Genomic DNA, 55812 nt, shown 5'->3' with positions numbered 1-55812 from the left:
GCAAGGCGACGCCACGGCGCGGCTGTTGCCGTTCCCCTCGGTGACCTTCTCAAACGTCACGGTCGCCGGCGGCCCCGGCGGCCAGCAGGCAATGACCGTCGAGACCTTTTCGATGGACGCGGAACTGGCGCCGTTCCTGCGCGGCGAAGTGCTGATTTTCGATATGCGGCTGGTGCATCCGAAGGCGACGATCGACATCGCCGATAACGGCACGGTCGACTGGGCGATACGGCCGTCCTCGCCCTTCGACCTCAACCAGATCTCGATCGAGAAGCTGACGGTGACGGAGGGAGAAATTGCGCTCCGCCATGCCGCAGGCGGGCGCAGCCATCTGATTTCCGAGATCAATTCGACCATCTCTGCCAAGTCGCTGGCCGGGCCGTGGCGCATGGACGGAACGTTGCTGCTCGATGGCCTGCGTTCGACGGTTGCGGCTTCGACCGGCAAGGCCGAAGGCAGCGGCCAGATGCGGCTGAGGCTCAAGGTCGATCCCGATGCCTATCCACTGGTCATCGAAACCGACGGCAATGCCGGCATCGTCAATGGGGCTGCCGTCTATTCCGGCCAGTTCAAGATTTCCGGCAACGACAAAAACAGCGCCGAACTGCGCGGCGGCGATGGCGAGAGCGTCAAAATCAGCGCCGGCAAACCCGATCCGGGGTTCAGGCTGAACGGCAAGTTCTCGCTCGACCACCAGAAGCTTGGCGTCGACGAATTCCGCTTCGAGACCGGGCCGCTCGACAATCCCTACACAGCCGACGGCAAGGCTTCGGTCGATCTCGGCCTTAGGCCGAACTTCGCCATCGAGGCCAATGGCGCGCAGGTGCAACTGGACGAGGCGGTGGGCGCTGAGAAGGGCGCCGGCCTGACGCTGGACCAGCGCATTGCCGGGATCGAGCAGGCGCTGCTCGAACTGCCGAAGACGAGCATCCCCGGCACTGTCGAGGTCAAGCTGCCGGCGGTGGTGGCTGGCGACACCACGGTGCGCGACGTGCATCTCTCGGCCGAGCCGGTCGAGGGCGGCTGGTCGGTGAAATCGCTGGCCGCGACCTTGCCCGGGCGCACGACGCTGGAAGCCAGCGGCATGCTCAGCGTCGAAGATCATTTCGGTTTCAGCGGCTCCATGCTGCTGGCGGTGGCGCAGCCTTCCGGCTTTGCTGCCTGGTTGTCCAAAGATGTCGACGAGGCGATCCGCCGGCTGCCGGCCGCCGGCTTCAAGGCCAAGGTGGACCTGTCGGAGAAGCGCCAGGCGTTCAGCGATCTCGAACTGATCCTCGGCAAGTCGAAGTTCACCGGCCGCATCGATTCCAGCCAGCCCGACGACGCCAAGTCCTCGGTGCTGATGCGGCTCGAGGGCGGCGAACTCGATGTCGACGGGCTGACGGCCTTCGCCTCGATCTTCGTCAGCGACAAGGGCGCCAACCGCTTTTCCGACCGTGACCTCGATTTTCAGATCAAGGCAGGGCCGGTCAATGCTGGCGGGCTCACCGCCGACACGGTCGATACCGCGCTCCGGCTCCGCGACGGGCTGCTCGAAATCGACCGGCTGTCGATTGGCGGCCTTGCCGGCGCCTCGATCAGCGCCACCGGCCGTATCAAGGATTTTCCGGCAAGCCCGACCGGCAAGCTCGATGCCTCGGTGGTCGCCGTCGATCTGAAGCCGCTGATCGACATTGCCGCGCAACACTATCCCGACAATCTGATGCTGAAGGGACTGGCTGGCCGCACGGCCGCCTATCCTGAACTGTTCCAGGACGCGCGCGTCGATATGGTGGCGAGCGCCGCCGACAATGGCGACGGCACGACCGGGCTGGCGGTGAGCGGACAAGGCAAGGCCGGCGGTTCGGCCTTTTCGGCGTCGCTGTCGGGCAAGGGTGCCGTCGGCCAGTTGCTCGACGCGCCGGTGACGGTGACCTTCAACGCCAAAAATCCCGACGCCACCGTGCTGCTGGCGCTCTACGGCCTGCCGGCGCTGCCGCTCGGCATGCTCGGCCAGGCAAGCACCGATATTTCGGCCAAAGGCACGCTCGGCGGCGGCCTGGCGACTAGCTTCAATTTCGCCGCCGATGACTTCAGGGCGACGTTCGACGGCACCGTCGCTCAGACGCCGCAAGGCGCCACCGCCAAGGGCAAGATCGGCCTCGACGCTTCCGATATCGAGCCCTGGCTGATGACGACCGGCGCCGGCCTGCCGGGCATGGGAACGGGCACCTCGACCTCGCTCAGCGCGGATGCCGATTTCGGCAACGGCCTGCTGGTGTTGAGCGGCCTCAGCGGATCCATCAACGAGTCGGAGATTTCGGGCGACGTCAACATCGATGCGAAGCAGGGGCTGCCGCATTTTGCCGGTGCGCTGGCGCTCGACGAACTGGACCTCGACCCGATTGCGGTTGCGCTGTTCGGTGACCAGTCGTTCCTCAGCAGCAACGCGAACTGGCCGACGGCGCCATTCAGCCAGAAATCCAGCCTGCCGTTCAGCGCCGATCTCGACCTGACGACGGCGACGCTTGCCGCCGGACCGCTGGCGACAGCCTATGACGCGTCGCTGTCGTTGAAACTGAACCAGGAAGGCATCCGCGTTTCGGACCTGAAGGCAAAACTGCTCGGCGGCGCGCTCACCGGATTGTTCGAGTTGAAGAACACAGACGGCACGGGGCTGTTCTCCGGCCAGATGAGGCTTGCCGGCGCCGACCTGGCGACTGTGCTGCCGGCTGCCGGATTGAGTGGCAACGGCGATTTCTCGACAGGGCTGTCGACCAGCGGCAAATCGGTCGACGCGATGATTGCCGCACTCTCCGGCTCGGGCACGGCGGCGCTGAAAGGCCTCACCATCGCCGGCGTCAATCCCGATGCCTTCGGCGCGTTGATTGCCAAGGCTGATGCGATCGGGCGCGACATCGACGTGGCCAAGACCGCGGGCTTTGCACCTGAGATCGCTGGCGGCGGCAGCTTTGCTGCCGGCGATGCCGACATCGCCTTCACGGTCGCCGGCGGCACGTTGCGGGCACCACCGATCAAATTCGAAAACCAGGCGGCGACGCTGTCTGCCGACATCACGGCCGACCTCAACACCGGCACCGTCGCCACCAAGGGCGCTGTCACCTACAAGCCTGGCGACGAGGCGCTGATCGGCTCCGATCCGACGGTCAATTTCAGCGTCGATGGGCCGTTCGGGGCGCTGAAGAAGCAGTTCGACAGCGAGCCGCTGGCGCAATTTTTGACCCAGCGCGCGCTGGAAAAGGAGCAGCAGCGGGTCGAGGCGATGCAGGCAGCACTGCTCGAGAAGCAGCGGCTGCGGCGCGAGGTGCGCTACTACGCCGCCCTGCAGACCGAGCGCGACAACGCCGCCGAGGAATTGCGCAAGCAGGAGGAAGCGGCACGGCTCAAAGCCGACGCCGACGCCAAGGCGAAGGCACAGGCCGATGCGAAGGCACAGGCCGAAGCGGATGCCAAGGCCAAGGCGGATGCCAAAGCAAAGGCCGATGCCGGTGCGAAAGCGCAGGCAGAGGCTGACGCAAAGGCCAAGGCAGATGCGGACGCGAAAGCGCAGGCCGAAGAGCAGGCTGCCGAAGACGCCGCCAAGGCCGAGGACGAACGGAAGGAGGCCGAACAGGCTCGGATCGCTTCGCAGGAAAAAGCCAGGCTGGAGGCCGAGCGCAAGGCTCAGGAGCAGGCGCCGAAGGTCGACCGCTCACTTCCCGGCGTCAATGACGGTTCGGCCCCGGCGCCGCCGAAGCCCAGGACAAATCCGTTCTCGGTCGACAATCTGCTGAAGTCGCTGGGCAATTAGGCACCCGCATCGCCGACGGCACCGGTCCGCGACTTGCGGACTATTGCTTGTGACGGGTCAGCAGGCGTCCCAGCATCGGTTCGATGCGCTTGAGCTCATCGAGATGCGCGGCGGACAATTCGGCAAGACGGTCTTCGGCGTGTTCGGTCAAGCGCAAAAACACGCGCCGCTGGTCGTGTTTGTCCTGATGCCGGATCACAAGTCCTGCCTCGCCTAGGCGGTTTACCAGCTCGACGGCGCTGTGGTGGCGTATGCGCAGGCGCTCGGCCAAGTCACCGACCGTGACCGGCCCGCCATCCGGAAAGCCCTTGATCGCCAGCAGCGCTTGGTGCTGGCGCGGCGTCAGGCCGGCATCGTTGGCCTGGGTCTGGCTGAATTCGAGGAAGCGCCGGATCAGGTAACGGAATTCGGACAGGCGCTGGTAGTCGGCCTGCGAAATGGCTGGTCGTGGGTTCTTTGGCACGGTCATTTCCGATCTCTATCGTCCTTTGCCTGAAAAGCTCAACGGCCGGCGCGCAGTCGTTGTCCAAAATGACGCGGTAAAGCGGTCGCGAACAGCCTTGAACATTTATATCGTGTTACGATACATAGCGGCCCGACAACAGGATGGCGCGCGTGGCGTCGTCGGAAAGCTGGACGCCATATGAAATCCTCGGAAAATCACCTGCGCGACTTCACTACCGATGCGCGCGTGCTGCTGATCGCGGCGATCGCCGTGGTGGTTGCAACCGCAGGACTGTTTGCTGGTATTGCGCTGCTTAAGCTGATCCAGCTTGCCACCAACATCGCTTATTTCGGCCAATTCTCATTTGCCAATCTGAAGCTGCAGGACACGCCGCTCGGTTACGCCGCGGTCGTCGTTCCGGTGATCGGCGCGCTGATCATCGGCTTGATGGCCAGATATGGCAGCGAGAAGATCCGCGGCCACGGAATCCCCGAGGCCATCGAGGCAATCCTGCTCGGTCGCTCACGGCTTGATGCCAAGGTGGCGATCCTCAAGCCGCTGTCGTCGGCGATCTCGATCGGCAGCGGCGGTCCGTTCGGCGCCGAAGGGCCGATCATCATGACCGGCGGCGCCATCGGCTCGCTGATCGCGCAGATGCTGCCGGTCAGCGACAATGAGCGCAAGACGCTGCTCGTGGCGGGCGCGGCGGCAGGCATGACCACCGTGTTCGGAACGCCGATCGCGGCCATCATGCTGGCGGTGGAACTGCTGCTCTTCGAATGGACGCCGCGCAGCTTCATCCCCGTGGCGGTTGCCGCCATCATTGCCGAGGTCGAGCGCACCATGCTGCATTTGCCGGGGCCGATCTTCCCGTTCCAGGGCAGCATGGAGGCTTCGTTCACCGGCCTGGGCGGCTGGGTGCTGATCGGGATATGCGCCGGGCTCTTGTCCGGCCTGCTGACCCAGATGGTCTATGCCTGCGAAGACGCTTTCCAGAAGCTGCCGATACACTGGATGTGGTGGCCGATGATCGGTGGCCTGGTAGTCGGCATTGGCGGACTGATCGAGCCGCAGGCATTGGGCGTTGGCTATGACAACATCGCCGACATGCTCGATGGTCGCTTGATCGCCACGGCCGCACTTGTCCTATTGGTGGTCAAGGCGATCATCTGGTCGGTGGCGCTCGGTTCTGGAACGTCCGGTGGCGTGCTGGCGCCGCTGCTGATCATGGGCGGCGCCATGGGCGCGGTTCTCGCCGGCATCCTGCCTGAGGCGACGCCCGGCTTCTGGCCGTTGCTGGCGATGGCGGCGACCATGGGCGGCACCATGCGCGCGCCGCTGACGGCGACCTTCTTTGCGGTCGAACTCACCGGCAACACCCATGTGCTGGTGCCGTTGATCGCCGCTTGCGCGGCCGCTCACGCCGTCACCGTGCTGTTGATGAAGCGGTCGATCCTGACGGAAAAGATTGCCAGGCGAGGGCATCATCTGGTTCGAGAATATCGTGTCGATCCGTTCGCGCTCACCAGGGTGCGCGAGGTCATGACCGCGCAGGTGGAGAGCGTGCCGGCGACGATGACGCTCCATGGCGCAGCCGCCTTCCTGACCGCGCCCCAGACGCGGCATCCGAGCTTTCCCGTCGTCAGCGAAGACGGCCAGGTGCTTGGCGTCATCGATCCGCCGGCGATCCTGCGCTGGAGGCGCGCGGGCGAGCACCGCACCACGACGCTTGGCGAATTGCTTGCCGGCGGCAAGCTCACGCTTGCCTATCCGGACGAGTATCTCGAGGGGCTTTCCGACAAGCTGCTGATGGCCAATGTCTCGCATCTGCCGGTTGTCGCGCGCGAGGACGCGCGGCTGGTCGGCTATGTCGGCTGGAAAGATCTGATGCGCGTCCGGTCGAAGAAGCTTGCCGAGGAACGTGATCGCTCGACGCTCCTGGGATTTGGCACCCGCCGCAAGAAACAGGACGCGGTCATAAAGGCCTAAGAAGTTCTGGCGTCGCGCTTGGCCCAGTCCAGCACGTGGAGCCTGAGGGCCGACGACAGATTCGCATCGCGCGGCCTTGTTTCGTCGATTTCGGCGACCAGGGCAGCAAGCGTCAGCTTGCGCGCGGCGGCGATGGCGAGGAGATCGTCGTAAAAGGGTTTTTCGAGGGAATAGCTGGTGCGATGGCCGCGGATGGTCACCGAGCGTTTTTCGACCGGGCTCACCGCGGGCGGTCCATCAATCGCCCTGGTCTTCCGGGCGTTCGCGGCGGTGGCCGGCGACGAATTTTTCGGCCTTGTCCGATGTCAGACGGTCACGAGTTCTTTCGGCTTTGGAACGGCCGTGCAGAGCGCGGTTCTCGCCGGCGAGCTTTTCCTTTTCGGTGCGCGCCTTCTGCTTGCGGACCTGGCGAAGGTTGACGATTTCGCCCATGTCGCGCCGACCGTCCCGCTACTTCTTGCGGAAGGCGTCGAGCGACACGACGTCGGCGCCCTTGCCGGCGGCGGCATCGGCCACGGCGGGCTTTTTCTCCGCCTCAGTGGCAGCTGCCTTCTTCTCGGCCTTCGGCTTTTTCTCGGAGACGATAGCCAAAGGCTCGGCAGCCGGCTGGGCGGCTGCATCGTCTTCCGCCGGGACGTCGGTCTTGACGTCGAATTCGAGTTCGAAATTGACCGATGGGTCGTAGAAGCCGCGTACGGCCGAGAACGGGATTTCCAGCTTCTCCGGCACGTCGGAGAAGGACAGCCCGACCTCGAAGCCGGTATCGGTCACCTTGAGGTCCCAATACTGGAACTGGATGACGATGGTCATCTGTTCGGGATAGCGCTCGCGCAGCCTGGAGGACACCCGCACGCCCGGCGCGCCGGTCAGGAATGTGATGAAGAAATGATGATTGCCGGGAAGGCCGGTGCGCGCGACTTCGGCCAGGACCTTGCGCATGACGCCGCGCAATGCCTCCTGGGCCAGGATGTCGTAGCGGATGTGGTCGTCGGCCATGTGCTGGTCGGGTTCCGTTGAATCGTCCGCATAGCTGTAATCAAGCTTGAGCGCGGCGTAAACCGGATATAGATCGCTGATGCGCCGAAGCGAAGCCCGTAACGGACGATTTGATCGCCTGCTTTGGCGTTCAGGCGCTGGCCAGCTGTTTTTCCACCGCTGCCGCTGATCTGCGCTTGCCGAAGGCGCGCAGGAATGTGCGCACGCCGTGGGTGGCGGATTGCAACACTTCGTCTTCCGACGGCATGCCGCCTAGCATGAAGGTGGTCTGCAGTTCGGCGTTGGCTAGCGCCAGGAACTGGCGTGCGGCGACATCGGGATCGTCGACCGCGAGATGGCCGGCATGGGCTAGGCGGGCAAAACGGGCGGCAAGTGCGGGCCAGGTCCGGCCCGGCCCTTGGTCGCGCCATTCTGCGAAGAGCTCGGGATAGCGCTCGCCTTCGGTCTGGATCAGCTTGCGCAGGAAGCGTCCGTCGCGGTTGCAGATGCAGTTCTGATTCATGCGCACGGCAAAGCCGATCAGGTCGGCTTCCAGATCCTTCGGCTGGTCTGGGAAAGAGGCGAAGGTGGCGAAGATGCCGGCATTGCAGCGCTCCGTCAGATCGCGCACCACAGCCATGAAGAGCTTTTCCTTGTCGCGGTGGTGATTGTAGATGGTCTGGCGCGACACGCCGGCCTCCACCGCGATCAGGTCGATATTGGCGCCGGCAAAGCCTTCCCGGCAAAAGACCGAAGCCGCCGCATCGATAATCGACATACGCTTGGCCTCGTGGCCGCGTGGCGGGAAAATGTCAGGAGAAACGGCAAGCTTCATAGAAATCTATATAGAGGTGATTGACGAATTAGACAAGGCTGTCTAAATTTGTGGACACAATAAATGGTGAATTCGCTCCGTAGAGACGAATAATCTCGCTGAGCCGTCGGATTTCAACGGGATGGAACGTCCTAGGGTTAGTCGTCGCGTTGGCGGCGCCAACCAGACTTGAAAGAAGCCTTTACCATGAGTCCCAAATTCCTCCGCATCGCGGTCGTGCTCGGCCTGTTGTCCGCTATCGGCCCCTTCGCCATCGACATGTATCTGCCGGCGTTGCCTTCGATCGGCGAGGATCTGCATGCCGGCACCGCCGCCGTTCAGATGAGCCTTTTGATCTTCTTCCTGTCGATGGGCTTCGGCCAGATCGTCGTCGGACCGATCTCCGACATGGTCGGCCGCAAGCTGCCGCTTTACGGCGGCCTTGCGCTGTTCATGGTCGGCGGTATCGGTTCGGCCATGAGCCCGACCATCGAATGGCTGATCGCCTTCCGCTTCCTGCAGGGACTGGGCGCCAGCGCCGGCATGGCGGTGCCGCGCGCCATCGTGCGCGACCTGCACACCGGCACCGAAGCCGCCAAGCTGATGTCGCTGCTGATGCTGGTGTTTTCGGTGTCGCCGATCCTGGCGCCGCTGACCGGCAGCCAGATCATCGAGAATTTCGGCTGGCGCGCCGTGTTCTGGACGGTGACGGGCGCGGCCCTGCTGGCCACCATTCTGCTGGCGACCTCGCTGAAGGAGACGCGGCCGGCGGAAGAACGCGTCGGTTCCTCCTTCGGAACCGCACTCGCCGGCTATCGCTTCCTCATGGGTGATCGCAATTTCCTCGGCCTGGTGGCGATCGCCGGCTTCGGCATCGCCAGCTTCTTCGTCTACCTCTCGAGTTCGTCCTTCATCCTGATCGACCATTACGGGCTGTCGCCTTCCGTCTACAGCGTGTTCTTCTCGATCAATGCGGTCGCCTTCATCGGCATGTCGCAGCTTACGGGACTGCTGTCGGAGCGCTTCGGGCTGAAGCGCGTCGTCTGGGTGGCGGTGACCGGCTATGCCACGACGATGGTGGTGCTGTTCGCAGTCATGGCGACCGGCGTCGACCGGCTCGATGTGATGGCGGCACTGCTGTTCGTCGGCTACGGCTTCCTCGGCCTGGTCATCCCGACGACGTCGGTGCTGGCCATGGAAGAGCATGGCGAGATCGCCGGCACGGCCTCGGCGCTGATGGGCACGCTGCACTTCGCCATCGGTGCGCTGGCGATGGGCGTCGCCGGCATCTTCTTCGACGGCACGCCGCTGCCCATGGTGGCCGGCATCACGCTCTGCGCCGTAATCTCGTTCACGCTGGCCAAACTGACGCTCGGCCGCTCGCGCGAAGCCGTTGAAGCGCCGGCCGAGTAAGCTGACCGCAATCGACCGGAAAGGCCGGGTCATCCCGGCCTTTTTCACGTCTGGGGTAATCCGGCCCCGGCCAGAACCACGGCCTTCGACCGACGCCAGCGGCAAATTGCACCAGCTCATGGCTCAATTTGGTGTAGGCTTCGCGGCCCATCGTCATGCGAAATCCGGCCAGCGGCAGCCGGCATTGAGCGTACGATATCGAGGAGGGGAGAAGTGGAGGTTTCTGTTGCCAGGTACCTCCGAACCCCGCCTAGAAGTGCGAACCTCTAGGGCTTGATTTGAAGCTATCGCACCGCTTACGCGGCGAGACGTGCTTCCGCATAGTTGTCATTTGCAACTACAGGTTTAGCCCGATGACGGTGGTACCATGCCGGGCAAAAGTACGATCTTTACACCTTCGTCGATCCTATTTCGCCCCCAGCAACAGCCGCTCTGATCACAGAGCGGTTCTTGGTGGAGGCGCCGGGTACCGCCCCCGGGTCCGAACGGCTTATTACATCGCCCATTTATCGCCATAGTCGGTCAAGCCGACAAAACGAATATAGGGGGCGGGCGCACAAAATGAAAGGCCGCAATGACACTTCTTGGCCGCACCAAACTGCGGCGCCGAGGGTTGACTCGCGCGCGGTCTCAACCGAAGCTTTGCGATGGTGAGGAGTATCGACCGAGCGCACAAGTTGCGGCAGCGCGCCACAGCCCTCATCGATCGGATCCCGTGGCGCCGACATGGGGAAATTTGATGGCCGATTATCTCGCAGACGTGAAGAAATACGACGCCGCCGCAAATGCCGATGTGGTTGCCAAGATTGTGAAACATCTGGGCATCGCGCTGCGCAACCGCGATTCCTCGCTGGTATCCTGCACCGACCCCAAGGAATTGGAGCGCGTCAAGACCAACTGGGTTGCCAAGAAACTCGGCGTGACCGACGGGGCGAAAGCCGACTCAGCGATCGAGAAGACCTGCAAGGCGTTGGCCGCCGACAGCTCCAAGAGCCGCGTGACTTTCTACTATCTGGTCGCCAAGGATCTGGGCAAGCTCGGCTCTTTGTAGAGATTATTGCCGATAGGCAGAGCGCGCGTTTGATTTTGCTCCTCACCGGAGATCAGCACCGCCCCTCATTGCCCTGCCGGGCATTTCTCCCCGTATAGTGACGGGGAGAAAGGGCTGACCGCAGCCTTGGCTCTCTCTCTCTCTCTCTCTCTCTCTCTCGAACGCTTGTGATTGGCGAAACCGCTGATGACAGCGCCCCTCTCCCCGTCCCTATACGAGGAGAGGATGCCGGCAGGCAGGTGAGGGGCAGCGCCACCTCTTGAGAGATGGGGCAAGCCGCGTTCTGGTCCCTTTTGCTGTGTTCGGCCGGCGGCCAGTCGGTTATGATGGCGGTAACCCCGAATCGAGGCGAAGCCGATGCGCCAGTATCTCGACCTTTTGCAGCATGTGCTGGACAATGGCGCCGATCGTGGCGACCGCACGGGCACCGGCACGCGTGGGGTGTTCGGGTACCAGATGCGCTTCGACCTGTCGCGCGGCTTTCCCGTCACCACCACCAAGAAGCTGCATCTGAAGTCGATCATCCATGAAATCCTGTGGTTCCTGGCCGGCGACACCAACATCAAATACCTTAGAGATCATGGCGTTTCGATCTGGGACGAATGGGCCGACGAGAATGGCGATCTCGGCCCGGTCTATGGCAAGCAGTGGCGCTCTTGGCCGGATGGCCGTGGCGGGTCGATCGACCAGATTGCCAATGTTCTGAAGGAGATACGCAGGAATCCGAATTCACGCCGGCTGATCGTTTCGGCGTGGAACCCGGCCGAAGTGGAGGCGATGGCGCTGCCGCCCTGCCACTGCCTGTTCCAGTTCTACGTCTCGGACGGCAAGCTGTCCTGCCAGCTCTACCAGCGCTCGGCCGACATTTTTCTCGGCGTACCCTTCAACATCGCTTCCTACGCGCTGCTGACCCTGATGGTGGCGCAGGTGACCGGGCTGAAGCCCGGCGAGTTCGTCCATACGCTGGGCGATGCGCATCTCTATTCCAACCATTTCGAGCAGGCGCGCGAGCAATTGCGGCGCACACCCAAGGCGCTGCCGACGCTGTGGATCAATCCGGAGGTGAAGGACCTGTTCGCCTTCCGCTTCGAGGATTTCCGGCTGGAAAACTATTTTGCCGACGCGTCGATCAAGGCGCCGATCGCGGTCTGATCCGTCCACCGTCAATCAATTCCGACCCTCAATCGAAGTCGACCATGACGTCGGTTGCCTTGATCATGGCATAGGCTGCTTGCCTTTTTCGAGCTTGAGATCGGCAACGGCCTCGTTGGTGATCGAAGCGTGACGACGGAGCCGGCGACATCACCGCGGACAGGCGAGGTGCTTTGACGATCTCGACGATCGTTCCCTTGAGGATGTTGCGGGCGCTGATCTTCATCGGAGTTCCTTTCCGGGTTTCGGTGCACGTCCAAACCAGAACAATCGATGCCGAACATACGCTTTCGCAGGAGGCGGCCTTCCCTTGTTATATTCATCCAGATATATCGGTCGGCAGGAGTCGAGCCAGCAGATTTCAAGCCCAGGGAGAGTTTTCATGTTGGGGCACAAAGGTTTTGGTTTGAGGGCGATCGCGATTGGCGGCTTTGCCGTAGCTCTGATGGCCGTGATGCCGGCGGCTCACGCGGGAGACAAGGTGATCGTGTTTGCCGCAGCCAGCCTCAAGGACGGGCTCGACGCCGTCACCAAGGCCTGCGAAGCCGATGTCGGTGAAGCGGCGACCGTCTCCTACGCCGCGAGCTCGGCGCTGGCCAAGCAGATCGAAAGCGGGGCGCCCGCCGATGTGTTCATCTCGGCCGACCTCGACTGGATGAAATATCTCTCCGACAAGAAACTGACCAAGCCGGACACCGAGGTGAAACTGCTCGGCAACCAGATCGTGCTGGTGGCGCCGAAGGATTCCAAGGTCGAAACCAGGATCGAGAAAGGCTTCGACCTCGCCAAGCTGATCAGCGACGGCAAGCTCGCCATGGGCGACGTCAAGGCGGTGCCGGCCGGCAAGTATGGCAAGGCGGCACTTGAATCGCTCGGCGTCTGGTCGTCGGTCGAAGGCAAGGTGGCGCAGGCCGAGAATGTGCGCGCCGCGCTGAAGCTGGTTTCAACGGGCGAGGCCGCGCTCGGCATCGTCTATGCCACCGACGCGCATGCCGACAAGGGAGTCAAGGTGGTCGGCACCTTCCCGGAGGATTCGCACCCGCCGATCATCTATCCGGTTGCCCAGACCACCGATTCGAAGGACAAGGATACCCCGGCTTTCCTGAAGTGCCTGCAGTCCGCCAAGGCGGTGGAGCTGTTTAGGGATCAGGGTTTCACCGTGCTCACGCCGAGCAATTAAGGTAGCGGCTGACGCATGAACTGGCTGCTGGACCTCACTCCCGACGAATGGAATGCGGTCCGGCTGTCGATCAAGGTGGCGACGGTGGCGATGCTGTTCAGCCTGCCGCCGGGCATCTTGATGGCGCTTTTGCTGGCCCGCGGAAAATTCTGGGGCAAGACGCTGCTCAACGGTGTGGTTCACCTGCCGTTGATCCTGCCGCCGGTGGTGACAGGTTATCTCTTGCTGCTTACCTTCGGCCGGCGCGGGCCGGCGGGAGCTTTCCTGGCCGAGCATTTCGGCATCGTCTTCTCGTTTCGCTGGACCGGCGCCGCACTGGCCTGCGGTATCATGGGCTTTCCCCTGATGGTGCGGGCGATCCGGCTGTCGATCGAGGCGGTCGACCGCAAAATGGAGGCAGCGGCGGGAACGCTCGGCGCCAACCCGATTTGGGTCTTCGCCACCATCACGCTGCCGCTGATCCTGCCCGGGCTGATCGCCGGCTCGATCCTGTCCTTCGCCAAGGCGATGGGCGAGTTCGGCGCCACCATCACCTTCGTCTCCAACATTCCCAACGAGACGCAGACGCTGCCTTCGGCGATCTACACCTTCACGCAGGTGCCTGGCGGCGATGACGGGGCGCTCAGGCTGACGCTGATCTCCATCGTCATCTCGATGGCCGCATTGGTCGCCTCGGAAGTGCTGGCGCGGCGCGTCGGCCGGCGGATGGACATCGAATGAGCGTGCTGGTGGACATCAGCCATCGGCTCGGCGGTTTCGCCGTCGACGCGCGTTTCGAAAGCGCCGGGCGGCTGACGGCGCTGTTCGGGCCATCGGGCTCCGGCAAGACGACGCTGATCAACGTGATCGCCGGCCTGATCCGGCCGACCAAGGGCCGTATCGCGGTCGACGGCTGTGTGCTGGTCGACACCGATGCCGGCATTTTCGTGCCGAAGCACAAGCGCCGGATCGGCATGGTGTTCCAGGACGCGCGGCTGTTTCCGCATATGAGCGTGGCCGGCAATCTGCGCTATGGCCGCTGGTTCACGCCACCGGCGGAGCGCTATGCGGATATCGACGCGGTCGTCGAACTGCTCGGCATCGGTCCTCTGCTCGACCGGCGACCGGCAAAGCTCTCGGGCGGCGAGAAGCAGCGCGTGGCGATCGGCCGGGCGCTGCTTGCCAGCCCGAAACTGCTGTTGATGGACGAGCCGCTGGCCTCGCTCGACGATGCGCGCAAAGCCGAGATCCTGCCCTATATCGAGCGGCTGCGCGACGAGACCAAGCTGCCCATCGTATATGTCAGCCACTCCGTCGCCGAGGTGGCGCGGCTGGCCAGCGACGTGGTGGTGATGGCGCAAGGCAAGGTCGCTGCCTCAGGCCCGACCGGCGCGATCATGCAACGGCTCGAATTGCTGCCGGCGGAGGAGCGCGGCGAGGGCGGCGCGGTTCTCGACACCAAGGTGCTGCGCCATGATGAGATCTTCGGGATGACCGTGCTCGGCTCGGCGGCGGGCGAAATCCGGGTGCCGCAATTGGCGGTCTCGGTCGGCGCGCCTGTGCGCATCCGAATCCGCGCCCGCGACGTGATGATCGCCACCGAACAGCCGAAAGGTCTCAGTGCGCTCAACATCCTGCCGGGCGCCATCGTCGCAATCGGCTCGGGCGAGGGGCCGACGGTCGAAATCGGCATCGACTGCAATGGCGCAACCGTGCTTGCGCGCATTACCGAACAATCCAGGCAGGTACTGAACCTTCAACTCGGCGGCAAGGTGTTCGCGGTGATCAAGACGGTCAGTTTCGACCGTGCCAACACCGGCGCCGGGCTGCCGGCCGAAGCGGATGGCTGATAGCCGCTATATCGTTTTGGAATAGCGCCATGGGTCGAGAGGGGCTAGTGTGACTGTGGAGGACAAGAGATGCCGTCGCTGAGCCTGCGGATAAATCTCGATCCGGACGGGCGCATAGGTCCGGGCAAGATCGAATTGCTGGAGCAGATCGCCACTTTCGGCTCGATCTCGGCTGCGGCACGCGGCATGGAGATGTCCTACAAGCACGCCTGGGATCTGGTGGAAGATATGAACCGTGTGTTCGGCAAGCCACTGGTCGCGGCGCAGACCGGCGGCAAAAAGGGCGGCGGCGCACAGCTGACCTCAGTTGGCCTTGCAGTCGTCAGCCGTTTTCGCGCTATCGAGCGCGCTGCGGCGGCAGCGGCGGCCACGCATATGGACGCCTTGCAGGCGGAGATTGATGCTGGGTGAGGGTTGAAGCCTGCGATCCGTCACACCGCCCTCTGTCCTGCCGGACATCTCCCCCGCAAGGGGGGAGATCAGCTAGCCCGTAGACGAGCGCTAATCTGTTAGGCGATTGGCGAAAATCCACCGTGACGGCCAATCTCCCCACTAGAGGGGGAGATGTCCGGCAGGACAGAGGGGGGCGCGAAGGAACTCGACCTTTGAGCGCGCTATTCCTCGGGCTCTCCTGCTTTACGCAGCAGATAGGTGTCCATGATCCAGCCCTTTCTTTTCCGGGCTTCTTCTCTCGTCCTCTCAATCTCCTCGCCGACATCACCCAGGCGACCGGAAACGATGATCTCGTCCGGTGTGCCGAGATAGGCGCCCCAATGGATGATCAGATCCTTGTCTGCCAACGTGTTGAAGGCGCATTTGCCGTCGAGCATGACCACGGCGCTGCCGGCATTGTGCGGCATGCCTTGTTCGGCGAGGCGGCGGCCGGTGGTGATCAGCACGGGGTCGCCGATGCGGTTCAGCGCCATCTTGTGGCCGGCGGCGAGCGCCTGGACGGCGGTGATGCCGGGAATGACCTCCAGTTCGAATGCGACATTGCCCCTCAGTCGTACGCGCGCGAGGATGCGCAGCGCGCTGTCATAGAGCGAGGGGTCGCCCCAGATCAGGAAGGCGCCGCAGCCGTCCTCGGCAAGTTCGTCGCGGACCAGGCTCTCATAGATCTGGGCGATGGCCTCGTGCCAGTCATCGACGGTCGAGCGATAGGAAGGCGCCGGCTCGGCGCGCACCGGCACGTCGAACTCGACGCGGCGCGATTTCGGATTGCTGACGAAACGGTCGCAGATATGGCGGCGCAATTCGGCAAGGTCGTTCTTCTTCGCCCCCTTGTCGGGGATAAACAGGACGTCCGCCCGGTTTAGGCCTGATATGGCCTGCACGGTCATATGGTCGGGATTGCCGGCGCCGATGCCGATGACGAGAAGCTTGCGCATGACGCGAACTCCTGCCCGATCGAAACCTGTTAGTCCAGACCGCCGATTGGCGTGTCCAGACACTGTGGCGTCCTGCTGGGAGACGGAAGGCTTTGAAACGCCACATTGAAACGGCTAGGGTCGCGGCATTCTTGGCGAGGGGCTTCGATGTTGCAATATGTTCTGTCCGTAGCGCTGGCGCTTTTAGCCGTGCCCGCGCTGGCCAATGATACGACCGCCGAACTCGGCACAGGTGGCCTGATCCTCTCGCGTAGCGACGCGGTGTCGATGCAAAGCGAGGACCTCTATATCTCGCCGGAAAAGATCACGGTCGACTACGTCTTCCACAACAACACCGACAAGGATGTAAATGCCATCGTCGCTTTTCCGCTGCCGGACATCGAAGGCAATCCGGAGGAAATGCCGGCCATCCCGGAAAACCAGAGCGACAATTTCCTTGGCTTCGAGGTGACGATCGACGGAGCGCCGGCAAAGCCGCAGCTCGAGCAGAAAGTGTTCGCTGTCGGCATCGATATCGGCGCCGATCTGAAGGCGCAGAACGTGCCGTTCAATCCGTTCGGCGATGCGGCCAAGGCGGCCCTGGCGAAGCTGCCGAAAACGGTCGCCGAGGATTGGGAAAACCGCGGCATCATCATCGAGGATACGGGCAGCGACGGTACCGAGGCGAACAAGGTCTATACGCCGTGGTGGCAGTTGCGCTCGACCTATTGGTGGCGCGCGATATTTCCGGCCAACAAGGATGTCCACGTCTCGCACCGCTACAAACCGAGCGTCGGCGGCACGTCATCGGTGAGTTTCTTCTATGACGGCAAGTTCACCGAGGGCAGCCAGTACACGACCTACAAGACCCGCTACTGCATGGACGACAGCTTCGAGAATGCGGTGCGGCAGGCCGCCAAGGCCGACGGTTATCCGCATTTCTACGAGAACCGCATAGCCTATATCCTGACCACCGGCGGCAACTGGGCCAATGGCAGCATCGGCAAGTTCAAGCTAACCGTCGACAAGGGCAATCCGAAAGCGCTGATCTCGTTTTGCGGCGACAATGTCAAGAAGGTCGGGCCGACGACCTTCGAGACGGCGGCGCAGGATCTCTATCCCGAGCACAACATCGACATATTGCTTTTGGAGCCGTCGGATGACGGCGCCGGGGGAGCCAACTGATGGACGTCGCGATCTATGTCGCCATTGCGCAGAACGGCGTCATCGGGCGCGACGGCGGCTTACCGTGGCGGCTGTCCACCGATCTCAAGCGCTTCAAGGCCGATACGATGGGCAAGCCCGTCATCATGGGCCGCAAGACTTATGAAGGCATCGGCCGGCCGCTGCCGGGCCGATTGAACATCGTGGTGACCCGCGACAAGGCCTGGCGCGCCGAGGGCATAGAGGTAGCGCACTCCCTGGAGGCCGCGATCCAGCTGGCCACGGTGCGCGGGCGTTGCATGAACGGCGTCGACGAAATCTGCGTCATCGGTGGCGGCGAGATCTATGCGCAGGCGCTGCCGCTGGCAGACCGGCTGCACGTCACCCATGTGCTGGCGACGGTCGATGGCGACGCGCATTTTCCCGACATCGATCCGGATTTGTGGCGCCTTGTCAGCGCTCAGGACGTTCCGGCCGGTGAAAAGGACAGCCATGCGACGCGCTATTCGGTTTACGAGCGACGCCGCGGCGTGCATTGAGACGATAAAAGGGTCGCGAACGTCCAAAACGGACATGCTCGGCAGCGGATCGCGTTGAAAGCGCATCGCTGCGTCCCTATAGAAGAACAACTGGATTTTGCGCCGCAACGCCGGCGCCGAGGGAATTCCAAGCGAAAGGACATTCATGCCCTGGAACGACAAGAGCGGCGGCGGCGGCCCATGGGGCGGCGGCGGCAACAATCAGGGACCCTGGGGGCAGGGACCGAAGGGGCCCAGCGGCCCGCCGGGGTCACCTCCCGATCTCGAAGACATCATCCGCCGCGGCCAGGACCGGCTGCGGCGCGCGCTGCCCGGTGGCGGCGGCGCCAGCCCGGCCGTGTTTGCGCTGATCGCAGCGGCTCTGATCGTGCTGTGGGCGTTCAAGGCGGTCTACACCGTGCAGCCGGACGAGGTTGCGGTCGAGCTGCGCTTCGGCAAGCCGAAGGCGGAGCTGTCGCAGCCGGGTCTGCATTTCCATTGGTGGCCGGTCGAGACCGTCGAGACGGCCAACATCGCCGAACAACTCGTCGATATCGGTGGTGGCGGCGCGACGAGCGGCAACTCGTCGGGGCTGATGCTTACCGGCGACCAGAACATCGTCAACGTCCAGTTTTCGGTGGCCTATCAGGTCTCCGATCCCCGGGCCTATCTGTTCGACGTCTCCGATCCCGAAGGCATGCTGCAGCAGGTCGCAGAGAGCGCCATGCGCGAAGCGGTCGGCCGGCGACCGGCCCAGGACATCTTCCGCGACGACCGTCAGGGCATTGCGGCGTCGGTGCGTGAAATCATCCAGACGACGCTGGACGGCTACAAGGCCGGCCTGAACGTCAACGCAGTTTCGATCGAGGACGCGGCGCCGCCGCGTGAAGTGGCCGACGCGTTCGACGAAGTGCAGCGCGCTGAGCAGGACGAAGACAAGTTCGTCGAGCAGGCCAACCAGTATTCCAACCAGAAGCTCGGCCAGGCGCGTGGCGCCGCGGCGCAGATCCGCGAGGACGCGGCAGCCTACAAGAACCGTGTCGTCCAGGAAGCCGAAGGTGAGGCGCAGCGCTTCATCTCGGTCTATGACGAATACGCCAAGGCGCCCGATGTTACGCGCCGGCGGCTTTATCTGGAAACGATGGAAAAGGTGCTGAAGGATTCCAACAAGGTGATCGTCGAACAGGGCAATGGACAAGGCGTCGTTCCCTATCTGCCGCTGCCGGCACTGCAGCCGAAGGCGCCGGCGCCTGCCGGCGCGACCACGGGAGGAGCCCAGTGATGGCCAATCGTCTTCCCATCATCGCGGTCATCGCGGCCGTGCTTCTGTTCCTGCTCTACTCCTCGGTCTTCGTGGTCAACGCGCGCCAGCAGGCGCTCGTGCTGCGGTTCGGCGAGATCGTCGACGTCAAGAATGAACCCGGCATCTATTTCAAGGCGCCTTTCGCCTTCTTCGACGCCGACAGCGTGCAGTTGATCGAAAACAGGGTGCTGCGCTTCGATCTCGATAACATTCGGGTCCAGGTTTCGGGCGGCAAGTTCTACGAGGTTGACGCTTTCATCGCGTACCGCATCTCGGATCCGCGCGTGTTCCGCTCAGCCGTGTCCGGCCAGATCACACTGGCCGAAGCACGACTGAGGACGCGTCTCGATGCGGCGCTGCGCCGTGTCTACGGTCTGCGCGACTTCGAGGCGGCGCTCTCGGAAGAGCGGGCCGTGATGATGCGCGAAGTGCGCGATCAGCTTCGGCCCGACGCCACCTCGCTCGGCCTGCAGATCGAGGATGTGCGCATCCGCCGAACCGATCTGACGGCTGAGGTTTCGCAGCAGACCTTCGACCGCATGAAGGCCGAACGTTTGGCCGAGGCCGAACGGCTGAGAGCGCGCGGCAAAGAGGCCGCGCAGCGCATCACCGCCCGCGCCGACCGCGAAGTGGTGGAAATCGTCGCCGAGGCGCGCAAGGAATCGGAAATCCTGCGTGGTGAAGGTGAAGCCCAGCGCAGTGCGACCTTTGCCGACGCCTACAAACGCGATCCGGCGTTCTTCGACTTCTACCGGTCGATGAATGCCTATGGCACGGCGCTGGACAACTCCGGGACGACGATGGTGCTGTCGCCGAACTCGGAGTTCTTCCGCTTCTTCCGCAATCCGGACGGGACGGACGCGAAGCTGGCGGCCCCTGCGGCTCCGGCGACGGCACCTGCCGCGCCGGCGACGGCACCTGCCGCGCCGGCTGCACAACCTGCACCCGCCCAGTAGGGCGGTGCAGGATTTCCTTGCGGCCATAGGCCTGGTCCTCGTCGTAGAGGGTCTGGTCTATGGCGGCTTTCCCGGCCTTGCCAAACGTCTTGCCGGCGAAGTGCTGTCGACGCCGGAAATTGCGCTGCGCATCGTCGGGCTGGTGGCGATCGCCATCGGCGTCGGCATCGTCTGGTTGGTGCGTGGCTGAGGACCGCTGATCTGCAATTCCAGGAAAGTGTGAGCGGTTTTCCGTCCGGAATTGCGTAAAAGCAAAGGGATTGAACGGTTCGCCGTTTCCGCGAAACGGCGAACCGCTCTAAGGTGTAACGGAGGATTTATCCTCCTGATGTGGCCATAGCCGCAAACGTGCCGTATTTCTTGCCAACATGACGCGACGCGGCGTTTTGCCGAAGCGCTTTTTCTTTTCAGATTCCGGGAGGCTTTCGATGACATCCAACACCCTTCTGCGCGCGGCGCGGCGGACGTTCATCGCAGGTGCTGCGGCACTTATGGTCGGCGCGCTTGCCGTTCCGGCTTTCGTGACGCCGACGGTGGCCGCGGACGGACCGGCTTCGGTTGCCGACCTCGCCGAAGGCCTGCTCGGTGCGGTGGTCAACATCTCGACCTCGCAGACCGTGAAGGGCACGGAAGGTCCGGGCGCGGTGCCGATGCCGCAGCTGCCGGAGGGTTCGCCGTTCCAGGATTTCTTCGACGACTTCTTCAAGAACCGTGGCGGCGACAAGGATGGCGGCGCGCAAAAGGTGCAGTCGCTGGGCTCCGGCTTCGTAGTCGACGCCGAGCAAGGCATTGTCGTCACCAACAACCACGTCATCGCCGATGCAGACGATATCGAGGTGAATTTCTCCGACGGCGTGACGCTCAAGGCGACGCTGGTCGGCACCGACACCAAGACCGACGTGGCGGTGCTCAAGGTCGACCCGAAGGGCCACAAGCTGACGGCGGTGAAGTTCGGCGATTCCAACAAGATGCGCGTCGGCGACTGGGTGATGGCGATCGGCAATCCGTTCGGCCTTGGCGGCACGGTGACGGTCGGCATCGTCTCGGCCCGCAACCGCGACATCAATTCCGGCCCCTATGACGACTTCATCCAGACCGACGCCGCCATCAACCGCGGCAATTCCGGCGGACCGCTGTTCAACAGCCTGGGCGAGGTTATCGGCATCAACACGGCGATCATCTCGCCGTCGGGCGGCTCGATCGGCATCGGCTTCTCCATCCCCTCGCAGCTTGCCTCGGGCGTCGTCGACCAGCTGCGCCAGTTCGGCGAGACCCGTCGCGGCTGGCTCGGCGTGCGCATCCAGCCGGTGACCGACGACATCGCCGAGAGCCTCGGCATGGCGACCGCCAAGGGCGCGCTGGTGGCCGGAGTCATCAAGGGCGGACCGGTCGACAACGGCACAATTCTCGCCGGCGACGTCATCATCAAGTTCGACGGCAAGGACATCCATGAAATGCGCGACCTGCCGCGCGTCGTGGCGGAAAGCCCGGTTGGCAAGGCGGTCGACGTGATCATCGTGCGCAAGGGCGTCGAGCAGACGGTGAAGGTGACGCTCGGCCGGCTTGAGGACGGCGAGAAGGTTGCCGCCGGTGAGGACGGCACTACCGATGAGGACAAGGGCGGCGACAAGGCGCCCGCGGTTTCGACGGCCTCGGTGCTCGGCATGACCGTCGGCGAACTCAATGACGACACACGGAAAAAATTCGGCATCGCGGCCGACGTTTCCGGCGTCGTCATCACCGACGTCACCAAGGATTCGGCCGCCGCCGAGCGCGGCATCCAGGCCGGCGAGGTGATCACCGAAATCGCCCAGGAATCGGTCGCGACCCCGAAGGACGTCATGGACCGGATCGGCGCGCTGAAGGAGCAGGGCCGCAAGAATGCACTTCTGATGCTGGCGTCGAAGACCGGCGAGTTGCGCTTCGTGACGATCCGGATGGATTGAGTCCGGAAAGCCCCATAACCGATTGTTTTCAGGGAAAGGGCGGCTAGCGAGCCGCCCTTTTTCGTGCCTGCCAGTCCGTGCGCGACAGTTTGTAGAGGACATGCCGCTTGAGGTGCGGGTGGCTGTCAGGGATGGATGGGTGGTCGAAATCGCGAGCCGGGTCAGGGCTCATGCCAAGACGCTCCATGACGGCCGTCGAGCGGCGGTTGGCCGCGACGGCGAAGGAGACGATCTCGTCCCGGTCAAGCGTCTCGAAGCCATAAGCAAGCCATGCCTCGGCTGCCTCGGTGACGTAGCCCTTGCCCCAGAACTCGGGCGCCAACCGCCAGCCGATCTCGATCGAATCGGAGGGCAGGGACGGCACGTGATCGGTCTTTAAGAGGCCGACGAAGCCGATGCATTCCCCAGTCGCGGCGATCTCGGCGGCGGCAAAACCAAAGCCGTCCTCGGCGATCCAGCCCCGAAACTCGTCCATCTTGGCATCCGTCTCGGCGCGGTCGCGGCGGAACGGAAAAAATTCCATCACCCGCTCGTCGGAGTTGATGCGATGGAATAGTTCGCGGTCGCGCTCTTCCCAATTGCGCAGGATGAGGCGCTCGGTGCGCATCGGTTTCATTGGGCGAACTCTTCCTGGCGGTAGCCCTGGAGATAAAGCAGCGCGGTGAGATCGCCATGGTCGATGCGGACCTTGGCTTCGGCAGCAACGGCCGGCTTGGCGTGGAGCGCGACACCGGTGCCCGCCAGGCGGATCATGTCGAGGTCGTTGGCGCCGTCGCCGACCGCAATCGCATCGAATGGCGTCAGGCCGAGGCGGGCCGAGATCTCGTTCAGCGCATCGGCCTTGGCGGCACGGCCGAGGATCGGCTCGGCGACAAGGCCGGCAAAGCGCCCGTTCTCCTCGATCAGGCGGTTGGCACGGTTTTCCTGGAAGCCGAGCATGGCGGCGACACGGCTGGTGAAGACGTCGAAGCCGCCCGAGACAAGCGCCGTCCAGGCGCCATTGGCGCGCATCGTCCGCACCAGGGCGCGGCCGCCCGACGCCAGCGTCAGGCGGTTCGCGATGATGCGGCCGACGACGGCGGCATCGAGGCCTTTCAGCAGCGCCACGCGTTCACGCAGCGCCGGCTCGAAAGCGATCTCGCCGTTCATCGAGCGTGCCGTGATGGCGGCAACGCGGTCCTTGACGCCGATCTCGTCGGCGAGTTCGTCGATGCATTCCTGGTCGATCATGGTTGAATCCATATCGGCAAGCAGGATTGTCTTGCGGCGGCTTTCGGCCTGCTGAACGATCACGTCGACCGGCTCGGAGCCAAGTGCTGTGCGCAAGGCGGCACTTGCCTCGGCGGCTTCTGCCCCCTCGGGCAGCACCAGGTCGCAGGCGACGCCATCGCCCAGCCAGCGAACAGCGCTTGCGCCGACCGACCGTGAGGCCATATTCGCAAGCGAGGCCGACATCGCGCGGCGGACGGGGTGAGACACAAGCGTGGCAATGAGCGGCATCGAGACTTCCAAGCAGCTAGGCGAGGGCGGGCAGGCGGGCGAGGGCCGCGTGAAGAACGCGATCCTGATAGCCGGGCCGACCGCCAGCGGCAAGTCGGCGCTGGCGCTCGATCTCGCTGAGCGCAAGGGCGGTGTCATCGTCAACACCGATTCCATGCAGGGCTATTCGGTGCTCGATGTGCTGACGGCGCGGCCGAATGCCGCCGACCTCGCCCGCGCGCCGCACTATCTCTATGGCCACGTGCATCCCTCCACCGCCTATTCCACCGGAGCCTGGCTGCGCGACGTGATGAAGCTGGTCGATAACGGCACGCTTGCCCGACAGCCCGATGACGCCGGCTTTGAACGTCCGGTGATTTTCGTCGGCGGCACCGGGCTCTATTTTCGCGCACTTGCCGAGGGCATTTCGGAAATGCCCGACATTCCGCAGCAGGTACGCGACCGCTGGCGCTACGAGTTAAAGGAGCAAGGCGCAGCCAAGCTGCACCGCATCCTGATGCATGAGGATTCGGCGGTCGCCATGCAGCTGAAGCCGACCGACGGCCAGCGCATCGTGCGGGCGCTGGAGGTGCTCGACGCATCCGGCCGCTCCATCCTCGAATGGCAGGCAGCGCGCGGCCGCCCGCTGATCGACCGCGACAGCGCTCAGTTCTTCGTTATCGAGCCGGACCGCGCCGCCCTTGTCGAGCGGATCGAAACAAGGTTCGACCGCATGCTCGATCTCGGCGCGCTCGATGAGGTCAAACGGCTTGCGGCGCTTGGCCTCGATCCCGAGCTGCCGGCGATGAAGGCGATCGGCGTTCGCGAACTTTCGGCCGCCATGGCCGGTGACATCAGCTTTCCTCAGGCCATCGAGCGCTGCAAGGCAGCGACGCGGCAATATGCCAAACGGCAAACGACGTGGTTTCGCCATCAGCTGGGACCGGAATGGCTGAGATTGCAGCCCGGCGGCCGCCTGCAAACCACGATTTGATTTTCGTGCTGCCAATACAATTAAAGAAACAGAAGTAGGAATGAACATTCCCGCTCCGGTTGTCTGGATTAACCGTCCGTAAGGCGCCGGCATGCCATAGATCCGGCGGGTACTTTTGCAACGGGAAGCAGATGCGTTTCCACAAGGCGGAATCCGCATTTTTCGTCTTTATTTTCGTGATCCTGGCCGCAGGCCTGGTGACGCTTTATGCCTATGATCAATTGCAGTTCATCGCGGTCGGTCACGATACGACTTCCCGGGTCGAGAGGATCGCCTATCTCAACACGCTGCTGTTTGTCACCGGGGTGCTGCTGGCGACAGCGCTGTTCTTCGGCGTGTTGTTCATCTACCCGCTGATCCGTAGGCAGGCCACGGAAGAGGGCAAGCTGCGCGCCATGACGGTTTCGCTCAGCGCCCGCTCGGAAACGCTGCAGCATGCGGCATTGACCGACGGCCTTACCGGCATGCAGAACCGGCGCTACTTCGATGATGCGCTGAAGGAATATCTCGAGGAATTCCGCCGCATCGAAAAGCCCGTCGGGCTGATGATCCTCGACCTCGATCATTTCAAGCAGGTCAACGACACGCATGGCCACGATGTCGGCGACGAGGTGCTTAGGGCAGTCGCCAATTGCCTCAAAGGCATGACGCGCTACCACGATGTGGTGGCGCGGCTTGGGGGCGAGGAGTTCGCCGTCGTCACGCCCAACATGGATGCGGAGTTGTTGGGGAAGTTCGCCGAACGCATCCGCAAAGCGATTGCCAACATGTCGGTGCTGTCGGGCAATGTCCGCCTCAAGATCACCACCAGCGTCGGACTCGCCGTCTGGGATCGGAAAGAAACCGCCGAGGAATTCTACCGCCGCGCCGACCGCCAGCTCTACGAGGCGAAGAGGCAAGGCCGCAACCGCGTCTGCGCCTAAAATCCCGGCACTAAATTCGTGAGGCTGGGCCGTTTGATGCCGCCTTCTGCGCTTCCGGCCTTCGCCGGCCGAAGCACTCATGAGGTGGTGGCGGCAGCTATGGCTACGGCCGGCGTAGGCCGGTGCTCACGGACTCAATGTCCGCTCCGCTCCGGTTCTCGAAGTCGACACCAACCGACTCAGCCTGACGAATTTTCTGCCGGGATTTACCCAACTGGCTGACGAAGCTGATCTCGAAGTTGACGCGGCTTGCCGGTGGCCAGAAGGGTGTGCAGGCTAATCGTTCTGCGGGCGCATGCCGAAGGTTGTGGGCTTGAGGCCATAGCGCAGGTCGAAATCGTCGTCCGGCTGGACGCGCTGGGCGGTCGCCGGCTTTCGGTAATCGGGATCCCCGGCCTGGCGGCCGGAATCCACTGCTTCGGCGAAGGCCATCTGCTGCTGCGGTTTCGGCACGTTGCGCAGCCGCTCGACGATGGCGGCGAGATCGACGTCGTTGCCGTCCTGCGAGAACTCGTCCTGCTCTCGCTTGGCGGTGCCGGGGATCAGGTTCTCCGCCAGTTTTTCGAACTTCAGCCGCATGGTCGTCGCCACGCCTTCACCGAAGGCGATGGCTTCGCGCTGGCCCATGGAGGACAGGAAGGCCAGCGTCGAGGCGGAGGAATCGGCGATCGCCGAGCGGATGATCGCCTGGTCCTGCTCGTTGGCAAGCCGCATGGCGAAGAAGGTCGAGCATTGCGACAGGATGGTCGGATCGAGTTCACCCGGGCGCTGGGTGACGACGCCGAGATAGCAGCCATATTTGCGGCCTTCCTTGGCGATGCGCGACAGTGCATGCCTTGTCGGGGCGAAGCCAAGGCGCGGATCGGCCGGCATATAGCGGTGTGCTTCCTCGCACAGCAGCAACAGCTTCAGCCGGCCCTCGCTCCACAGCGCAAGGTCGAAGGCCAGGCGCGCCAGCACCGAACAGACGGAGTTGACCACTTCGGACGGCATGCCGGCCATCTCGAAACAGGTCACCGGGCGGCCATGATGCGGCACACGGAAAATATTGCCGATCGTCTCGTGGATCGTGTCCTCGATCAGCCGCGAATTGAACATGAAGCGATAGCGCGGGTCGGACGCGGCGGACTCGATGCGCGTCTTCAGCGATTTCAGCGTCGGGCGGTCGTTCTTGCTTTCCAAGAGGCCCATGCGCTCGTCGATCTGCTTGATGAGATCGACCATGCGGTAGGGCACCGGCGTGTCGGCGGTCAGCGCATCGCTGCCGCGGCGCACGTAAGAGCCTGAATTGGGATTGCGATAGAGGTTCTTGGCGGCGGGGATCAGGTCGCGCAGGACGTCGACTTCTTCCGGCACGACCTCTCGGCCGCGAAACAGCACTTCGGCGAATTCTTCGAGCCTGAACATCCAGAACGGCAGATCAAGCGTCTTGGAATCGACCCGGACGCAGAACTCAGGCAGGGATGCCGCGAATTCATTGTGCGGATCGAGAATGAGGATTCGCAGATCGGGCCGGGCGGCGATCGATTTGCGCAGCAGCAGCGAGATGGCGGTGGATTTGCCGACGCCGGTTGTGCCGACAACGGCAAAATGGCGCGCCAGCGTGTCGTCGATGGCGATGTTGGCGTCGATCGACTCATCCTGCGACAGCGTGCCGATGGTGATCGAATGACGCCCGGCGAGATCGTAGACCGCCTGCAGGTCACGGGTACGGATGCGGTGCGCTATGGCGCCGATATGCGGATAGGTGGTGATGCCGCGGTCGAACACCGGTTTGGCGCCGGGCTCCGCGCCGTCGCGCACTTCGCCGATTAGTTCGACGCTGACCTCGATGGGGTTTTGTCCCTCATTGCTCCAGGCGCGATCCGACTTGCCGATTTCGTAGACCAGACCAACGGTGCGCGATGTCCCGAGATTGATGGAGATCATCTTGCCGACGGTCCACAGGCCGGTGACCGCTCCTTCGATGTCGTCGGCATAGGCGCTGATGGTGGCGCGCGCACCGTCGCACTGCACGACGTTGCCGAGAATGCGCTTGTCGCTCTGCTCTGCGCGGCGGCGCTCCTGCGAGGTCGGTTCGCCGACGGAGGCTTCGCGCTCGACAAACATACGATCCGATCCCCATTCCCGTGGAGCCTCGATCCTACACAGACGGGGTTAAGGTGGCGTGATGCGGGATGGTGTAGCAGGGGTTAACCCGTCAGCGAAAATTCAACCGGCCGGCCTCTTCCCCCAATCCGAAGATTCGATATATGGGACGAATGACTGATATAGCGAATGACATGTCGGCCACGATAGGCAGACGAATCCACGCCGAAAGAGCCTTGCGGGACTGGTCGTTGGCCGACCTGGCGAACCGCTCCGGCGTCTCCAAAGCCATGCTCAGCACTATCGAGCGCGGCATGACCAGCCCGACGGCCGCGCTGATGGTGCGCATCGCCGCTGCTTTCGGCATGACGCTGTCGACGCTGATTGCACGCGCCGAGCAGCAAGGTGGCGGCCTGCTGCGCGAGAGTGAGCAGCCGGTTTGGCGCGACCCCGGTACGGGCTATGTCCGTCGGCATCTGTCGCCGGTTTCCGACACGCCGCTCGAATTGATCCGGGTGCAACTGCCGGCGGGCGCCAGTGTGAGTTTCCCGGCGGCGTCCTATGCCTTCATCAAGCAGCAGATGTGGCTGATCTCCGGGCGACTCGAATTCACCGAGGGTGATATGGTGCATAGTCTCGAGCCCGGCGACTGCCTGGCGCTCGGCGCGCCGTCGGACTGCACGTTCCATGCCGTCGGGCAGCTGCCCGCCGACTATCTGGTCGCGCTGGTCAGGGGCTGAAATCGTGGCAAGACGTCCCAAGCGCTCCGACAATGGCGGACCGCCGCTCGATGATTACAAGGGCCCGCCATGGGGCAAGGGCGATCCCTACATCTTCCTGGCCTGGCAGGCAGCGCATGCCAAGGCGTGGAAGGCGCCAAGCCGTGACGTGATGCTGATGCGCATGGAAAAGGCCGAGCGGCTTGGCCTGACCTATGAGGAATACACGCTCGAAATCCTCGAACGCGGGCTGCATCTGCAGCCGAAAGACACCGATCGCATCGCCGCGATCAAGGCGAGACGAAAGCGGCGCCGCGTCGCGCGTCTGGATTAGCAAGGGAAAGTGCAGGTGAGTCCCATCGAAATCAGGTCGCTGACTGCGGAAACACGCGACAGGCTGGCCGACCTCCTGATCGAGACGGTCGCGGCCGGCGGCTCCGTCAGCTTCATGCATCCCTTATCCAGGCAATCGGCGGAGGCCTTCTGGGGCAACTCGTTGGTGGCAGCAGAGAGAGGTGAAAGAGCGGTGCTGGGTGCATGGAAGGGCGAGGTTCTGGTCGGCACCGTGACCGTGCTGCTCGACTTTCCTGATAATCAGCCGCACCGGGCCGAGATCGCCAAGCTGATGACCCGCGTCGAACACCGCGGCAAAGGCATAGCGAGCCGGCTGATGCGGGCGGCCGAAACGCTCGCCGTCGAGAAAGGCCGCACGCTTCTGGTGCTGGACACCGCAACCGAGGAGGGCGCTTCCGGCCTTTACGAAAAACTCGGCTTCACGCTCACTGGCGAAATACCGGACTTTGCCTTGAAACCGCATGGCGGGCTGACCGGCACGCTCATCTACTGGCAGCGCATCGGCGGCGCTACCTAACCCTTGTGATGAACCTCTTGCAGCGCGTAGACCGGCGTCGCGATGCCTTCCATGCGGGCCTTCAACTGCAACGCCAGGAACTGCGAATAGTGGCGCGACTGATGCAGATTGCCGCCATGGAACCACAGCGCCTCCTGCTGCGTCGGCTTCCACATGTTGCGGAGCTCGCCTTCCCAGGGGCCTGGGTCCTTGGTGGTGTTGGAGCCGAGGCCCCAGCATTTGCCGACCTTGTCTGCGACCTCTGGTGAGATCAAATCGGCCGCCCAGCCGTTCATCGAACCATAGCCGGTGGCGTAGACGATGAGATCGGCCGGCAGTTCCGATCCATCGCTGAGCAGGACCGAATGCTCCTTGATCTCCTTCACGTCGACACCGCTTTTCAGCTTGATCGACCCGTCGATGATCAGGTCGGATGCGCCGACATCGATGTAATAGCCCGAGCCGCGCCGCAGATATTTCATGAACAGGCCGGAGCCGTCATCGCCCCAGTCAAGCATGAAGCCGGCCTTCTCCAGGCCCTTGTAGAATTTGTCGTCGCGCTTCTTCATCTCGGCATAGGCCGGGATCTGGAATTCGTGCAGGATCTTGTAGGGCAGGGAGGCGAAGACGAGGTCGGCCTTGGCTGTGGTCATACCGCTCGCGACCGCCTTTTCCGAATAGAGCGAGCCCAGGCCGATCTCCATCAGCGTGTCCGACTTGACGATGTGCGTGGTCGAGCGCTGCACCATGGTGACGTCGGCGCCGGCCTCCCAAAGGGCTGCTGCAATGTCGTGGGCGGAGTTGTTCGAGCCGATGACGACAGCTTGTCTGCCGACATAGGCATCGGGTCCCGGATGCTTCGAGGAGTGATGCTGGTCGCCCTTGAATGTGTCCATGCCCTTGAAGTTCGGCATGTTGGCCTTGCCGGATTGCCCCGTGGCCAGCACCAATTGTTTCGGCTTCAGCGTGATGTCCTTGCCGTCGCGGCGCACGACAACGGTCCATTCCTTTTTCTTGTCGTCATAAACGGCGCTCTTGGCCTCGGTCGATGACCAGTAATTCAGCTCCATCACCTTGGCGTACATTTCCAGCCAGTCGCCGATCTTGTCCTTGGGCGCGAAGACCGGCCAGTTCTTGGGGAAGTCGATATAGGGCAGATGGTCGTACCAGACCGGGTCGTGCAGGCACAGCGACTTGTAGCGCTTGCGCCAGCTGTCGCCGGCCCGTTCGTTCTTCTCGACGATGATGGTCGGCACGCCGAGCTGCCGCAGCCGCGCGCCGAGCGCGATGCCGCCCTGGCCGCCGCCAATGATGAGCGTATAGGGCTGCGTCTTGAAGCCGAGTTCGGCGGCCTCCTTCTCGCGCTCCTCCTTCCAGGTCGGGCGGTTCTTGCCATGGCCGTGCTTGGCGCCGAGCGGGCGGTCGAAGCCGGCCGGCTCCTCATGGCCCTTGAGCTCGACCATGGTGGTGAGCAGCGTCCAGATCTTGCCGTCCTTCAGCCGGATGTGGCCGAAGCCGCGCGCCACGGACGTTTCGAAACTGATCCAGCCGTCGAGCATGCCATCGTTTTCAGTGGCGTCCTCGCCCTTGGCGATCGCCCAGTTCGATGGGTTGGTTTTCGCCACCTGGCTCACCAGCATGTCGCGCACCTGGTCGCGGCCTTCCATGGTCTTGATGTTCCAGGTGAAGCTGACGAGATCGCGCCAAAAACAATCCTCCTGAAAGCAGGCGACCGCATTGTCGATGTCGCCGGCGGCGAGTGCCGCGCCGAAGCGATCGAGCAGGTCGGAAAGCTTCTTGTTGGGGGCCTTGTCGAGCATTGAATTTCCTCCGCGATTTTTCCTGGCCGCCTTTAGCGAGCGGAACCCTGCCGAAGCTTGACGTCCGGCCTGGCGCAGTATCGCGACAAATTATGCGCCGCGTCACGTCGTCCAATAGTTTGCCGCGTATTCAGGGGCTTATCGGGAAATCGGGACGCCGAAGACCGTTGCGAACCAGCGGCGGACCGCTTCTTCGGCAGGGCTCAGATGCGCGCCCGAGGGTGCGGTTAGATAGTGGCCGGCACCGCTCGACAGCGTAAAGCCGGACAGGGTGACGAGAGATCCTTCGCGCAGTGCCGCGTCGGCCAACGGTCGCGATCCCAGCACCATGCCGGCGCCGTGCTTCGCCGCCTCCAGTGCGGTAACGAAACTGTCGAATTTGTGCGTGGGCCCGAGCGCCGGCTTCATCCGGGCGACGGCGAACCACTCGCCCCACATTTCCCGCGCGCCGACCACTGTAAGTCTCGGCAATCCTGTCCAATCCTTGGCCTTTGCGATATTTGGCGACGCCATCGGCGTCAAGGTTTCGCGGGTGAGGCGGTCGGCCTGCCGTCCGGCAAAGGAGCCGGAGCCAATGCCGAATCGGATGTCGAGACCCACAAAGCGCTCGCCGTAATCGGCCGGTGTGTGGATGGTCTCGATCTGCAGCTGGACGAAGGGCAGGTCCTTGGCCATTTGCGGCAGCTTTGGCGCGATCATCAGCACGGCAAACGAGATCGGCGAGCGTATCGTCACGCTCTGGACGGTCTTGGGTTCAAACAGCTCGCGCGTGCTGTTGGCGACCACGGCGAAGGCCGATTGCAGATGCGGCAGGTAGGCGGCACCCTCCGGCGTCAATTCGACGCCGCGCGCCAGGCGGATGAACAGCGGCTGCTTCAACCGCTCTTCGAGAGAACGGATGTGCTGGCTGACCGCAGCCTGGGTCAGGCCAAGCTCGGCCGCGGCGGCGGTGAAATTCGACAGCCGAGCGGCGGCCTCGAAACTGCGCAGCCAGTCGAGCGGGGGCAAGGGCAGGGTTGTCACAGGCATAAACTGTTTATGGCCTTTGGCTGCAAAATGATAATTTGAGTTATGCCTTCGACATCATCACGATGCAACCGGAAACCCTGCGGAGTTGGCTGCGGGGCGCAGCGGACAGGAACGGATCCCCATGCTTACCCAGGCGCTGATCGGCGACGAAGGAAGGACGATCGACCTCGGGTGGAAGGATGGCGCGCGCACTCGCTTTCACGCAGTGTGGTTGCGCGACAATGCGCTCGACGACAAGACGCGCAGCGCCGGCAACGGCCAGCGGCTGATCACCATTCTCGACATTCCCGTGCAGACATGGATCGGCGCAGCCGCGATCAAGGGCGATGCGCTTGAAGTCAGTTTCGAACCGGAGGGAAAGACGGTGCGCTTTCCTGCGGCATGGCTGAGCGCCAATGCCTATGACCGCGATGCCGCCCGACAGCCCGGCTGGACAGGCGAGGGCACCGTGCGATGGACCAGGGCCTCTATGCAGAATTCGGTGCCGCGCGCCGGCTATCTCGCTGCCAGCCGCGACCGCGCCGTCTTGCGGCAATGGCTGTCGGCGGTGAAGACCTACGGCTTCGCGGTGATGGACGATTTGCCGCCCGAATCCGGGGCGCTGTGCAAAGTGTCCGATCTGTTCGGCTATATTAGGGAGACCAATTACGGCCGATTGTTCGAGGTGCGCGCCGAGGTCAATCCAACCAATCTGGCCTACACCAATCTTGGCCTGCAGGCGCATACCGACAATCCCTATCGCGATCCGGTGCCGACCTTGCAGATCCTGTCCTGCATCGAAAACACGGTGGAGGGCGGCGAATCCAGCGTCGTCGATGGTTTTGCCGTGGCGGCCGCGCTGCAGGCCGAAAACCCCGAAGGCTTCCGGCTGTTGAGTTCATACCCGGCGCGTTTCGAATATGCGGGGTCGTCGGGCGTGCGATTGCAGGCCAAACGGCCGATGATCGAACTCGGGCCGGATGGCGAACTCATCGCCATCCGCTTCAACAACCGCTCGCTGGCGCCGACGGTCGATGTGCCGTTCGCGGAGATGGAGGCCTACTACGCCGCCTATCGCCGGTTTGCCGAACTGATCGAGGATCCGTCCTTCGAAGTGACCTTCAAGCTCGAGGCAGGCCAGGCCTTCATCGTCGACAACACCCGCGTCATGCATGCCCGCAAGCAATTCTCCGGCGCCGGCAAGCGCTGGCTGCAGGGCTGCTACGCCGACAAGGATGGCCTTTTGTCGACGCTGTCGGCGATCGAACACGAGTTCAAGGAAGCCGCGGAATGAGCAGCCAGGATTTGAACGCGGACACCATCATCGAATTCATCGCCGATATTTTCGAACGCCGAAGGGCGGAATCCTATCTCGGCGAACCCGTCACCATGTCGGAGCACATGTTGCAGGGCGCCTGGTTCGCCGAAAAGGACGGCGCGCCTGATGTGCTGGTGGCGGCAGCACTGCTGCACGATATCGGCCACTACACCAGCGAGTTCGGCACCTATTCGCCCGACGATATCGAGGACAAGCATCATGACGAAGCCGGCGGCGAGGTGCTGGCGCCGTTCTTTCCACCGGTGATCGTCGAATGCGTCAGGCTGCATGTCGCGGCCAAGCGCTACCTCTGCGCTACCGACCCGACCTATTTCGGCAGGCTGTCGCAGGCCTCGGTCCACACGCTGTCGCTGCAAGGCGGGCCGATGAACGCCGAAGAGGTGGCCGAGTTCCGAAAGAACCCGTTCCACGAGGAAGCGGTTCGGGTCCGCATCTGGGACGAGGCCGGCAAGATCGCCAACATGAAGACCCGGGCATTTCGCGACTACATGCCGCTGCTGCAACGGGTTGTCCGCGACTTCGCCAATCGCGCCTGATCATAATCCGGGGAAGGAACGGCATGTGCTACCGCTTCACGGCGAGCATGCGCTAACCGTATGCCGGAGACCTGCCGCAAGCGTCTGCGTGCCGCAGGCGCTCGCGCCTCGCTGCCGATCCCTACCGGTGACGAGCCTTGTCACCGCGGATTTTATTGCGACATCCGTCGGCGCGGCCAAGATCAGTAGGTCAGACTTCGGTGTATATTTGACTCAGACGAAGGTCTGAGAATCGAGCTGAAAGCACGAAAGGAGAGTTTCCTCAGCGTTTGTAAGCCGCAATTTTGGGCTGTTCATTCTTGAATACCGTGACACATCATGATGTGATGGTGGCATGAATGGAGAAAGGCAGCCCCTGTTTTCATCCGTGCGGCGCTGGGCGTACTTTAGCTTGCGCGTATTCGCGGCGGTTGCGGTGACGATGCCGGTGCTTGGTCTGCGGTTGAGCCATGTCGACGGCTACAAGATCGAATTCGCCGCTGCCAGCGCCAAGAGCGGAAACAATGGCAATGGTAACGGTGGTGGCAACGGTAGTGGTAACGGTAATGGCTCAGGCGGCAACGCCGGGAATGGCAACGCCAACGGAAAGGGAAAAAATGGTGCCGGCGACAACGCCCCCGGTAGCCAAGCTCCCAGTAGCCAAGTCAATGCCGCTGGCGACACGGTGACGGTACAGGGCGCCAAAATCCAGGTCGTGCATCGCGATGGATTCAGCGAAAGCATCGAGGCCGGCCGCTTCACTATGAAGGATCCGCTTGGAAGGACAATTGTCGAACGCGCCGTAAGGGCCTCCGACATTGCTCGTCTGAAAGGGCTGTAACTGTTGGTTCGCCAACCAGCATCCGACCTTCAGACAAGCCCCGATCTCCCTATACAAGCCCCGTTTTGGGCGCGTGCATAAGAATGGCTGCTTCGGTGCGGTTTCGCACCTTTAGCTTTTGAAATATCCGAGTCATGTGGTGTTTTACCGTTTTCTCCTGCAGGTTGAGACGTTTGGCGACTTCTTTGTTGCTCAGTCCTTCGCCTACCAAGGAGATTATCCCAAGCTCGCGTCCCGAGAGATTGGCAACGAGATCGGTTGTGCGCTTTTCCGGCCGGATCAGTTCATTCAAAAGCTGCGCTGACAGGGTCGGCGAAACATATTTTTTTCCTGCGGCTATATAAGTCAGCACCTCGGCCAGCGATGCCGCCCCAATCCCTTTCAGCACATATCCGCGTACGCCCAGCCTGAGCGCCGTTGCCAAATCGGCGTTCGCCTCCGAGACGGTGAGCATGACGATCTTGCAGTCAGGCTGAGTTGCAAGAATATTTTCCGCTGCCGCTAGGCCCCCTCCCGGCAAACTGATGTCGAGCAGCAATATGTCGGGATTTGCCAAGGCCGCAAGCTGTTCGGCATCCGCCGCGGTTTCGCCCGCACCAACGACTTCGAAGCCGCCGATTTCGGCGAGGCTGCGAGCCACACCCTCGCGAAACAGCGGATGATCATCAACAATGGCAATCCTTATGGGAGCGGTCATTTCTGGTCCTCGATGTTGAGCGTTATGGTCAGCCGGGTCCCCCTGGGGCTCGAAAAGGTCTCGAAGTGACCTCCGATACTTTCGATACGTTCCCTCATACCGGCGAGTCCAAGTCCTTCACACGATCCCGACTGGAATCCAGGGCCGTGATCAAGCACTTGAATGAGGAGCTTGCCCTGCGTCACTCTCGCCTTGACAGCCTGCCCCTTGCCCAGACCGTGTCGCCAGGCATTGTTCAGCCCCTCCTGCGCGAAGCGAAAGATGCTTATTTTCTCGGACGTCCCCAGGTCGGGCAGGCGAGATGGCAGTGAAAGCGATACGGAAGAGGCTGTACGGCGTTCATGTTCGGCAACCGCAAGCCGCAATATCTCCGCGACTGTCGAAGCTTCGATCTGTGGCAGCACGAGGCCGGTGCAGATGGCGCGGATCTCCCGCATCGCCTCATCCAGCGTATGATGGATATCGGCGATCTCGGTCTTGCGGTGGCTTGGGGATGCGGCGGGATCGAGCAGCAGAGGGCTGTCCATGCGCAGCGCAGCCAGTGCGACGAGCTGAGCTGGACCGTCATGCAAATCAGACCCGATGCGACGCAAGTAACGTTCGTTGATTGCCGTTGCGCGGCGCGACGCCTGCTGGACGCGCTCCCGCAAAGCGGAATTCTGCTCCAAAAGCAACTGAAGCTCCGCCACTTGTGTCTCAAGCGCTGAACGCTGCGTTTCGATAGTGCTGCTGCCGCGAAGCACGATTCCCGAGAGCATCGCCAAGGCGACCGCGGTCGCGCCAGCCACGAGCAGCCAGCTCGACCATAGTGCCGAGTTTAAAGTGCCCTGAAGATCGTCGGCTATCTCGTAGAACTCGGAAACGGCCACAACATCGCCCGACCACGGCTCTCGAACCGGATTGTAGATCTCGAGCAGCGAGGCGGTGGGGCTCTTCCGTTCCTTCCTTTCATTTTCGTCCAGATCATTGAATTGCGCCACCACGTTTCCGCCGAACGCATGCAGCAAGTTCGCATTTGGCTCGAAGGTCTGGCCAATAAGAGCCGCGTCTTTGGCGTACAGCACCTTGCCATCACGCCGCCAAAGCACGAACGACGCCAGTTTTTTTCCGAGAGCACCCTGGTCCAGGGTTTCATCGAGTGCCCGTTTAACGGTGTCGCTGAGCTGCTGGCTTTTGCGCATATCCGGCAGGATTGGCGCGATGACACTGTCGACGTAAAGCGCGGTCGTGCTTGCAGAGTTGCGGATCACTCCATCTCGTATTTGCGAGGTGACCCATAGGCCGACGACCAGCATCAGCGACAGCAGCCCAATGCTTCCGACTATGATGAACTGCCAAGCCAACGATAGCCTGTTCCAGTTTTGATAGAGACTATCAATGTAGCGCACGTCTCAACCGACCCCGCGAGCTTTGGCCGTGCCAAAATCCTAAGCCATCCTACAACTAGAACGGTCGATGGTGCGAGCAAGCGCTAGGTTGAATTGCCGGGGAAACCGCAATTTCAGGGCATGATCCCACCGCCACCCGCGGGGAACGGCGGTGGGATCAGCGTTACTGTATGATCTTGACGATCTTCCGCGTGCCGGGGTCGACCAGCACGGTTCGCCCGTCGACCACAACGTAGCGATACTTGACGCTCGGCACTTCATGCAGTTCCACCGTGTCGGGAATGGCGGTCCCCACGTTCAATTCGACACCTGGAATCTTCAGCGACGCAAGGGGCTGCTTTTTCACGTATTCGCGCACAACCGTTTCCTGCTCCGGCGCGATGATGACGTCTTGAGCAGCAACTACGCCCGCGCTCGCGAGCAGCAAGAATCCGGCAATTGCGGTCGACTGGTACATGGTCGTCATGATTCTCTCCTTCATGCGAGCAACGCTCATGCTTCTTGCGCGAGCTCGATTCCGATACGGTGGTGTTGGTGAGGTTGATGCACACCGCAAGCCGAACGGGCTTTTCGCGGCTGCGTTCCCGTGTGGGGCTTCGGTCCGGGCGTCATCGGGCCAATGGACGATAGGGGGAGGGACCAAAGTCTGGTGCCAGGCTGTAGAGGTCCTAGAGCCTCCTCAGGGCGGAACACAGGGTTCTCGGCATCGTTGAGATCAGCACTTGTGGGAGGCGTTAATGGACAACAGCGTCCATCAGGCACGATGGTTGCTCTTGCCTGTTTTCGGGGTAGCCATCCTGGTCATGACGACGGGAGTACTTCTAAGCTTGTGAGGCTGGTGTCATCGCTATGGGATCACAAGCTCAGCAGATGTTACGTTGCATTAATTGTTTGATGCAATTTGTAGGTGATTGTTGCAAAATTACTGCCTACGTTCATTGGTCTTCTTAGAAGCCCGATTTTATTCACAAAATGTGGAACAAAGTATTTTTGGCAGAGTTGGCTAGGCTGAGGGACCGACTCTTTAAGGAGAAAGCAGATGAAACATGTGTTGATCACGAGCATGATTGCGCTTGGCGTCGGGTGCGGCGCCGCGATCGCCCAGACCCAGGCCGTGCAGCCGAGCGGCGGCGACAACTGTGCCGCCGGCGCGGCCGATTGCCAGAACGACGGCAAGGCCGGCGAACAGGCGCAAGGCAAGATGAAGTCACAGACCGATCAGAATGCACAGGGCCAGGCTGGCGCCACGACCGATCAGCAGGCTCAGGGCAAAGCCAAGCTCAAGACGGGTGAACAGGCACAGGGCAAGGCCGGGACCAGTACCGAGCAGAATGCTCAGGGTCAGGCCGGCGCCACGACCGATCAGCAGGCTCAGGGCAAGGCCAAGCTCAAGACGGATGAACAGGCCCAGGGCAAGGCCGGGACCAGCACCGAGCAGAATGCTCAGGGCCAGACCGGCACCAGCACCGAGAAGCAGGCTCAGGGCAAGGCCAAGCTCAAGACGGATGAACAGGCCCAAGGCAAGGCCGGGACCAGCACCGAGCAGAACGCTCAGGGCCAGACCGGCACCAGCACCGAGAAGCAGGCTCAGGGGAAAGCCGGGACCAGCACCGAGCAGAACGCTCAGGGCCAGACCGGCACCAGCACGGACCAGCAGGCCCAGGGCAAGGCCGGGACCACCACCGAGCAGAACGCTCAGGGCAACACAAACGTCCAGACCGACCAGGGCAATACGGCCTCGATCAACAACGTGACCGTCGAGCAGAAGACGCAGGTCACGCAGATCATCCACGAGACCAGGGTTGAGCCGGTGAAGAACGTCGACTTCGACATTTCGGTCGGCATCGAGGTGCCGCGGCACAAAGTGCGCCTGCACCGTCTGCCGGCGCGCATTGTCAAGATCGTCCCGGCCTACGAATCCTATGAGTACTTCGTGCTGGCCGACGGGCGCATCGTCATCGTCGACCCGGATACGTACAAGATCGTGCTGATCCTGACGTGACACGGCAGTGACTCTTGTTCCCGGCGCGGTGCGATTGAGGGGTATCGTATGCGCCGCGGTGGCCCGCCGACCAGAGGCGGCGGGCCACTTGCTTTGTCTTTCGCATCGCGCGTTTTTCCCGTTGACACCTTGCCTTTCACCCTCGTAGTGTCCGCCACGATGAAAAAGGCACTCATTCTCGTAGGAAAGCGCGTGGGCAAGGCGGTGTAACCGCCGGGCGAAAACCTCCCATGCGCAACACACAGGCTCCCATCGGGGGCCTTTTTTATTGCCCGAAACACGACTAAACGACCAGCAATCGCCTCATGGCTAGAAGTACGGGACCAGACCGATGAGCAACGGACAGAACGAACGGCGCGAAATGCCAAACAGGGAAATGACTGGCGCCGAAATGGTGGTGCAGGCGCTGAAGGACAATGGCGTCAAGCATGTCTTCGGCTATCCCGGCGGCGCGGTGCTTCCGATCTATGACGAAATCTTCCAGCAGGACGAGGTCGAGCATATCCTCGTCCGCCACGAGCAAGGCGCAGGGCATGCGGCCGAAGGCTATGCCCGCTCGACCGGCAAGGCCGGCGTCATGCTGGTGACCTCCGGTCCGGGCGCCACCAATGCGGTGACGCCGCTGCAGGATGCGCTGATGGATTCGATCCCGCTGGTCTGCCTGACCGGGCAGGTGCCGACTTCGCTGATCGGCTCCGACGCGTTCCAGGAGTGCGACACGGTCGGCATCACGCGCCCCTGCACCAAGCACAACTGGCTGGTGAAGGACGTCAACGAATTGGCCGCCACCATCCATGAGGCCTTCCATGTCGCGACGACCGGCCGCCCCGGCCCGGTGGTGGTCGACATTCCGAAGGATGTGCAGTTCGCCAAAGGCATCTATGTGCCGCCGCAGGCGGCGCCGCGCACCAGCTACCAGCCCAAGGTCCAGGGCGACCTGGAAAAGATCAAGGCCGCCGTCGAACTGATGGCCAGCGCCAAGAAGCCGATCATCTATTCGGGCGGCGGCGTCATCAACTCCGGTCCGGAGGCCAGCCATCTTCTGCGCGAACTGGTCGACCTCACCGGCTTCCCGATCACCTCGACGCTGATGGGCCTCGGCGCGTATCCTGCATCGGGCAAGAACTGGATGGGCATGCTGGGCATGCACGGCACTTATGAAGCCAATATGGCCATGCATGATTGCGACGTGATGGTCTGCATCGGCGCGCGCTTCGACGACCGCATCACCGGACGGCTGACCGCCTTCTCGCCCAACTCGAAGAAGATCCACATCGACATCGATCCATCGTCGATCAACAAGAACGTGCACACGGAAGTGCCCATCATCGGCGATGTCGGCCGGGTGCTGGAGGACATGGTGCGGCTGTGGCGGGCGAGCGCCAAGGCCGACAAGAAGGCGCTCCATCCCTGGTGGGAGCAGATCGCCAAATGGCGCGCGCGTGACTCGCTCGCGTTCAAGATGAACCACGATGTGATCATGCCGCAATATGCCATCCAGCGGCTCTACGAACTGACCAAGGACATGGACACCTACATCACCACCGAGGTCGGCCAGCACCAGATGTGGGCGGCGCAGCACTATCATTTCGAGAAGCCGAACCGCTGGATGACGTCGGGCGGGTTGGGCACGATGGGCTACGGCCTGCCGGCGGCGCTCGGCGTGCAGATCGCGCACCCGGATGCGCTTGTCATCGACATCGCAGGCGATGCCTCGGTGCAGATGACGATGCAGGAGATGAGCGCGGCGGTGCAGCACAATGCGCCGATCAAGATCTTCATCCTCAACAACCAGTATATGGGCATGGTGCGCCAGTGGCAGCAGCTGCTGCACGGCAACCGTCTGTCGCATTCCTACACCGAAGCGATGCCCGACTTCGTCAAGCTGGCCGACGCATATGGCGGCCATGGCATTCGCTGCGAGAAGCCGGACGAGCTGGACGATGCGATCAAGGAGATGATCGCGGTGAAGAAGCCGGTGCTGTTCGATTGCCGGGTGGCGACGCTCGCCAACTGCTTCCCGATGATCCCGTCGGGCAAGGCGCATAATGAAATGCTCCTGCCCGACGAGGCGACCGACGAAGCCGTGGCCAACGCCATCGACGCCAAGGGCAGGGAACTGGTCTAGGTCCAAGCCGGGGCAGGGCTGTCGCGAGAAGCCGTGCGCAAACAGAGAATTAGCTCAAAGTCTGAAATCGAGATTCATGTCATGAACGCACAGCTTCAACCGACCGGCTCCGCCTATTTCATCGCCAAGGAAACGGAAAAGCCGGAGAACCACACGCTCTCCGTGCTGGTCGACAATGAGCCCGGTGTGCTTGCCCGGGTCATCGGCCTCTTTTCCGGCCGCGGTTATAACATCGAGAGCCTCACCGTCTCCGAGACCGAACACGAGAAGCACCTGTCGCGCATCACCATCGTGACGCGCGGCACGCCGCATGTGCTGGAGCAGATCAAGCACCAGCTCGAACGCATCGTACCGGTGCATCGCGTCGTCGATCTCACCGTGCGCTCGCACGAGTTCGGCCAGGAGCGGCCGCTGGAACGCGAGTTGGCGCTGGTCAAGGTCGCCGGCACCGGCGAAGCCCGCGTCGAGGCGCTGCGTCTGGCGGACGCTTTTCGCGCTTCGGTCATCGACGCCAACACCGAGCACTTCATCTTCGAGATTACCGGCAAGGGTTCGAAGCTCGACCAGTTCATCGCCATCATGAAGCCGCTCGGCCTGGTCGAGATCTGCCGCACCGGCGTGGCGGCGATGAACCGCGGCCCGCAAGGGATGTAGTCTCAGTCCAACTATTTTACCGGCTTGGGATCGACCTTGCCGCTCGCCAGATTCTTACTCTCCCTTTTGATCGGGCGCGATACCGGACAGACGTCCTGGACGAAGCCGTTCAGCGTGTTAACCAGATTGTTCTGGACCAGCGAGTAGCGGATGAATTGTCCCTGCCGCTCCCTGGCGATGAGGCCGGCCGTCTCCAGGATGCTCAGATGCTGCGAGATCGACGGCTTCGACATGTCGAAGCGCGCCGCGATCTCGCCCGCGGTCAGCGAGGAGTGGGCGAGATAGGCGAGGATCTTGCGCCTCGGCTGCGATGAGAGCGCCTCGAACACGCGCTGTATGGCGCTGCTTGCCCCGATAGCCGTGTCGCCATCCGCTGCATTGTCTTCGATCACCGCCTGCCTCTGTCGTTTCGCTTCCGGTATTTAGTCTATTGCCTAAATACCTAAATCGGAATAGTATAGTTAGCTTATTGCCTAAATAAGCGCCGGCGCGCCGGAAGGCAAGGCTCTTTGGTACGGAAATGTTTCCTGCAGAGGAGGGGTACCGATGAAGACCATATCCACAGGCAGAATGATCTCGCAGCCCTTGAGCGATGCCGAAGATGGCGAGGTCGTCTGGATGCCGGCCAAGTCGATCTGGGTCGGTGCGATGACGCTGATTGCGTTGGTGTTCGGGCCGCTGACCTTCAGCTGGAGCGCTTTCGCCCTGTTCGTAGCGACGACGGCGGTGACGATCTGCGCCGGACACTCGGTCGGCATGCATCGCCTGCTCATCCATCGCTCGTTCAAGGTTCACATCTGGCTCGAACACGCGCTGGTCTATCTCGGCACGCTCGTCGGCATGGCCGGTCCGTTCGGCATGATCTATGCGCATGACATACGAGACTGGGCGCAGCGCCAGACGGCTTGTCACGACCTGCACGCCCACCGCCGGCCTTTCTTCACCGACGCTTTCTGGCAAATGCATTGCGCCGTAGCGTTGCGCAATCCGCCTGACTCCGTCATCGAGCCGTCGACCAGAAACGACCGCTTCTACAAATTCGTCGAGCGGACCTGGATGCTGCAGCAACTGCCGTGGGCGATCCTTTTCTTGCTCCTCGGCGGGTGGAGCTGGGTGCCCTCGGCCTCGCGCATGGCGTGAAGCTTCCCGGGAACACGCCGAGGCGCAAAGGCCTGCGGCGTGTGGCTGGCCGTCAGGAGGCGGCCGCCGCTCCCAGCCTGTTGTCGGCGCGGGCCTACGGCAGGTAGACTGTGCCGGCCTGGCTGGCTCGGGATAGACGGATCACGGCGGAGCGCTTTGGACCAATGGAATGAGGTTGCGTCCAGCGCCCTGTCGACTTAAGTCAGCATTGCTGACCTTTGTGAGCCATCATGACCCTCGACGCTTTCCTTCCCCTTTTGGTCTACGCCTTCGTGACCTCGATCACGCCGGGGCCGAACAACCTCATGCTCTTGGCGTCGGGCGTGAATTTCGGCCTCGTCAGAACCATTCCGCATATGCTGGGCATCAGCATGGGTTTCCTGGTGCTGTTGCTTGCCGTCGGCTTCGGCCTAGGCGCAGTGCTGACGGCGTTTCCGGCCTTGCACGCCGGATTGAAGATCGCCGGCGGCGCCTACCTGCTCTATCTCGCCTGGAAGATAGCCATGTCGCGCTCGCTGTCCAGCAAGGGTGAGACGGAGGCACGGCCGATGCGGTTCATCGAGGCAGCCGCATTCCAGTGGGTCAATGCGAAAGCCTGGGTGATGGCGATCACCGCCATGGCCGTCTACTCCAATCCGGGCCACGCGTTCCTGTCAGTGGCGCTGATCGCGATCGCCTTCACCGTCGTCAACCTGCCGAGCGTCTCGGTGTGGGCCGGCTTCGGCACAGTGCTACGCGGATTCCTGTCGGATCCGGTGCGGCTGAAATGGTTCAACATCGCCATGGGCGTGCTCTTGGCGGCGACGCTCTGGCCGATGCTGAAATAGACGCATCCGGCCTGAAATCTCAACTGCATCCTGGCTGGTTTTCCGACTGCTGAGCCGGCTGCATAGTCATTGTGCAGTGCACATTAAATCTTCGTAATGCCGTGTTTTGGCCCTTTTCCGACAAATGTGCGTCCTATCTACTTCGGCGAGATCGCGGCAAGGCGCCGTGATTGCGTAGAATGAGACCACCGGGTTCGGCGTGTCGGATCATAGGGCTTTTAGTCGATGCGCGGTAAAGTCGTTCTGACGGTGGTGGTGGTAGCGGGCTGTGTCGCCGCGGCGTGGGTCTATTTTTCGCCGGCGGCGATGAGCAGTCTGCAGCAGATGCTGCCGGGCGCCAGGCAGACGGCAGCAGCGGACAAGCCGGCTGGATCGGACAAGGCTTCGGCCGACAAGGCTGGGGGCAAATCCGGCGCCGGCGGCAATGCCGCCCGTTCGGCCTCGATCGTCTCGGCCACCGCGACAATGGCGGATTTTCCGATCCGCCGTTACGCCATCGGCTTCGTGTCTTCGCCGGCCGTGGTCAACATCAACGCCCGCGTGTCCAGCCAGATCGTATCGATCGACGTCAAGGACGGCCAGATGGTGAAGGCCGGCGACCTGCTGTTCTCGCTCGACGACAGGGCGCTCAAGGCGCAGCTTGCCAAGGATCAGGCGACGCTCGCCAAGGACCAGGCCCTGCTAACCAGTTCGGGCTCCGATCTTCAGCGCGCCAAGGATCTCGTCGCCAAGCAGGCCGGCACGCAGCAGACTTACGATCAGGCGGTGGCGGCGCAAAAGGCTGCGGCGGCGACGGTCGATGCCGACAAGGCGACGATCGACGCCGACAATGTCCAGCTCGGCTTTGCCAGCATCAAGGCGCCGATTGCCGGCCGGCTGGGGGCGGTCAACGTTTCGGTCGGTGACCTCGTCACCTTGAGCAACGGAAACTCGAGCACGGCCACGCCGCTGGTGACGATCACCGAGATGGATCCGCTGCAAGTCAACTTCAACCTGCCGGAGAGTAACCTGGCGCTGCTGCACAAGGCGCTGGCCAACCCGCAGCAAGGCGCGGTGACGCTGACCAAGGATGGCGATCCGACGCCGATCGGCAAGGGCACGCTCGACTTCGTCGATTCTAGCGTCGACACCGCATCCGGCACCATCGCGACACGGGCGAGCATTCCCAATGCCGATCTTTCACTGTGGCCCGGCCAATATGTGAATGTCGTGCTCGACGCCGGCATCATGCCGCAGATGCCATCCATCCCGACGGTCGCGATCCAGCCCAGCCAGAAGGGGCCGTTCGTCTATGTCGTCAAGCCGGACAACACGGTCGAGATGCGGCCTGTGCAGGTGGCGCTGACCGAAGGCGAAAACAGCGCCATCAGCGAGGGCGTCAAGTCAGGCGAGAAGGTTGTCGTCGAGGGCCAAACCAGGCTGAAGGACGGCGCCAGCGTGCATGAAGGCAAGGCAACTGCCGGCGGTCAGGCAGCGCCCAAGGTGGCGGAAGCCGACAAAGCCGGCGGAGCTGCCCAATGATCTCAGAATTCTGCATAAGAAGGCCTGTCGCGACGCTGCTGATGTCGTTCGCGCTCGTGCTGGGCGGGCTGTTTGCCTACAAGTTCCTGCCGGTGGCGGCGCTGCCGAGCGCCGAATTCCCGGTCGTCAATGTCTCGGCCAACCTGGCCGGCGCGTCACCCGAAACCATGGCCACTTCGGTGGCGACGCCGCTGATCAAGCAGTTCGCCACCATTGCCGGCATCGATTCCATCTCGACCAGCAATTCGCTGGGACGCACGTCCATTGCCATCCAGTTCGTGCTCAACCGGGATATCGACGCGGCGGCCGCCGACGTGCAGGCGGCGATCGCACGCACGCAGCGGCAACTGCCGCCCGAGATGACAGCGCCGCCGAGCTATCGCAAGGTCAATCCGGCCGACGCGCCGATCCTTCTGATGTCGCTGGTCAGCGACACGGTTCCGCTCACCGACCTCGACGCCTTCGCCGAAAACGTCATCTCGCCCTCGCTGTCGACCATCGACGGCGTGGCGCAGGTGTCGATCTTCGGCCAGCAGAAATATGCGGTGCGCGTGCAGATCGACCCGACGGCGCTGGCGGCGCGCGGCATTTCGATCGACCAGCTGCAGACGGCAATCGCGTCGGCCAACTCCAACACGCCGCTCGGCGTCTTGCAGAACGACAAGCAGCAGCTGACCATCACGGCCAATACGCAGCTCACCGATGCCGCCGGGTTCTCCAACCTCATCATCGCCACCAAGAACGGCCATCCGGTGCGGCTGGGCGAGGTGACGCGCGTCATCGACTCGGTCGAGACCACGACGACTGCAAGCTGGTATGACGGCACGCGCGCCATCATCCTGGCGGTGCAGCGCCAGCCCGACGCCAACACGGTCGACGTCGTCGACAAGGTCAAGGCGATGCTGCCGTCGTTCAAGGACCAAATGCCGGCCGCCGCCGACATCAAGCTGCTCAACGACCGTTCGACCTCGATCCGCCAGGCCGTCGACGACGTCCAGTTCACGCTGCTTCTGACCATCGCTTTGGTGGTGATGGTGATCTTTGTCTTCCTGCGCCGGGTGACTGCAACCATCATTCCGGCCGTGGCGGTGCCGATCTCGTTGATCGCGACGCTCGGCGCCATGTTCCTGTTCGGCTTCTCCATCGACAACATCTCGCTGATGGGACTGACGCTCGCAGTCGGCCTCGTCGTCGACGACGCCATCGTCATGCTGGAAAACATCTTTCGCCACATGGAGGAGGACGGTCTCTCGGCCTTCGATGCCTCGCTGAAGGGCGCGCGCGAAATCGGCTTCACCATCATCTCGATCTCGATCTCGCTGGTGGCGGTGTTCATCCCCGTGCTTCTAATGGGCGGCGTCATCGGCCGCATCTTCAACGAATTCGCCGTCGTGGTGACGGTCGCCATCCTGGCTTCGATGTTCGTGTCGCTGACACTGACGCCAATGCTGTGTTCGCGCTTGCTGTCGGTGACCAAGGCCGATCGCGACAAGCATGCCCCCGGCCACAAGCAGGATATCGTCACCCGCGGCTATGACCGGCTTTTGACCTTCTGCCTGCGCCACACTTTTCTGGTGTTCCTCGTCTTCGTCGGCACGGCGGCAGGGTCGGTCTGGCTGATCGAGGTCTCGCCGAAAGGCTTTTTCCCGCAAGAGGATATCGGCCAGATCTCGGTGACGACGATCGCCAGGCAGGACATCTCCTACGACGCCATGGTCAAGCTGCAGAACCAGGCGGCAAGTGTCTTCTCGCGTTCGCCCTATGTCTCGCATGTGGCCTGGTCAGCCGGCGGCGGCAACAATGCGCTGAACCAGGGCCAGCTCTATGTGCAGCTGAAGGACAAGAGCCAGCGCCCCGACATCGATAAGGTGCTGTCGGATCTGCGGCGGCAGCTGGCCGTCGTGCCGGGGATCGATGCCTATATGCAGCCGGTGCAGAACCTGCGACTTGGCGCGCGTTCTTCCGCCAGCGCCTACCAGCTCGTCGTTCAGGGCCTCGATACCGGCCTGACCGACACATGGGCGCAAAAGCTCAACGATGCGATGGCGGCCGATCATGCGAATTTCACCGACGTCACCAGCGATCTGCAGAACAATTCATTGCAGGCGACGCTGGTGGTCGATCGCGACAAGGCGGCGTCGCTCGGCATCGACACCGACACGCTGCGCTCCAGTCTCTATGGCGGCTTCGGCACGGAGCAGGTCTCGACGATCTTCGGCTCGGCCGACAGCTACGAAGTCATCATGGAGCTCGATCCCAACATCGAATGGTCGCCCGAGCGCATGCTGGCCATCCAGGTCAGGACGGCAAGCGGCAGCCTGGTGCCGCTCGGCGCCTTTGCCCGCGTCGACCGCACCGCCGGCGCGCTGACGGTCAACCAGCTCGGCCAGCTGCCCGCGGTGACCATCTCCTACAACCTGCCGCAAGGCGTGGCGCTGGGCGACAGCACGGCCCGCATCGCCGCGCTGAAGGAGCAGATCGGCATGCCGCCGGCGATTTCGACCAGCTTTGCCGGCACCGCCAAGACCTTCCAGGACTCGCTGGCCAATCAGGGCCTGCTGATCGGCGGCGCCATTCTGACCATCTATATCGTACTCGGCATCCTCTATGAGAGCTTCATCCATCCGCTGACCATTCTGACCGGCCTGCCTTCGGCGGTGCTGGGCGCCGTGGTCGCGCTGCGCTTTGCCGGCATGGACCTGTCGGTGATCGCGGTGATCGGCATCCTGATGCTGATCGGCATCGTCAAGAAGAACGGCATCATGATGGTCGACGTCGCGCTGGAGCTGCGACGAGAAGGCATGTCGGCCAAGGAGTCCATACACAAGGCGTGCCTGATGCGTTTCAGGCCGATCATGATGACGACGTTGGCGGCGCTGATGGGCACGTTCCCGATCGCGCTCGGCACCGGCGCCAGTGCTGAGCTGCGCCAGCCGCTCGGTGTCGCGGTCGTCGGCGGGCTGCTCGCTTCCCAGGCGCTGACGCTGTTCGTCACCCCTGTCATCTATGTCTATTTCGAGAATTTCTCCGGGTGGCTGGTGAGCTTCTTCTCTTCGAAGAAGAACAAGCCGGCGCTGCATGCGGTCGAGAGCGGCGAGCAGGCGTCGCTGTTCGGCCCCGAGGACCGGCTCATCGAACCCCAGAAGGCCGCCGCCGAATAGGGGATAGCCCGTGGCCCAAGCTGTCATGCTTGCGGCCATGGGCCGCCGATCCTAATCTGAGATCATGTCCCATGATCATGACCACGACAATGAGCTCGACCCGTTTGCGGCGCGCGTGCGCGCGCTGGAGACCATCCTCACCGAAAAAGGCCTGATCGATCCGGCCGCAATCGACGTCATCGTCGACACCTATGAGACCAAGATCGGACCGCGCAACGGCGCCAGGGTGGTGGCGAAAGCCTGGAGCGATCCGGCCTTTGCCGAGTGGCTGAAGCGCGACGCGACTGCGGCGATCACCTCGCTGGGCTACACCGGCCGCCAGGGCGAGCACATGCAGGCGGTGTTCAACACGGACGAGACGCACAACCTCGTCGTCTGCACGCTGTGCTCCTGCTATCCGTGGTCGGTGCTCGGCCTGCCGCCGGTCTGGTACAAGGCGCCGCCCTATCGCTCGCGCGCCGTGATCGATCCGCGCGGCGTGCTGGAGGAGTTCGGGCTGACCTTGCCGGCGGAGAAAAACATCCGCGTCTGGGATTCGACTGCCGAACTGCGCTATCTCGTGGTGCCGATGCGGCCTGACGGTACCGAAGGCTGGAGTGAGGACCAACTCGCCGAACTGGTCAGCCGCGATGCGATGATCGGCACGGCGGTGGCCAAAGAACCCGGGACAAAGAAGGTACCGGCATGAACGGGCCGCAGGATCTCGGTGGGCAGATGGGTTTCGGGCCGGTCGCGCCCGAAAAGGACGAACCGTATTTTCATGCGGATTGGGAGAGGCGGGCGCTCGGCGTCACGCTGACTGCCGGCGCCATGGGCGCGTGGAACATCGACGAGAGCCGGCACGCCAGGGAATCGCTGCATCCGGCCGTCTATTATTCCTCGAGCTACTACCAGATCTGGATCAAAGCGCTCGAGGTGCTGCTGAAGCGCCATGGCTTCGTCAGCGAGCGCGATCTGACGGAGGGTAAGGCGGTCGATCCGGCGGCGACGCCCAAAAGGGTGTTGAAGGCCGAAAACGTGCCGGCGGTACTGGCCAAGGGCAGTCCCTGCGACCGGCCGGTCGAGACGGCGCCGCGCTTCAAGGCCGGCGACCCGGTGCGGACAAAGAATTTCAATCCCACCGGCCACACAAGGCTACCGCGTTATGCGCGCGGCAAGCACGGAGTTATCGAGGCCGTGCGTGACGGTTTTGTGTTCCCCGACAGCAACGCGCATGACAACGGTGAAAACCCGCAATGGGTCTATACCGTGGTCTTCGATGGCTTGGAAATCTGGGGCGAGGGCGCCGACTCGACGCTGACCGTCTCGATCGATGCCTGGGAGAGCTATCTTGAGCCGGCCTGAAGGTGCATTGCCGGCGGGTCTGGACGAACCGGTATTCGCCGAACCCTGGCAGGCCGAAGCCTTCGCCATGACGGTGGCGCTGCATGACAAGGGCTTGTTTTCGTGGAGCGAATGGGCCGATGCGCTGTCGGCGCAAGTGAAGAAGCCGGGCGCCGCAAGCGACGGCCACGACTATTACGAGCACTGGCTGGCAGCGCTGGAAACGCTGCTGGCGACCAAGGGCGTCGCCGGCAAAAACGATGTCGACACGCTCGCCGCCGCCTGGGAACGCGCCGCGCATGCAACCCCGCACGGCAAGCCGATTTTGTTGGAGAACGATCCCGGGCCGACCAGAGGTAGCGGCGGCGGCGCGAACATATAGTCCGCCTGTGGTTGGTGTTTGAAATCTGGCGGCCGATGCAACTAATTTTCGACGACCATGCCTTCGTCGTCCCCATAGACAAACGCCTCAACGACGGCGAAGCGGCCACGGTTTTTGGAAATGGCGACGAAGTCGTTGTCACCCAAGTGGAGGATCACTTGCTCGTCGCTGATGGTAACACGTTCTATGGTTCTGGCATTTTCGTCACTCAGACAGGCCGTGACCTCGGTATATATCGCGAACCCTGCGTCATCCGACAAGGAGACAACGATGCCATAACCAGGTTCGCCGTTTCGATCTTCTTTATCGACTTTCCGATCAGCCTGTCTGCGAACGACCTCATCAATATCCTCGCTTATAGGTGTCTGCGCCGATCTGCATCTCGATCATGTCCGTGATAGTGGCATTGCCCGATCTAGGTTCAAATGCCTGAATTCAAATCGTTCGTTATCCGCTTGCATGTTCACTTTACGTTCGCATTTGCGCCTGCTAGTTTGTCCCGTTGAAGGTGAGGCAATCCCATCGTTTTAAGCGGTGGTTGGCACCAAGCTTGTCTTTCTCTCGCGAATCCGGTCTGTCGAATCGATGGAATTCTCTCCCCAACAGGATGAGGCGTTGAAGGCGGTGGCGCGCTGGCTGAAAGAGGGCCGGCCACAGGTCTTCCGGCTGTTCGGCTATGCCGGCACCGGCAAGACCACGCTGGCGCGCTATTTTGCCGAGCATGTCGACGGGCAGGTGCAGTTCGCCGCCTTCACCGGCAAGGCGGCGCAGGTGCTGCGTTCCAAGGGCGCGGTCAATGCCCGCACCATCCATTCGTTGATCTACCGGCCGAAGGGCGAGGAATCGGTGTCGGACGAGGTGACCGGCAAGACCTCGATGTCGCCGACCTTCTCGCTCAATCGCCAAAGCCCTATTTCACGGGCGAAGCTGGTGGTCATCGACGAATGCTCGATGGTCGACGAGCAGCTTGGCCGCGACCTTCTGAGTTTTGGCACGCCGATCCTGGTGCTTGGCGATCCGGCGCAGCTACCGCCGATCTCGGGCGGCGGCTTTTTCACCGAGCATGAGCCGGATGTGCTCTTGACCGAAATCCACCGCCAGGCGCGCGACAATCCGATCATCCAGCTGGCGCTCGACGTGCGCGAGGGCCGCGAGTTCATGCGTGGCGACTACGGCACCGCGCAGGTCATCGGCAAGGAGGACGTCACCCAGGAGCTGGTGCTGAAGGCGGACCAGGTGTTGGTCGGCACCAACCGCACACGCCGCCGCTACAATCAGCGCCTGCGCGAGCTGAAGGGTTTCAATGCCGATTATCCGCAGGCCGGCGACAAGCTGGTCTGCCTGCGCAACGACCCCGCCAAGGGCCTGCTCAACGGTTCGCTGTGGAAGGTGATGACCTCGTCGCGCGAGACGGTGAAGCCGGGTATCAACCTTCTGGTCTCGCCCGAGGAGGACGATCCCGACCGCGGCGTCGCCAAGATCAAGCTGCTCAAGTCGGCTTTCGAGGATCCGGACGCCGATATCCCCTGGCAGCAGAAGAAGCGCTTTGACGATTTCGACTATGGCTACGCGCTGACCGTGCACAAGGCGCAGGGTTCGCAGTGGAACGACGTCGTGCTGTTCGACGAGAGCTGGGCGTTCAAGGAAACCCGCCAGCGCTGGCTTTATACCGCCATCACGCGGGCGGCAGAGCGGCTGACGATTGTTAGATAACTGGCGTTGGATAGCTGGCGTTAGATAGCCGGCGTCAGGTAGCAGCCGGCGCAGCAGGGCTGAGTGGCGTCGCACCCAGCCATTGCCAGGCATCCGCTTCGTCCTCGGCCGCGAAGTGCCTGAACTCGATGGGTGGCGAAGCCGGAAGGAAGTTCCGCGCATCCGCTATCCAGTCCGGCTCACCGATCGTCGCGCACCGGGCGATATGCTCTAGCGCATGAACCGTACCTTGTTTCAGCGTCTCGTCGTCCATATCGATCCAGTCGACGCCCTCATGGTCGACCAGCCGCACCAAGACGTCGATCCTCGGGTGCAGCGCGTAGGCAGCCTCCAGCAATCCGAACAGATTTTCGCCGTCGGCTGCCGATACATGGCCGACGACGTCGATGGCGAAAAGGTCCTCACGGTCGGTTTCGAGGCGGCGGATCGCGGGCACGGATTGGAGAAAATTCATTGGCTGGGTTCCCCCTTGCGAGCAGATGTCATCACTGGAACACCCGAAAGCCCCTGTCTGTTCCCATCAAAGGCAGTATAGATGCGCTGCACAAACAGCCGGACCTCACGCCATGCCCGCGAAACTCTCGGTCAATCTCAACGCCATCGCCATGCTGCGCAACCGCCGCGACCTGCCGTGGCCGAGCGTCACCGGGCTCGGCCGCCTGGCGCTGGCGGCCGGCGCGCACGGGCTGACGGTTCATCCGCGGCCCGACGAGCGCCACACCAGGCATTCCGACCTGCCGGAGATCCGGGCGCTGATCGACGACGAGTTTCCCAAGGCGGAATTCAACATCGAGGGCTACCCGACCGAGGATTTTCTGGCGCTTGTGGAAAGACACCAGCCGGAGCAGGTGACGCTGGTGCCCGACGATCCGGCGCAGGCGACATCGGACCATGGCTGGAACTTTGCCGCCGAGGCGGCGTTCCTTATCCCGATCGTCAAGCGTCTGAAAAAAGGGGGCTTCCGCGTGTCGCTGTTTTCCGATCCGGATCCCACCGGCGTCAATGCCGCGCGCGACACCGGCGCCGACCGCATCGAGCTCTATACCGGGCCCTACGGCAGCTATCATTCCGATTCCGCCAAGGCGCGGAAGGAGCTGGAAAGATTGGGAAAAACCGCGGATGCCGCACTCGCCGCCGGGCTCCAGGTCAATGCCGGGCACGATCTGGTGGTGAACAACCTTCCGGCATTGGCAAAGCGCATTCCGGCATTGGCCGAAGTGTCTATCGGACACGGGTTGACAGCCGATGCGTTGGAGTATGGCATGGCCGGCACGGTGGGGCGGTTTCTGAAGGCTTGCGGTTGGTAGCGGTGGTAGGCTCGTGTCGAAGGTGATATCGCATGACAGCAAGCAAGGCGCACCGCGCGGTGATCGGGGAGTAGTCGATGGCTCTTTCCAGCATCGGTAGCGAGGCTGAACCCGTCGAACAACCGAACCACTCCCAAACTGAACAGCACAGCACCAAAGTTCTGATGCTGGGCGCGCTTGGCGTCGTCTATGGCGATATCGGCACCAGCCCGATCTATGCCTTCCGCGAGGCGCTTCACGCTTCGCCTGGTACCGACACGCGTATAGATGTCCTGGGCGTGCTGTCGCTGATCGTCTGGGCGCTGACGATTATCGTCACCATAAAATACGTCGCTTTCGTGCTTCGCGCCGACAACAAGGGCGAGGGCGGCACGCTGTCCCTGATGGCGCTGGCGCGCAGCGCCTATCCAAAAGGCGCCAAGCTTATCCTCGGCATCGGACTTTGCGGGGCGTCGCTTTTTTTCGGAGACGCTATCATAACTCCGGCCATTTCCGTGCTGTCGGCAGTTGAGGGCCTGGAAGTGGTGACACCGACGCTGGAGGCCTATGTCGTTCCGATCACCTTGGTCATCCTGGCATTTCTGTTCTCCGTGCAGCGCTTCGGCACGGGGAAGGTGGCGGCAGTATTCGGGCCGGTGACGGCGCTATGGTTCCTGGCCATCGGCGTTTCCGGGCTCTACCACCTGATGGATGATCCTTCGGTGCTGTTGGCGATCAACCCGTATTATGCGATCGCCTACTTAGCCGGCACGCCGACCGCCGCTTTCGTGACCGTTGGTGCAGTGTTCCTGGCGGTAACGGGGGCCGAGGCGCTTTATGTCGACCTTGGACATTTCGGGCGCAAGCCGATCGTGCTCGCGTGGTTTTCCGTGGTGTTTCCTTGCCTGCTGCTCAACTACTTCGGCCAGGGCGCCTTTGTATTGGCGAATGGCGGCAGGCCGACCAATCCATTCTTCGAGATGTTGCCGGATTGGGCGCTGATGCCAATGGTCGGCTTGGCAACGGCCGCCACCGTGATCGCCAGTCAGGCGGTGATCTCGGGTGCTTTTTCGCTGGCACGTCAGGCAGTGCAACTCAACCTGCTGCCCCGCATCGAGGTGCAGCACACGTCCGAAATGCAGAGCGGCCAGATTTATATGCCGCGCGTCAACCTGCTCATAGCCGTGGGAGTGATGCTGCTGGTTGTCGGCTTCGGCAGCTCGAGTTCGCTGGCTTCCGCTTACGGAATTTCGGTAACCGGCGAGATGCTGATGACAACCATTCTGCTGTTCGTTGTCATGCGCAATTTGTGGAAATGGCAGCTTGGGCTTGCCCTGGCATTGGCCCTGTTGTTCGGCACCATCGACATGGGTTTCTTCCTGGCGAATGTCGTCAAGATCGTGGAAGGCGGATGGGTGTCAATATCCGTTGCCTGCCTCATGGGGCTGATCATGACCACCTGGATACGCGGCAGCCGCTATCTGTTCGACAAGACCCGGCGCAACGAAATCCCGCTCGATTTCCTCGCCGGCAATCTGCTGAAGAAGAAGCCGCAGCTGGTGTCCGGCACCGCCGTGTTCCTGACCAGCGATCCGCAAAGCGCGCCGACAGCGCTGATGCACAGCCTGAAGCACTACAAGGTGCTGCACGAGCAGAACGTCATTCTGTCGGTGGTCACCGCACCGCAGCCGCTGGTGCCCGACAGCGAGCGGGTCAAGATGGAGACAGTCAACGAGTTGTTCATGCGGGTGACGCTGACCTTCGGCTATATGGAGCAGCCCAACATTCCGCGCGCGCTGGCGATCTGCCGCAAGCAGGGCTGGAAGTTCGACATCATGACGACTTCGTTCTTCCTGTCGCGGCGCTCGCTCAAGGCATCGCCCAATTCCGGCATGCCGGTGTGGCAGGACAAGCTGTTCATCGGGCTCGCCCGCTCGGCGGCCGATGCGACGGAGTATTTCCAGATCCCGACCGGACGTGTGGTCGAGATCGGCACGCAGGTGGCGATCTGAGGTTTCCGGCAGCCTTTGACGCCACGCACCGGTCATTGCGGGGCAAGCCCTGCGCTGGGAACATGGTAGCCCTACCGTCACGGCACTTGATATTGCATCGCAGCAAGCGTAGAGCACCGCGCGCTTATCGGAGTGTCGTCCATGGCCCTTACCAATGCTGGTATTGAGGCAGAACCCGTCGAACAATCGAGCCATCCCGAAATCGAACAGCACAGCACCAAAGTTCTGATGCTGGGCGCGCTCGGTGTGGTCTATGGCGACATCGGCACCAGCCCGATCTACGCCTTCCGGGAAGCGCTTGTTGCGTCCTCCGGCGGGGAAATCGCCGAGCGCGGCGATATTCTGGGCGTGCTGTCGCTGATCATCTGGTCGTTGACGATTATCGTCACCATCAAATACATCATGTTCGTGCTCAGAGCCGACAACCGAGGCGAGGGCGGCGTGCTGTCGCTGATGGCGCTGGCGCGCGGCAGTTTCCCGACCCGCTCGGCGATCATCCTGGCCATCGGTGTTGTCGGCGCGTCATTGTTCTTCGGTGACGCCGTCATCACGCCGGCAATCTCGGTGCTTTCGGCGGTTGAAGGCATGAATGTCGTTACCCCGACCTTCCAGCCCTATGTCGTGCCGCTGACGCTGGTCATCCTGGCGATCCTGTTTTCGGTGCAGCGCTTCGGCACCGGCGGCGTGGCGCTGATCTTTGGCCCGATCACGGCGGTCTGGTTCCTGGCCATCGGTCTTTCGGGCTTGAACCACATCATCGCCGATCCCGAAATCCTGTGGGCGGTCAGCCCGCACTACATCGTCGCCTTCCTGATCAATTCGCCCGATGTCGCCTTCGTCACCATCGGCGCCATCTTCCTCGCCGTCACCGGCGCCGAAGCGCTTTATGCCGATCTCGGCCATTTCGGCCGCAAGCCCATCGTGCTCGCCTGGCTGGCGATCGTGTTTCCCTGCCTGCTGCTAAACTATGCCGGGCAGGGCGCTTTCGTGCTGGCGAAGAACGGTCACGTCGGCCATCCATTCTTCGAGATGAACGAAGGCTGGACGCTGATCCCGATGGTGGTATTGGCAACCGCGGCGACGGTTATCGCCAGCCAGGCGGTCATCTCC

General features: G+C 62.6%; 54 protein-coding genes, 1 other RNA gene and 1 pseudogene (1 of these 56 only partly in view). 38 read left to right on the top strand and 18 right to left on the bottom strand.

Going from position 1 to position 55812, the window contains the following annotated elements; genetic code table 11:
* Positions 1-3790: the 3' portion of an AsmA family protein gene (locus NKH38_RS25745; protein WP_352761887.1), read on the top strand. The gene continues 149 nt to the left of window position 1, outside the view; the window shows 3790 of its 3939 coding nt (coding positions 150-3939); the start codon falls outside the window, past its left edge; the stop codon is at positions 3788-3790.
* A 40-nt stretch (positions 3791-3830) separates the two neighbouring features.
* Here NKH38_RS25745 and NKH38_RS25740 read toward each other — a convergent pair whose 3' ends face one another.
* Positions 3831-4259, bottom strand: a complete 429-nt coding sequence (locus tag NKH38_RS25740) for a MarR family winged helix-turn-helix transcriptional regulator (protein WP_027050603.1) — start codon at positions 4257-4259, stop codon at positions 3831-3833.
* 174 nt (positions 4260-4433) lie between these two features.
* Here NKH38_RS25740 and NKH38_RS25735 point away from each other — a divergent pair, with 174 nt between their 5' ends.
* Positions 4434-6224, top strand: a complete 1791-nt coding sequence (locus NKH38_RS25735; RefSeq protein WP_352742436.1) for a chloride channel protein — start codon at positions 4434-4436, stop codon at positions 6222-6224.
* Here NKH38_RS25735 and NKH38_RS25730 read toward each other — a convergent pair.
* From NKH38_RS25730 to NKH38_RS25715, 4 genes are all read right to left on the bottom strand, one after another.
* Positions 6221-6448 carry a ribbon-helix-helix domain-containing protein gene (locus tag NKH38_RS25730; RefSeq protein ID WP_023729323.1) on the bottom strand — a complete coding sequence of 76 codons (228 nt, stop codon included), beginning with the start codon at positions 6446-6448 and terminating at the stop codon, positions 6221-6223. The two genes, NKH38_RS25735 and NKH38_RS25730, sit on opposite strands and share 4 nt — an antisense overlap.
* Before the next feature lie 13 nt (positions 6449-6461).
* Positions 6462-6656, bottom strand: coding sequence for a DUF4169 family protein (locus NKH38_RS25725; protein WP_023667420.1), 195 nt, complete (start codon positions 6654-6656; stop codon positions 6462-6464).
* Positions 6657-6674: 18 nt separating this feature from the next.
* The gene (locus NKH38_RS25720) at positions 6675-7220 is read right to left on the bottom strand and encodes an SspB family protein (RefSeq protein WP_023667419.1); all 546 of its coding nucleotides are present in this window, start codon (positions 7218-7220) and stop codon (positions 6675-6677) included.
* Positions 7221-7350: 130 nt separating this feature from the next.
* The gene (locus NKH38_RS25715) at positions 7351-8034 is read right to left on the bottom strand and encodes a TetR/AcrR family transcriptional regulator (RefSeq protein ID WP_023668320.1); all 684 of its coding nucleotides are present in this window, start codon (positions 8032-8034) and stop codon (positions 7351-7353) included.
* Positions 8035-8220: 186 nt separating this feature from the next.
* On the opposite strand from NKH38_RS25715, the gene NKH38_RS25710 reads away from it, so the two are divergent.
* On the top strand, positions 8221-9426 hold the full coding sequence (locus NKH38_RS25710) for a multidrug effflux MFS transporter (RefSeq protein ID WP_023667417.1): 1206 nt from the start codon (positions 8221-8223) through the stop codon (positions 9424-9426).
* 212 nt (positions 9427-9638) lie between these two features.
* Here NKH38_RS25710 and ssrA read toward each other — a convergent pair.
* Positions 9639-9997, bottom strand: a transfer-messenger RNA (tmRNA) gene (gene ssrA, locus NKH38_RS25705).
* A gap of 168 nt (positions 9998-10165) precedes the next feature.
* Between ssrA and NKH38_RS25700 the strand changes: the two genes are divergently transcribed.
* Together NKH38_RS25700 and NKH38_RS25695 are read left to right on the top strand one after the other, a co-directional pair.
* Positions 10166-10477 (top strand): DUF2853 family protein, encoded by a 312-nt coding sequence (locus NKH38_RS25700; protein ID WP_023668323.1) that lies wholly within the window; start codon positions 10166-10168, stop codon positions 10475-10477.
* Positions 10478-10834: 357 nt separating this feature from the next.
* Positions 10835-11629, top strand: a complete 795-nt coding sequence (locus NKH38_RS25695; protein ID WP_352761886.1) for a thymidylate synthase — start codon at positions 10835-10837, stop codon at positions 11627-11629.
* Between the two features lie 28 nt (positions 11630-11657).
* On the opposite strand, the pseudogene NKH38_RS25690 reads toward NKH38_RS25695, so the two are convergent.
* Positions 11658-11855, bottom strand: a pseudogene (locus NKH38_RS25690) (TOBE domain-containing protein).
* 159 nt (positions 11856-12014) lie between these two features.
* Here NKH38_RS25690 and modA point away from each other — a divergent pair.
* The 4 genes from modA (at position 12015) to NKH38_RS25670 (ending at position 15049) form a co-directional block, all read left to right on the top strand.
* Positions 12015-12809 (top strand): molybdate ABC transporter substrate-binding protein, encoded by a 795-nt coding sequence (modA, locus tag NKH38_RS25685; RefSeq protein WP_155923189.1) that lies wholly within the window; start codon positions 12015-12017, stop codon positions 12807-12809.
* Positions 12810-12824: 15 nt separating this feature from the next.
* Entirely contained in the window at positions 12825-13529 is a 705-nt protein-coding gene (gene modB / locus NKH38_RS25680; RefSeq protein WP_023667413.1) for a molybdate ABC transporter permease subunit, read from the top strand.
* Positions 13526-14638, top strand: a complete 1113-nt coding sequence (modC, locus tag NKH38_RS25675) for a molybdenum ABC transporter ATP-binding protein (RefSeq protein ID WP_023668327.1) — start codon at positions 13526-13528, stop codon at positions 14636-14638. Before modB ends, modC begins: the two co-directional genes overlap by 4 nt.
* Positions 14639-14707: 69 nt before the next feature.
* A complete protein-coding gene (locus NKH38_RS25670) occupies positions 14708-15049 on the top strand; it encodes a winged helix-turn-helix domain-containing protein (protein WP_023667411.1) in 342 nt (113 codons plus the stop codon).
* Between the two features lie 203 nt (positions 15050-15252).
* On the opposite strand, the gene cobF is transcribed toward NKH38_RS25670, so the two are convergent.
* Positions 15253-16026 (bottom strand): precorrin-6A synthase (deacetylating), encoded by a 774-nt coding sequence (cobF, locus tag NKH38_RS25665; RefSeq protein ID WP_023667410.1) that lies wholly within the window; start codon positions 16024-16026, stop codon positions 15253-15255.
* 147 nt (positions 16027-16173) lie between these two features.
* On the opposite strand from cobF, the gene NKH38_RS25660 reads away from it, so the two are divergent.
* The 6 genes from NKH38_RS25660 to NKH38_RS25635 all read left to right on the top strand — a co-directional run bounded on the left by NKH38_RS25660 (position 16174) and on the right by NKH38_RS25635 (position 21892).
* Positions 16174-17190 carry a DUF4424 domain-containing protein gene (locus NKH38_RS25660; protein ID WP_023714745.1) on the top strand — a complete coding sequence of 339 codons (1017 nt, stop codon included), beginning with the start codon at positions 16174-16176 and terminating at the stop codon, positions 17188-17190.
* The gene (locus tag NKH38_RS25655) at positions 17190-17708 is read left to right on the top strand and encodes a dihydrofolate reductase (RefSeq protein WP_023668330.1); all 519 of its coding nucleotides are present in this window, start codon (positions 17190-17192) and stop codon (positions 17706-17708) included. Before NKH38_RS25660 ends, NKH38_RS25655 begins: the two co-directional genes overlap by 1 nt.
* 145 nt (positions 17709-17853) lie before the next feature.
* Positions 17854-18969: an FtsH protease activity modulator HflK gene (hflK, locus tag NKH38_RS25650; RefSeq protein WP_352761885.1), complete on the top strand. Its 1116-nt coding sequence runs from the start codon at positions 17854-17856 to the stop codon at positions 18967-18969.
* Positions 18969-19946: a protease modulator HflC gene (gene hflC, locus NKH38_RS25645; RefSeq protein WP_023735946.1), complete on the top strand. Its 978-nt coding sequence runs from the start codon at positions 18969-18971 to the stop codon at positions 19944-19946. Before hflK ends, hflC begins: the two co-directional genes overlap by 1 nt.
* A gap of 4 nt (positions 19947-19950) precedes the next feature.
* Complete coding sequence (locus NKH38_RS25640; RefSeq protein ID WP_023668333.1) at positions 19951-20136, top strand: DUF2065 domain-containing protein; 186 nt, start codon at positions 19951-19953, stop codon at positions 20134-20136.
* 238 nt (positions 20137-20374) lie between these two features.
* Complete coding sequence (locus tag NKH38_RS25635) at positions 20375-21892, top strand: DegQ family serine endoprotease (RefSeq protein ID WP_023682088.1); 1518 nt, start codon at positions 20375-20377, stop codon at positions 21890-21892.
* A 43-nt stretch (positions 21893-21935) separates the two neighbouring features.
* On the opposite strand, the gene NKH38_RS25630 is transcribed toward NKH38_RS25635, so the two are convergent.
* Positions 21936-22508, bottom strand: a complete 573-nt coding sequence (locus NKH38_RS25630) for a GNAT family N-acetyltransferase (protein WP_352761884.1) — start codon at positions 22506-22508, stop codon at positions 21936-21938.
* A complete protein-coding gene (gene serB, locus NKH38_RS25625) occupies positions 22505-23392 on the bottom strand; it encodes a phosphoserine phosphatase SerB (protein WP_352761883.1) in 888 nt (295 codons plus the stop codon). The genes NKH38_RS25630 and serB overlap by 4 nt, the downstream gene beginning before the upstream one ends.
* Between serB and miaA the strand changes: the two genes are divergently transcribed.
* Together miaA and NKH38_RS25615 are read left to right on the top strand one after the other, a co-directional pair.
* Entirely contained in the window at positions 23382-24365 is a 984-nt protein-coding gene (gene miaA, locus NKH38_RS25620) for a tRNA (adenosine(37)-N6)-dimethylallyltransferase MiaA (RefSeq protein WP_352761882.1), read from the top strand. The two genes, serB and miaA, sit on opposite strands and share 11 nt — an antisense overlap.
* Positions 24366-24496: 131 nt before the next feature.
* Positions 24497-25288 carry a GGDEF domain-containing protein gene (locus NKH38_RS25615; RefSeq protein ID WP_352761881.1) on the top strand — a complete coding sequence of 264 codons (792 nt, stop codon included), beginning with the start codon at positions 24497-24499 and terminating at the stop codon, positions 25286-25288.
* Between the two features lie 276 nt (positions 25289-25564).
* On the opposite strand, the gene NKH38_RS25610 is transcribed toward NKH38_RS25615, so the two are convergent.
* Complete coding sequence (locus NKH38_RS25610; RefSeq protein WP_023735943.1) at positions 25565-27397, bottom strand: ATP-binding protein; 1833 nt, start codon at positions 27395-27397, stop codon at positions 25565-25567.
* A gap of 152 nt (positions 27398-27549) precedes the next feature.
* Here NKH38_RS25610 and NKH38_RS25605 point away from each other — a divergent pair, with 152 nt between their 5' ends.
* From NKH38_RS25605 to NKH38_RS25595, 3 genes are read left to right on the top strand one after another with little or no spacing between them, the layout of a single operon-like run.
* Positions 27550-28116, top strand: coding sequence for a helix-turn-helix domain-containing protein (locus NKH38_RS25605; protein ID WP_352761880.1), 567 nt, complete (start codon positions 27550-27552; stop codon positions 28114-28116).
* Positions 28117-28120: 4 nt separating this feature from the next.
* On the top strand, positions 28121-28429 hold the full coding sequence (locus NKH38_RS25600) for a hypothetical protein (RefSeq protein WP_023682084.1): 309 nt from the start codon (positions 28121-28123) through the stop codon (positions 28427-28429).
* A 15-nt stretch (positions 28430-28444) separates the two neighbouring features.
* Positions 28445-28966 carry a GNAT family N-acetyltransferase gene (locus NKH38_RS25595; RefSeq protein WP_352761879.1) on the top strand — a complete coding sequence of 174 codons (522 nt, stop codon included), beginning with the start codon at positions 28445-28447 and terminating at the stop codon, positions 28964-28966.
* Here the strand turns inward: NKH38_RS25595 and NKH38_RS25590 are convergent.
* Both NKH38_RS25590 and NKH38_RS25585 read right to left on the bottom strand, forming a co-directional pair.
* Positions 28963-30765, bottom strand: a complete 1803-nt coding sequence (locus tag NKH38_RS25590; protein WP_352761878.1) for an NAD(P)-binding domain-containing protein — start codon at positions 30763-30765, stop codon at positions 28963-28965. The genes NKH38_RS25595 and NKH38_RS25590 overlap by 4 nt on opposite strands.
* A 138-nt stretch (positions 30766-30903) precedes the next feature.
* A complete protein-coding gene (locus NKH38_RS25585) occupies positions 30904-31794 on the bottom strand; it encodes a LysR family transcriptional regulator (RefSeq protein WP_352761877.1) in 891 nt (296 codons plus the stop codon).
* Positions 31795-31915: 121 nt separating this feature from the next.
* Between NKH38_RS25585 and tmpA the strand changes: the two genes are divergently transcribed.
* From tmpA to NKH38_RS25570, 3 genes are all read left to right on the top strand, one after another.
* A complete protein-coding gene (gene tmpA, locus NKH38_RS25580) occupies positions 31916-33067 on the top strand; it encodes a 2-trimethylaminoethylphosphonate dioxygenase (RefSeq protein ID WP_352761876.1) in 1152 nt (383 codons plus the stop codon).
* A complete protein-coding gene (gene tmpB / locus NKH38_RS25575; RefSeq protein ID WP_352761875.1) occupies positions 33064-33648 on the top strand; it encodes a (R)-1-hydroxy-2-trimethylaminoethylphosphonate oxygenase in 585 nt (194 codons plus the stop codon). Before tmpA ends, tmpB begins: the two co-directional genes overlap by 4 nt.
* Positions 33649-34039: 391 nt before the next feature.
* Positions 34040-34468: a hypothetical protein gene (locus NKH38_RS25570; protein WP_023699032.1), complete on the top strand. Its 429-nt coding sequence runs from the start codon at positions 34040-34042 to the stop codon at positions 34466-34468.
* Positions 34469-34517: 49 nt separating this feature from the next.
* Here the strand turns inward: NKH38_RS25570 and NKH38_RS25565 are convergent, their stop codons facing one another.
* The 3 genes from NKH38_RS25565 to NKH38_RS25555 form a co-directional block, all read right to left on the bottom strand.
* Positions 34518-35165, bottom strand: a complete 648-nt coding sequence (locus NKH38_RS25565; protein WP_023682079.1) for a LuxR C-terminal-related transcriptional regulator — start codon at positions 35163-35165, stop codon at positions 34518-34520.
* Positions 35162-36553, bottom strand: a complete 1392-nt coding sequence (locus NKH38_RS25560) for a sensor histidine kinase (protein WP_023690914.1) — start codon at positions 36551-36553, stop codon at positions 35162-35164. The genes NKH38_RS25565 and NKH38_RS25560 overlap by 4 nt, the downstream gene beginning before the upstream one ends.
* Positions 36554-36716: 163 nt before the next feature.
* Positions 36717-37019, bottom strand: coding sequence for a DUF1236 domain-containing protein (locus NKH38_RS25555; RefSeq protein WP_502896601.1), 303 nt, complete (start codon positions 37017-37019; stop codon positions 36717-36719).
* A gap of 573 nt (positions 37020-37592) precedes the next feature.
* Here NKH38_RS25555 and NKH38_RS25550 point away from each other — a divergent pair.
* The 3 genes from NKH38_RS25550 (at position 37593) to ilvN (ending at position 41337) form a co-directional block, all read left to right on the top strand.
* On the top strand, positions 37593-38555 hold the full coding sequence (locus NKH38_RS25550) for a DUF1236 domain-containing protein (RefSeq protein ID WP_352761874.1): 963 nt from the start codon (positions 37593-37595) through the stop codon (positions 38553-38555).
* A 331-nt stretch (positions 38556-38886) separates the two neighbouring features.
* A complete protein-coding gene (locus NKH38_RS25545) occupies positions 38887-40683 on the top strand; it encodes an acetolactate synthase 3 large subunit (RefSeq protein ID WP_352761873.1) in 1797 nt (598 codons plus the stop codon).
* 81 nt (positions 40684-40764) lie between these two features.
* The gene (gene ilvN / locus NKH38_RS25540) at positions 40765-41337 is read left to right on the top strand and encodes an acetolactate synthase small subunit (protein WP_023668352.1); all 573 of its coding nucleotides are present in this window, start codon (positions 40765-40767) and stop codon (positions 41335-41337) included.
* A gap of 11 nt (positions 41338-41348) precedes the next feature.
* Here the strand turns inward: ilvN and NKH38_RS25535 are convergent, their stop codons facing one another.
* Complete coding sequence (locus NKH38_RS25535; protein ID WP_023702997.1) at positions 41349-41729, bottom strand: metalloregulator ArsR/SmtB family transcription factor; 381 nt, start codon at positions 41727-41729, stop codon at positions 41349-41351.
* A gap of 154 nt (positions 41730-41883) precedes the next feature.
* On the opposite strand from NKH38_RS25535, the gene NKH38_RS25530 reads away from it, so the two are divergent.
* The 9 genes from NKH38_RS25530 to NKH38_RS25490 all read left to right on the top strand — a co-directional run bounded on the left by NKH38_RS25530 (position 41884) and on the right by NKH38_RS25490 (position 51404).
* Positions 41884-42477, top strand: coding sequence for a hypothetical protein (locus NKH38_RS25530; protein ID WP_352761872.1), 594 nt, complete (start codon positions 41884-41886; stop codon positions 42475-42477).
* Positions 42478-42707: 230 nt separating this feature from the next.
* Positions 42708-43304 (top strand): LysE family translocator, encoded by a 597-nt coding sequence (locus tag NKH38_RS25525; protein ID WP_352761871.1) that lies wholly within the window; start codon positions 42708-42710, stop codon positions 43302-43304.
* Between the two features lie 225 nt (positions 43305-43529).
* Positions 43530-44825, top strand: a complete 1296-nt coding sequence (locus tag NKH38_RS25520; RefSeq protein ID WP_352761870.1) for an efflux RND transporter periplasmic adaptor subunit — start codon at positions 43530-43532, stop codon at positions 44823-44825.
* On the top strand, positions 44822-47986 hold the full coding sequence (locus tag NKH38_RS25515) for an efflux RND transporter permease subunit (protein WP_352761869.1): 3165 nt from the start codon (positions 44822-44824) through the stop codon (positions 47984-47986). The genes NKH38_RS25520 and NKH38_RS25515 overlap by 4 nt, the downstream gene beginning before the upstream one ends.
* 64 nt (positions 47987-48050) lie before the next feature.
* Entirely contained in the window at positions 48051-48674 is a 624-nt protein-coding gene (nthA, locus tag NKH38_RS25510) for a nitrile hydratase subunit alpha (RefSeq protein WP_023699027.1), read from the top strand.
* Positions 48671-49330 (top strand): nitrile hydratase subunit beta, encoded by a 660-nt coding sequence (nthB, locus tag NKH38_RS25505; RefSeq protein ID WP_352761868.1) that lies wholly within the window; start codon positions 48671-48673, stop codon positions 49328-49330. Before nthA ends, nthB begins: the two co-directional genes overlap by 4 nt.
* Positions 49317-49691: a nitrile hydratase accessory protein gene (locus tag NKH38_RS25500; RefSeq protein ID WP_352761867.1), complete on the top strand. Its 375-nt coding sequence runs from the start codon at positions 49317-49319 to the stop codon at positions 49689-49691. The genes nthB and NKH38_RS25500 overlap by 14 nt, the downstream gene beginning before the upstream one ends.
* Positions 49692-49726: 35 nt before the next feature.
* Entirely contained in the window at positions 49727-50089 is a 363-nt protein-coding gene (locus tag NKH38_RS25495) for a hypothetical protein (protein WP_023699024.1), read from the top strand.
* 187 nt (positions 50090-50276) lie between these two features.
* Positions 50277-51404 carry an ATP-dependent DNA helicase gene (locus NKH38_RS25490; protein WP_023668361.1) on the top strand — a complete coding sequence of 376 codons (1128 nt, stop codon included), beginning with the start codon at positions 50277-50279 and terminating at the stop codon, positions 51402-51404.
* 34 nt (positions 51405-51438) lie between these two features.
* Here the strand turns inward: NKH38_RS25490 and NKH38_RS25485 are convergent, their stop codons facing one another.
* The gene (locus tag NKH38_RS25485; protein ID WP_023682069.1) at positions 51439-51858 is read right to left on the bottom strand and encodes a SpoIIAA family protein; all 420 of its coding nucleotides are present in this window, start codon (positions 51856-51858) and stop codon (positions 51439-51441) included.
* Positions 51859-51970: 112 nt separating this feature from the next.
* Here NKH38_RS25485 and NKH38_RS25480 point away from each other — a divergent pair, with 112 nt between their 5' ends.
* From NKH38_RS25480 to NKH38_RS25470, 3 genes are all read left to right on the top strand, one after another.
* Positions 51971-52711: a pyridoxine 5'-phosphate synthase gene (locus tag NKH38_RS25480; protein ID WP_023690926.1), complete on the top strand. Its 741-nt coding sequence runs from the start codon at positions 51971-51973 to the stop codon at positions 52709-52711.
* A 77-nt stretch (positions 52712-52788) separates the two neighbouring features.
* Positions 52789-54702 carry a potassium transporter Kup gene (locus NKH38_RS25475; protein ID WP_031355777.1) on the top strand — a complete coding sequence of 638 codons (1914 nt, stop codon included), beginning with the start codon at positions 52789-52791 and terminating at the stop codon, positions 54700-54702.
* Between the two features lie 141 nt (positions 54703-54843).
* On the top strand, positions 54844-55812 hold a 969-nt coding region (locus NKH38_RS25470; protein WP_352904574.1), incomplete at its 3' end, for a KUP/HAK/KT family potassium transporter.

It is taken from the genome of Mesorhizobium sp. M1078 (assembly GCF_040318615.1).
Lineage (GTDB): Bacteria > Pseudomonadota > Alphaproteobacteria > Rhizobiales > Rhizobiaceae > Mesorhizobium.
This window is presented reverse-complemented; position numbering and strand designations above follow the sequence as displayed.

What these genes read in the sequence shown, in the direction of transcription:
- NKH38_RS25605 (WP_352761880.1), top strand. Translation starts at nt 27,550, where the DNA reads ATGACTGATATAGCGAATGACATGTCGGCCACGATAGGCAGACGAATC.
- cobF (WP_023667410.1), bottom strand. Translation starts at nt 16,026, where the DNA reads ATGCGCAAGCTTCTCGTCATCGGCATCGGCGCCGGCAATCCCGACCAT.
- NKH38_RS25555 (WP_502896601.1), bottom strand. Translation starts at nt 37,019, where the DNA reads ATGACGACCATGTACCAGTCGACCGCAATTGCCGGATTCTTGCTGCTC.
- nthA (WP_023699027.1), top strand. Translation starts at nt 48,051, where the DNA reads ATGTCCCATGATCATGACCACGACAATGAGCTCGACCCGTTTGCGGCG.
- NKH38_RS25485 (WP_023682069.1), bottom strand. Translation starts at nt 51,858, where the DNA reads ATGAATTTTCTCCAATCCGTGCCCGCGATCCGCCGCCTCGAAACCGAC.
- NKH38_RS25550 (WP_352761874.1), top strand. Translation starts at nt 37,593, where the DNA reads ATGAAACATGTGTTGATCACGAGCATGATTGCGCTTGGCGTCGGGTGC.
- tmpB (WP_352761875.1), top strand. Translation starts at nt 33,064, where the DNA reads ATGAGCAGCCAGGATTTGAACGCGGACACCATCATCGAATTCATCGCC.
- tmpA (WP_352761876.1), top strand. Translation starts at nt 31,916, where the DNA reads ATGCTTACCCAGGCGCTGATCGGCGACGAAGGAAGGACGATCGACCTC.
- NKH38_RS25725 (WP_023667420.1), bottom strand. Translation starts at nt 6,656, where the DNA reads ATGGGCGAAATCGTCAACCTTCGCCAGGTCCGCAAGCAGAAGGCGCGC.
- NKH38_RS25630 (WP_352761884.1), bottom strand. Translation starts at nt 22,508, where the DNA reads ATGAAACCGATGCGCACCGAGCGCCTCATCCTGCGCAATTGGGAAGAG.
- NKH38_RS25735 (WP_352742436.1), top strand. Translation starts at nt 4,434, where the DNA reads ATGAAATCCTCGGAAAATCACCTGCGCGACTTCACTACCGATGCGCGC.
- NKH38_RS25590 (WP_352761878.1), bottom strand. Translation starts at nt 30,765, where the DNA reads ATGCTCGACAAGGCCCCCAACAAGAAGCTTTCCGACCTGCTCGATCGC.
- hflC (WP_023735946.1), top strand. Translation starts at nt 18,969, where the DNA reads ATGGCCAATCGTCTTCCCATCATCGCGGTCATCGCGGCCGTGCTTCTG.
- NKH38_RS25545 (WP_352761873.1), top strand. Translation starts at nt 38,887, where the DNA reads ATGAGCAACGGACAGAACGAACGGCGCGAAATGCCAAACAGGGAAATG.
- modB (WP_023667413.1), top strand. Translation starts at nt 12,825, where the DNA reads ATGAACTGGCTGCTGGACCTCACTCCCGACGAATGGAATGCGGTCCGG.
- NKH38_RS25670 (WP_023667411.1), top strand. Translation starts at nt 14,708, where the DNA reads ATGCCGTCGCTGAGCCTGCGGATAAATCTCGATCCGGACGGGCGCATA.
- NKH38_RS25610 (WP_023735943.1), bottom strand. Translation starts at nt 27,397, where the DNA reads ATGTTTGTCGAGCGCGAAGCCTCCGTCGGCGAACCGACCTCGCAGGAG.
- NKH38_RS25515 (WP_352761869.1), top strand. Translation starts at nt 44,822, where the DNA reads ATGATCTCAGAATTCTGCATAAGAAGGCCTGTCGCGACGCTGCTGATG.
- NKH38_RS25495 (WP_023699024.1), top strand. Translation starts at nt 49,727, where the DNA reads ATGCAACTAATTTTCGACGACCATGCCTTCGTCGTCCCCATAGACAAA.
- hflK (WP_352761885.1), top strand. Translation starts at nt 17,854, where the DNA reads ATGCCCTGGAACGACAAGAGCGGCGGCGGCGGCCCATGGGGCGGCGGC.
- NKH38_RS25525 (WP_352761871.1), top strand. Translation starts at nt 42,708, where the DNA reads ATGACCCTCGACGCTTTCCTTCCCCTTTTGGTCTACGCCTTCGTGACC.
- NKH38_RS25585 (WP_352761877.1), bottom strand. Translation starts at nt 31,794, where the DNA reads ATGCCTGTGACAACCCTGCCCTTGCCCCCGCTCGACTGGCTGCGCAGT.
- NKH38_RS25490 (WP_023668361.1), top strand. Translation starts at nt 50,277, where the DNA reads ATGGAATTCTCTCCCCAACAGGATGAGGCGTTGAAGGCGGTGGCGCGC.
- serB (WP_352761883.1), bottom strand. Translation starts at nt 23,392, where the DNA reads ATGCCGCTCATTGCCACGCTTGTGTCTCACCCCGTCCGCCGCGCGATG.
- NKH38_RS25740 (WP_027050603.1), bottom strand. Translation starts at nt 4,259, where the DNA reads ATGACCGTGCCAAAGAACCCACGACCAGCCATTTCGCAGGCCGACTAC.
- miaA (WP_352761882.1), top strand. Translation starts at nt 23,382, where the DNA reads ATGAGCGGCATCGAGACTTCCAAGCAGCTAGGCGAGGGCGGGCAGGCG.
- NKH38_RS25530 (WP_352761872.1), top strand. Translation starts at nt 41,884, where the DNA reads ATGAAGACCATATCCACAGGCAGAATGATCTCGCAGCCCTTGAGCGAT.
- NKH38_RS25715 (WP_023668320.1), bottom strand. Translation starts at nt 8,034, where the DNA reads ATGAAGCTTGCCGTTTCTCCTGACATTTTCCCGCCACGCGGCCACGAG.
- NKH38_RS25700 (WP_023668323.1), top strand. Translation starts at nt 10,166, where the DNA reads ATGGCCGATTATCTCGCAGACGTGAAGAAATACGACGCCGCCGCAAAT.
- NKH38_RS25720 (WP_023667419.1), bottom strand. Translation starts at nt 7,220, where the DNA reads ATGGCCGACGACCACATCCGCTACGACATCCTGGCCCAGGAGGCATTG.
- modC (WP_023668327.1), top strand. Translation starts at nt 13,526, where the DNA reads ATGAGCGTGCTGGTGGACATCAGCCATCGGCTCGGCGGTTTCGCCGTC.
- nthB (WP_352761868.1), top strand. Translation starts at nt 48,671, where the DNA reads ATGAACGGGCCGCAGGATCTCGGTGGGCAGATGGGTTTCGGGCCGGTC.
- NKH38_RS25660 (WP_023714745.1), top strand. Translation starts at nt 16,174, where the DNA reads ATGTTGCAATATGTTCTGTCCGTAGCGCTGGCGCTTTTAGCCGTGCCC.
- NKH38_RS25655 (WP_023668330.1), top strand. Translation starts at nt 17,190, where the DNA reads ATGGACGTCGCGATCTATGTCGCCATTGCGCAGAACGGCGTCATCGGG.
- NKH38_RS25520 (WP_352761870.1), top strand. Translation starts at nt 43,530, where the DNA reads ATGCGCGGTAAAGTCGTTCTGACGGTGGTGGTGGTAGCGGGCTGTGTC.
- NKH38_RS25615 (WP_352761881.1), top strand. Translation starts at nt 24,497, where the DNA reads ATGCGTTTCCACAAGGCGGAATCCGCATTTTTCGTCTTTATTTTCGTG.
- NKH38_RS25710 (WP_023667417.1), top strand. Translation starts at nt 8,221, where the DNA reads ATGAGTCCCAAATTCCTCCGCATCGCGGTCGTGCTCGGCCTGTTGTCC.
- NKH38_RS25695 (WP_352761886.1), top strand. Translation starts at nt 10,835, where the DNA reads ATGCGCCAGTATCTCGACCTTTTGCAGCATGTGCTGGACAATGGCGCC.
- NKH38_RS25635 (WP_023682088.1), top strand. Translation starts at nt 20,375, where the DNA reads ATGACATCCAACACCCTTCTGCGCGCGGCGCGGCGGACGTTCATCGCA.
- NKH38_RS25475 (WP_031355777.1), top strand. Translation starts at nt 52,789, where the DNA reads ATGGCTCTTTCCAGCATCGGTAGCGAGGCTGAACCCGTCGAACAACCG.
- NKH38_RS25480 (WP_023690926.1), top strand. Translation starts at nt 51,971, where the DNA reads ATGCCCGCGAAACTCTCGGTCAATCTCAACGCCATCGCCATGCTGCGC.
- ilvN (WP_023668352.1), top strand. Translation starts at nt 40,765, where the DNA reads ATGAACGCACAGCTTCAACCGACCGGCTCCGCCTATTTCATCGCCAAG.
- NKH38_RS25565 (WP_023682079.1), bottom strand. Translation starts at nt 35,165, where the DNA reads ATGACCGCTCCCATAAGGATTGCCATTGTTGATGATCATCCGCTGTTT.